Source organism: Methanoculleus oceani, from assembly GCF_023702065.1.
Classification (GTDB): domain Archaea; phylum Halobacteriota; class Methanomicrobia; order Methanomicrobiales; family Methanoculleaceae; genus Methanoculleus; species Methanoculleus oceani.
Genome location: NZ_QFDM01000003.1, coordinates 1 through 56,241, shown reverse-complemented (window position 1 = coordinate 56,241; position 56,241 = coordinate 1). Strand labels below are relative to the sequence as shown.

The window sequence follows — 56,241 nt, the reverse complement described above, 5'->3', positions numbered from 1 at the left end:
TGTGTTATTCATGGGAAAGGACAAGAAGTCTCAGGATAAGAAGCAGGACAAGAAGGCGGAGAAGGTTCAGGACAAGGCTAAGAAGAACTAAGCCTCCACCCTTTACACACCCCCTTTTTGGCCGGATACCCGGTCCGGCATACTATCCTCTCTCGTTACGCCGTATCATCAACGGAGTCCAGCGGATTACAGCCTCCGTGACGCCCCGGCCACCAGGGCGATGACGGGCACGATCTCCAGCCTCCCCGCCCACATGACGATGATGAAGAGCCACTTCGCTGCTGGACTCATGCCGGGGTTCACGAACCCGGTGCTGATCCCGACGTTGGATGCGGCGGAGACGACCTCGAAGATGACGTCGGCGGAGTCGAACCCGTCCTGCGGCGCAAGGTGGAGCAGGAGGAGGGTGGCGACCGCGACCATCAGGACGAAGAGCATGACGACGAGCATGCTCTTTGAGACCTCGTACTCCGGGAGGTGCTCGAGGATCGGCCGCCCGTCGTGCCGGAGCGGGGTGATCGCCCGCCAGCCGGTATGAAGCCTCCGGAACCACCACTTGAGGAGCTCAAGGCCGAGGATTACCCGGCCGAGTTTGATGCCGCCGGCGGTGCTCCCCGCCGCTCCGCCGACGAGCATCAGCGCGGCGAGGACCATCACCGTCGTGCCGTACCAGCTGCGGGGATCCCCGTTCTGGAACCCGGTGCAGGTGATGCCGCTCACCGTCATGAAGATGCCCTGCCGGAGCGCCTCCGCGGGCGTCAGGGATGAGATGGATACGAGATCGAAGGTGACGACGGCGCACCCGGCAAGGATGAGCGCAAAGAGGAGGATTGCCTGCCGGTCCGCGAGGAGACCGAACCTTCTCCGGTAGTAGAGGAGGAAATAGAGTTTGAACGGCAGGGCTCCGGCGATCATGATCGGGACGACGAGCATCTCAAGGAGCGGGCTCTCGTAGTAGAGGATGCCGGCCGTATGAACCGCAAACCCGCCGGTCGATACCGCCGTCATGACGATGTTCGCGGCGTCCCAGAAGGGTATCCCCGAGAGGAGGACGAGCCCGATGCCGAGGGCCGTGAGGACCAGGTAGATCCGCCACATCTCTATGGCCGTGGCCACGACGCTCGGCATGAACGTCTCGGACCGCCCTTCCGAGCGGTAGAGCCGGAACCGCGTCAGACCCGACCTGCCCGCGAGAGCGATGGTGAACGCGACGATCCCGAGCCCGCCCATCCACTGGGTCAGCGACCGCCAGAAGAGGATCGTCCTCGGCGTGGTATCGACCGACGGGAGAAGGGAGAGCCCCGTGCCCGTCCAGCCCGACATCGCCTCGAAGACGCTGTCGGTGTAGGAGATCCCGAGACCGAGCGTATACGGCAGCGCGCCTATCAGTGCGGCGGCGAGCCAGATCAGGGCGACCGCCGAGAGCGCGACGGTGAGGTGCGCCTCTCCCTCCGCCTTCGGGATACCGGCAAGCCAGATCCCGATGATGCCGAACCCCGCCGGAGCCGAGGCCATCGGGAGGAGGAGATCGGTCTCGCCGTACCAGAGACCGACGAGGAGCGGGGTGCACGATACCAGCGCGATGAAGAGGAATATGAGCCCGAGGTCGGGGGCAATGATCGCGAACTGGCTGTTTGCCGCCGGCGGTACTTTTTTGCCGGGGAACGCCGGGGAGGAATGGTTTTTGCCGTGAACCATTATCGCGCCAGATGCGGGTCGACAGGATCTCCAGCCGCACCACTGACATACCCGTATCGGTCATCTAAATTTCGATCGCCCGCCTGCGGCTGTGCCCGGACGGCGAAGACCGGCACACCTCTCCCGGTCAGGGCTTCGCAGGCCGCAGACGGCACTCCTTCTGAGCCGGTTCAGCCTTCCGGCAGAGGATTTCCGGTGCCAATTCATTTTATCTGATCAAAATTATACTTGTATCTGGTTTTGACCTGCCCGAACGGATGATGTTTCAATGTCTCATACCACGCCTGCAGAACTGTCCACGATGCACCGGCTGTCCGGCGAGCTCGCCGGGCAACCGATAGGAATACGGAGTGCCCCTGCCGCTACGCGCGGCAAGATCCGCGCTGTGCCGCACCCGATGCGGAAACCGGCTGCCGTGGAAGTTCTCGTTCTGTTGCAGGAGCGGGCAGACCCGTCCCGCCTCCCCTGCCGGGGGGTCCGGGGGAGAGTAAAGCTATGCGGGTGCCGGAACTGTCCTGAACCGGGGTGACCTGATGGAGGAACTGCACAATGAGTATCCCGCCGACATTCTGCAGATGCTACAGGATGCCGCCCCCACTCTCGACCGGCGGTCACGGGAGAGACTGAAAGCAGGCATCGAGGCTCTGATCGCTGAGAACCGGAATCTTGCCGCGCGGGCCGTCCAGGTAGAACTGGAGCGCGATGCGCTTCTCGCTGCCATCGGCAGGCAGGGGATCGTCTACGACGCAGACGGCGGGGTGGTCGTGGCGGGTCCGGGCAAAGAGAACAGGATAGTCCGGGCACTCCTGGGGAGGCGGGATACGTCCGGGGATGCAGCGATCAGGTACCCTGCCGGCGAACCTGTCCGGCCCGAGGACCTCCCCGGGCATCGGGCGCTCAGGGGAGAGACGCTGAAATCCTGCCGGTTTGCCATCCATGAGCCCGGGGGCGAGGATCTTCACGTCGTCGTATCCGCCTCGCCTATCGTCATGGACGGCGTGATCTCCGGCGCCGTCGTCGCCTGGCAGGATGTCACCGGGGAGGAACAGACCCGACGCCGCCTGGAGGAGGCGAACACCCTGCTCGAGGGGCTCTTTGAGAACCTCGGCGACATCGTCGGCGTCCAGCTCCCGGACCACACGATCCTGCGCTACAACCGTGCCGGCTACGAGATGCTCGGGATGACGCCGGAGGAGGTGAGGGGGCGGAAGTGCTACGACCTCCTCGGGCGGACCGGACCCTGCACAGTCTGCGCGACGGCCAGGGCGCTCGAGAGCAGAAAGCGGGAGGTCGTCGAGAAGTTCGTGCCCGAACTCGGGCGTTATCTGGAGTGCCGGGCAAGTCCGATCCTCGATCCGCAGGGAGAAGTGGCGTTCATCGTCGAGCAGCTCTACGACATCACCGACCGGAAACGCGCCGAAGACGAACGCCGGGAGAGCGAGGCGACGGCCCGTGCCCTCCTCGACGCCCCAGAAGAGATGATCGTTCTCGTCGATGCAGAAGGCAGACTTATCGACGTCAACGAGACAGCGACCCGGCGGTTTGGGCTCTCCCGGGAGGCCCTCATCGGCATGACTGCGTCTGAACTCTTCCCGCCGGATGTGGCGGAAGTATACGCGGCCCGCCTCCGCGAGGTCGCCGCCTCAGGCAGGCGCACACGATTCGAAGATACACGGGAGGGACGGCGGTACGATGCCGTCCTCTACCCGGTCAGGGATGCGCACGATACCGTCACCCGGATCGCGGTCATTACGAGGGATATCACCGAGATAAAGCAGGCGGAGGATGCCCTGCGGAAACGGACACATGACCTGAACGAGCGGGTAAAAGAACTCTCAACCCTTTACGAGTTATCCCGGATCATCGAGCAGCCGGGGACCTCGCTCGACGAGATCTTCGGCGAAGTCGTCCGGGCTCTTCCTTCCGGCTGGCAGTACCCGGAGGATGCCGTCGCCAGGATCACGGTGCGCGGGCGCGAGTACAGGACGGAACAGTTCCGGGAGACACCCTGGCGGCAGGCATCTCCGGTCATCGTCAACGCCGAGACGGTCGGCATGGTGGTGGTCTGCTATCTCCGCGAGAGACCGGAAGAGTCCGACGGCCCGTTCCTCCGGGAGGAGCGGGCGTTGATCGATACCGTTGCGAGACGTCTCGGAAGGACGATCGAGCGTTTTCAGGCGCGGGAATGCCTTCTGAAGAGCGAATCGCAGTTCCGGGAGATCATGCAGCAGAGTTTCGATATGATCTACACCTGCTACCACGAAAGCGGGATCGCCTACATATCCCCGGCGGTGATGAGGATCCTTGGTTACAGTCCCGACGAACTCATCGGCTGCAAATGCCGCGACTACGTCGTCCCGTCGTCGCTCCCTGCGTGGGAGGAGGGACGAAAGAAGATAACCCGGGGCGAGCCGGTCGAGGGGCTCGAGATCGAGTTCCGCCGCAAAGACGGGTCCGGGGCGTTCCTCGAGCTGAACGAATCCCCGATCGTCCGCGATCGAACGGTAGTCGGGGTGCACGTGGTCGGCAGGGACATCACCGAGCGGAAACATGAGGAGCAGCTCCGGCAGCAGGCGTTCGAGCAGATCGAGCGGAACATCGAGCAGTTCGCGATCCTCGGCGACCACATCCGCCAGCCGCTGCAGGTGATCCTCGGCATGACAGAGCTGCTCGAGGAAGAGACGGCGGTAGAGAGGATCCAGGAGCAGGTCGAGCGGATCAACAGCTACGTCCGGGAACTCGACCGGGGCTGGATCGAGTCGAGGCAGGTCCGGGAGTTTCTCCGGAAACACGAGCTGACGTGAGGGAGACGGTAGCCATTCGGTGGGGTTGTGCCGATTCGGGACCGCTCCGGGGTGGAGGGACTGGCGTCCCTCCCGGCAGGGGAGTGTCGGCCTGCGCGGGGAGGCGGCACGAAGTGTCACGGTTAACGCGTAAGAAAGACGGTTTTTCGGGTTAGGGACGCCTGAACGAGAATGCTCATGCGGGGGAAGGGATTCGAACCCTTGAACTCCTTCGAGACTGGACCCTAAATCCAGCGCCTTTGACCTGGCTCGGCAACCCCCGCGTGCATATATGTCAATGCCGGGAGCATTATACTTGTTCCCCGGCGCAACAGGGGGCGTCTTCCGCCGGGGGCTCGTCGTCCGGGAGCCTGCCTGACGGGCGGCATGCGCGGTCTCGCTCGCATACCGGCCTGATCCGAAAACCCTTTTCGGCTCCCGGATCCGGCAATAACGGCGCAATGAGTCCCCGAAAAGTGCGTGGAAAAATATATCGTATATAATATTCATTATATTACATACAATACTAACCCGGGGGTTATCGTGCCGGAGGTGCGCCGAAGCCGCATTCCGGTAAAATAACGCCCGAAATGTTAACAACAAAACCTTTATTGAATTGATTGACCGTATTTTCCAGTAGTTGAACTAAAAATGCTGGGCGAGTTCCTCCATATCCTGGCGGCAGCGATCATCAGCTGGCTACTCTTCGTAACCGTCGATATTTTCTTCAGGTTGCCGGAAGCGGGGGGTGTCAGCGGAGCGTCGGCCGTCGCGCGGGATATCGAGGCAGGCGGCGGCGCTCTTGCCGGCGGCACCATGATGGGGAACATCGTCTGCTCCCCCGACGCCTCGGCGGGAACACTCCTTGCCGCCTGCGGCGTTTACGTCGCCGGCATCCCGGGCGGGCTCGCTGCGGCCCTGTTGGTCTTTATCGGCAACCGCATCTGCCACGACCCCGGCTACGCGGGGACCACCGGTGCGGTCCTCGCCACGTTCGTCGTCTACGCCTTCACCCAGGTCGGGTTCGCCGCCACCGACTTCATCGCGGGCATGGTGATCGCCATCCTCACCATCCAGGGGCTCTCCCATACCCACGCAAGCCGGCTTCTTGCACGGCTCTGGAGGGTCCGGCAGTGATCGCGCTCTATATCGTGGCGGGAGTAGCCGTCTTTGCCGCTATACGAGCCGTCATTGAGAAGAACACCGGCCGGAAACTCCCCTACGCGAACGTCCTGAACTTCGCCGTCGCCGGGACAATCGTCCTGCTGCTCAACCATCCGCTCTCGCTCGTCGCGGCGGCAGCCTACTTCGTCGGCTCCACGCTCGAGGCGAACGCCGTGGCAAGCACCTACGCGGGAGGGATGAAACGATGATCGTCGCCCTCGAGGTTGCGTTCGGGCTCGTCGCGCTCCTCGGCGCGGTCTCCACGGCCCTCGTCCGTGACTCCTACGGGAAGGTGATCTCGCTCGGCATCCTCGTCGCCGGGATCGTGCCGTTCATCGTGGACCGCGGCTACCTGGACGTCGCGATCGCGGTCTCCCTCATCGCCCCGATCGCCACGATATTCATACTGATGGTCGTGAGGAGGGAGCAGGCGTGAACGCCGTCTTCGTCCTCGGCCTCGCCATCCTCGTGATCGGCGTCCTCTCCGTCGCCTTCGTGCGGCCGAAGACCTACGTCGCCCGGCTGATCAACCTGGAGATACCGGCATGGGGCCTCCTCCTCGTCATGCTCGCCTACGACGAGGCCCTGGCCCTCCTGACGTTCGTTGCCGTCACCGCGATCAGCACGTTCGTCATCGTGCGCCTGATGGAATGGAGGGATGCATCGTGCTGATCATCACGCGGATCTCAAGGTTCGTCTCCAACTTCCAGAACCTCGTGGCGCTCTTCGCCGGCGCGTGCATCATCATCTCCCTCGCCGGCATCCTCTCCCTGCCGCTCGGATTCGAGGAGCAGCAGCTCTACCCCAAGACTCTCGACCCCGCAAGTTCGCTCTACCCCTATGACCGGGGAGGCGTGCCGTTCGGCACAACGGAGGTCGTCGCCCAGTACCCGGAGAACTCGCCCTACGCGGGCTACGTCACCGCTTACTTAACGCCGCTCTCGCAGTACCTCGCGGACCACACGCACTACCTCGGCACGACGATCGTCGCCCATCCGGGCGGGATCATAGACGAGATCCTCTACAACACCCGGGGGCTCGATACGGTCGTCGAGACGAGCATCCTCTTTGCAGCGTTCGCGATCGCCTCCTACCTCTTCCGGAGGGAGAATGATTCCTGATTACTCGATCGGCCTTCTCGTGGCGTTCGCGGCAGCGGGAGTCGCGTTCTTTGCCCTGATGCGGGAGACCGACGGCCTCCACCGCCTGCTGCTCACGGATCTTGTCGAGGTCGTCACCCTCGCGTTCATCGCGCTCGTCGGCACCGACCTCGCGGAGGCTCTCATCCTCCCGGGCCTCGTGGTGGGGGTCTCGGAACTGATCGCGCTCTCCGAGATCTACCGGGTAAAGGAGGGCTACGTCCGGCCGCCGGCGGCCGGCCTGCAGATCGAGGTGATGGAGAGCGCTCCCGGCATCCTCGCCGCGATCCTCGTCGTCTACGGCATCGTCCTCTCCGGGTTCTCCGGCGGGGCCGTCGCCGGCCTCGGCGTGCTCTTCTACTTCCTCTGCCGCGACCACCACGAGCGGTTCGAGTTGATCGAGACGGCGAGCGGCTACTCGTGGGTGCTCTGGATCGTCGCGTTCTTCGTCTTCATGCTCCTCCCGCAGTACTGGTTCTTCGCGGTCATGCTCGCGGGATCGGCGATCCTCGTCAAGGTCATGGCCAAGATGTCGCTCATCGGCACCATGCGGGGTGGTCCGAATGCCTGATATCGGCGGAAGCAGCCTCTTCGTGCTGGAGTTCGGGGATATCCTCCACTACTACACCCCCTACACCCTCACGCTCTTTGTGCTCGCGCTGATCTTCACGGGCCTCGCTATCCTGAGCAGGCCCGAGGGTCAGGTCGACATAGCGTTCGGGGGGGACGCCTACTACGCGAAGGAGACCGCCGTCGCCGAGATGCGCTTCCGGCGGTTCATGACGATCGCGTGCGGCCTCGCGACGATGGGGGCGATGGGGAGCGGGGACATCTTCAACTTCACGCTCTTTGCCTCGCTCGTCGGCATCACGAACGTCGGCATCGTCGCGGCGGTGAAAAGTCGCCACGTCCTCGATGCCGCGTACGAGTACGGCATCGTCGCCATGGTCGCCACCCTGCCGCTCTTCGGGGGCGCCGCGCTGATCCTCGCGACGACGGGGACGCTCTCGATACCGGCCCTTGCGGCCGGTGCCTCTGCCGTCCCGCCGGTGGGCAAAGCCCTCCTCGCACTCGGCGTCATCGGAGAGGGGATGGCGCCGTTCTACGCGGCAAAGGCCGAGATGTTCCGGGCGCCGGGCGCCCCCTACGTCATCATGTGCTCCCTCTCATCGCTGTTGATCTTCCTGCGCGTCGTGGAGATTGCCATAACTATCTGATTACCATGAAAAGAAAGACGGTTTCCCTGGGGCTCGCGGCATCGGCCATCGTCATCGCCGCCGCATGGGCGGCACTGGCGGCAGGCCTCATACCGCTCTGGGCGGCGGAGACGGCCATCGTGATCGCCTTCCCGGCACTGGTGCTCTTCCTGGGGCTCTGGTGGCGGGCTCCGGGCGGAGAAGAGGATATCCCGTTCATAGGATACTGACATGATCGAGTACCTGGTATTTGCAGCAGCGTTCGGACTCCTCCTGCTGGGGCTCCACCGGAAAGTCATCGCACGGGTACAGATGAGGCCGGGCCCTCCCGTCTGGCAGGAGATCCTCCACGCCCTGAAGTTCTCGTTCAAGAGCACCTGGGTGCCGAAGACCGCAAGCGCCACGCTCTACGTGGGCGTCGTGCTCATCGGCATCGGCATCTGGAGCGCGGCGCTCTTCGTCGTTCTCGCCGGCGAGAGCATCCTGATCCTCTTTGCGATCTACATGCTCCATAAGGTCGTCGAGCACGGGTTCGGGCTCTCGTCGGGCTCGCCCTACGGGAAGTTCGGCGGTGTTCGGTCGGTCATCTCCGCGGCCTCCGAGATCCCGCTCTTCGTCACGATCGCCGCGATCTACCTCTTCACGGGGTCGCTTCTCCTCGCGGACATCACCGCCTACCAGGCAGTCCACGGCCCGTTCCTCCTCATAGCGCCGCCTGTTGCGATAGCAATGTACCTCGTTATCCTCTCGAAGATGCCCTACGGGCCCTTCTCGATCGTCGAGAGTAAAGAACTCGTGAGCGGCTACAAGACCGAGCACTTCGGGGTCTGGCGGGCCGGGATCTCCGTCATCGACGGGCTCAAGACGTTCGTGCTCCTCTACGCCTTCGTCGCGATCTTCGTCGGGGCCGTGCCGTTCTCTCTGGCACTCGTCATCATGACGATCGTTCTCGTATCGCTCTCGTTCATATGCGCGATAACGCCCATGCTCTCGCCGTTCGACAGCGTCACCATCCAGGGGCTCATCACCGGGGCGATGCTCGCCTACGTCGGATACCTGTGGTGGGTGATGCCATGATCCGCGAACTGGTGCTCTTCGGTGGGGCGGCGTACCTCGTCATAGCCCTGGTGCAGTGGCTGCAGAACGGGACGGTCCGGGGCGAGGCGGTGGCCCTCGCCGGGCTCCTGGTGGCCCTCTCCCTCATCCATTACGCCTCGAACGAGGAGCGGTTGAAACGGTTCGAGACGGCGGGGCTCTGGCTGGCGGTCGCTCTCTTTGCCGGCTACGCCCTCGCCAAGGCAGGAGGATTCGCATGACCGGGTACCTCTACGAGAAAGACCTCCGCCAGATGAAGTTCACCATCCTGACGAGCACGAGGCACGACGAGGCCGTCCGGGCGATTGCCGGGCGCCTCGGCATCTCCGACGCGAAACTCCGGATGGTGCTGATCAGGCGGTTCGATATGTCCCTGCTCGAGAACCTCGAATCCCGGTGGCAGATGGGGCAGGAGCACGCGGATAACGACAGCGACCCGGCGGCAAAAGATCTCGGGTGCGAACTTTTCACCCGGTTCGTGCCGCTCGTGGAAACAGAGACAATGCGGTCGATATGCGATGAGACAAAAGCGATGATAGGGGACGGATCGTCAAGAGACGAGGCGATCGCGAGAGGAAAAGCCCGGGTCCGGGAGGCGGTCCTCTCATGAGAAATATCCTGCAGGAGATCAAGAACTTCGTCCGCTCAAGGTCGATCCACGTCGCTTACGTCGACGTCGGGTCGTGCAACGGCTGCGACATCGAGGTGCTTGCCTGCCTCGCGCCGCGCTACGACATCGAGCAGTACGGCATCTACGTCCACAACAATCCCCGGGAGGCCGACGTCCTCCTGGTCATCGGCTCCGTAACGCCCCAGTGGGTGGACAAACTCCGCGAGATCTGGGAGAAGATCCCGGAGCCGAAGGTGGCCGTCGCCATCGGGAACTGCCCGATATCGGGGTGCGTCTATGCCCGGAGGGGTACCTTGACGACCCCGCCCGTCGAGAACTACATACCCATCGCCGCACAGGTGCCGGGCTGCCCGCCCCGCCCGACGGAGATCCTCTCCGCCATACTCTCGGTCGCGCCGTTGATATTCAAAGACTACGAGGAGAAACAGCCATGAAGAAGACCGTCGACGTATCCATTCCGCTCGGCCCGGTGCACCCCTGCTGGAAGGAGCCCGTCCGCCTCAAGTGCGAGACGGCGGGCGAGCGGGTGCTCAGGGCCGAGGTCGAACTCGGCTACATGAAGAAGGGGATCGAGCGGATCATGCGCGGCCGCCCCTGGCAGGAGGTGATGTTCCTTGCGGAACGCGTCTGCGGCATCTGCTCGGTCGTCCACAACATGGTCTTCATCGAGGCGATGGAAGATATCAGTGCTATCGCCGTCCCGCCGCGGGCGGCCTACCTCCGGGTCATCGTCAACGAACTCGACCGGATGGCAAGCCACATCCTCGCGAACTTCTCCTACTGCTACACGATCGAGCACGAGACGCTCGCGATGTATCTCCTGAATACCCGGGAGACGGTGCTCGACAACCTCGAGCGGATCACGGGCTCGAGGATCAACACCGCCTACATGATCCCGGGCGGGGTCCGGTTCGACCTGCTGCCGGAGGACGCCGCGGCGATGCTTGCCGATCTCGCGAAGGTGGAGGACGAGATGCGGCGGTATACCGGGATCTTCGAGACCGGCCCCCTGATTGCGCTCAGGAGCAAGGGGATCGGGGTCATGAGCCGGGAGGAGGCGATCCGCGCCCACACCGTCGGCCCCACGGCCCGGGCGAGCGGTGTTGTCTGCGACCTCCGCCTCCGCCACCCGACCTACCGGGAGCTCGGCTTTGAGCAGGTAACCCGGACCGAGGGCGACAACTTCGCCAGGGTCATGGTCCGGTTCCAGGAGGTCTTCCAGAGCATCGACCTGATCCGGAAGTGCGTCGATACCCTCCCCGAAGGACCCATCCGGGGCGGCGGCCTCTGCAAGGCGGGAGAAACCTCGTACAGCGGCGAAGCCCCCCGGGGCGAACTGACCTACTCCGTCAAGACCGACGAATACGGCAGGGTGCTCGATATCGCGATCCGGACGCCGTCGATCATGAACATCGAGGCCTGCGCCCACTCGATGATCGTCGACGCCGCATCGATTGCCGACGTGACGTCGACGTTCATCAGCAGCGATCCCTGCATTGCGTGCAACGAGAGGTGAGGATATGCGATCGATCGTCTACTACGTGCGGGAGTTCCTCCGGCCGGAATGGCTAAAAGATTTCTTCTTCGTAAAGACCGCGCCGCTCGAGACCCCCTCCTACTTCAAGGGCTACCCGACCCTGACCGATAAGGAGTGCACGCAGTGCCTCACCTGCATGATGATCTGCCCGGCGCCCGGCGCCATCGCCGTCCTCCGCAAGAAGGACCGGTGGGAGCCGGAGATCTACCCGGGCCACTGCATCCGGTGCGGCCTCTGCGTCGAGGCGTGCCCCGAGGGCGTCCTTTCGAGCGGGCGGATCCTCGACGTCACCCATCGTGATAAAACGGCGTTCTCTTCGTGGTACCGCTTGGAGGTCGACGACACCCTCTGCATGCGGTGCGGGAACTGCTGCGTCTCCTGTCCGGTCAACCGGGAGGTGGACCCCCAGCTCGCGGGGACCGGGACGTCCGCAAGCGACGAGGTGATCATGCGGATCGAGGGCGGCCGGGTGACGATACTCCACGAGGAGAAGTGCACGGGGTGCAAGACCTGCGAGACCAACTGCCCGAACCGCGCGATCCGGGTCGCCCGCATGGTTGAAGGGGTGCAGGGCGAGGAGGCGGAAGCATGACGTTTCTCATGATCACCGGGCGGACGGTGACACAGGGCGTGACCGTCGAGAACAAGACTTCTGCCGCCTACGCGGAGGAGACCTCGACCTGCTTCATGCACGAGTTCGACATGATGGAACTCGGGCTTGCCGACCGGGACCCCGTCAGGGTGACCGGGCCCTGCGGGGAGGTCGTCATGCGTGCGGCCGCATCGGTCGAGGTGGAGATGGGAACCGTCTTTGTTCCCTACGGACCCTACGCAAACCACATCGTCGCCGCCGTCACCCACTCCACGGGGATGCCGGACTTCAAGTCGCACGAGGTGGAGATCGAACCGACGGACGAAGAACCGAAGACTGTTCACGGACTGATGGAAGACCTGGGAGGCCTTGCGTATGATCGTTAAGGACGCGGTCTGCCCCTTCTGCGGATGCCTCTGCGACGACATCGAGGTGGAGGTTGAGGAGGGCAGGGTAGTCGCCGTCACCAATGCCTGCGAACTCGGCACGACGAAGTTCATGGGCGAGAATCGGCTGAAGGGCCCGATCCTGCGCGACGGAGACGAATGGATGGATATCTCCTGCGATGAGGCGATCCGGTATGCCGCCGATATGCTCCTTTCCGCCGAGCGCCCGCTCCTCTACGGGTGGAGCGGCACCCACGGGGAGGCCCAGTGCGTGGGGGTGCATATGGCCGAGCTCGTGCGGGGCGTCATCGACAACACCTCCTCGGTCTGCCACGGGCCGTCAATCCTCGCCATCCAGGAGGTCGGGCACCCGGGGTGCACGCTCGGGGTGGTGAAGAACCGGGCGGACCTCGTGATCTACTGGGGGTCGAACCCGATCGACGCCCATCCCCGCCACCTCTCGCGGTACACGCGGTATGCCGAAGGTTTCTTCCTCGAGAACGCCTTCCGCGACCGGAAGGTGATCGTCGTCGACGTCCGGAAGACCGAGACGGCAAACATCGCCGACGAGTTCGTGCAGATCAAACCCGGCGGGGACTATGCGGTCCTCTCCGCGCTCCGAGCAATCGTCCAGGGGAAGACGGAGACGATCCCGCGGACGGTCGCGGGCGTCACCCGGGAACAGCTCGTCCGGGTGGCAAACCTCTGCAAAACGGCGAAGTTCGGGGCGGTCTACTTCGGGCTCGGGCTCACGATGACCCGGGGGAAGTACAAGAACATCCGAAACGCCATCGAACTCGTCTCGGAACTGAGCCGGCACACGAAGTTCACCATCTCGGCGATGCGGGGCCACTACAACGTCTACGGCTCCAACGAAGTGAACACCTGGATGACCGGCTATCCCTTCGGGATCGACTTCTCGCGGGGGATCGCCTTCTACAATCCCGGGGAGACGACGGCGGTGGATATCCTGGCCCGGAAAGAGTGCGATGCGGCGCTGATCGTCGGGAGCGACCCTGCGGCCCACTTCCCGCGGAAATGCCTCGAACATCTCGCCGATATACCGGTGGTCCAGCTCGACCCCTACCCGAACGCCACCACCGCGTTCTGCAACGTCCAGATCCCGGTGGCGGTGACCGGGATCGATGCGGAGGGAACAGCCTACCGGATGGACGGGGTGCCCATCCGGACGAGGAGGGTTCTCTCCACCGGCTACCCGTCCGACAGGGATGTCCTCTCCCGGATGTATGCCCTGATGCAGGAGGCGAAAGGACGATGAGCGAGCTCCTGATCAGGAACGCCTGCGTGATCGACCCCCTCCGGGGGATCAACGCCGAGACGATGGATATCGCCATCCGCGATGGCAGGATCGTCGAGGAGGTGAGCGATGCGGCGGAGGTGATCGACGCCCGCGGTATGCTCACCCTGCCGGGCGGGGTCGATTCCCACACCCATATCTGCGGGACGAAGGTGAACTTCGGGCGGTACATGAGCCCCGAGGATATGCGGGCGGGGAGGACGCCCCGGCGCGGGCCGCTGCATGCTACGTCCGGCTACAGCGTCCCGACCACCTACGGCAACAGCTACCGCTACAGCGTGATGGGCTACACCACCCTGCTCGAGGGCGCGATGGCGCCGCTCGAGGCCCGCCACACCCACGAGGAGTTCCTCTACACGCCGCTGCAGGACACGATGGCAAACGTCCTCTTCGACGGGAACTGGGGGATCATGGAGGCGATCCGCGACGGCGACAAAAAGAGGGTCGCGGCCATCATCGCCTGGACGCTCAAGGCGGTGAAAGGGTTTGCCGTCAAACTCACGAATCCCGGCGGCACCGAGGCTTGGCAGTGGGGCAAGAACGTCTCGTGCATCAGGGACCCGGTGCCCCACTTCGAGGTGACGCCCGCGGAGATCATCCGGTCGATCGTCGAGGCGAACGAACTCCTCCACCTCCCGCACTCCGTCCACCTCCACTGCAACAACCTGGGAACACCGGGGAACTACACCTGCACGCTCGGGTCGCTCGGCCTCATCCCGGACCTGAACAAGAAGAGGCAGACCCTGTATGCCACCCACGTCCAGTTCCACGCCTACGGCGGGTCGGGATGGAAGGATTTCTGCTCGAAAAGCGAGCCGATTGCGCGGTTCGTCGACATGCGTCCGCAGATCGTCATGGACATGGGGCAGGTGATGTTCGGCCGGACGACGACGATGACCGCCGACGGGCCGATGGAGTTCAACCTCTACCGCCTTCATCACGAGAAGTGGAGCAACCACGACGTGGAGCTCGAGACCGGCTCGGGTATCATCCCGGTCATCTACCGGCGCAAGAACCTGGTCAACTCGATCATGTGGGCGATTGGCCTTGAGCTCGCGCTCCTCACGAAGAGCCCCTGGCAGTGCCTGCTCACGACGGATAACCCGAACGGCGCGCCGTTCGTCAAATACCCGGAGATCATCGGCCTCCTGATGAGCAAGAAGTACCGCGACGCCGAGTTCGCCACGATTCACCCCGATACCGCGTCACGGGTGCCCCTCCCGGCGATCGAGCGGGAACTGGACTGGTACGAGATCGCGGTGATGACCCGGGCCGGCCAGGCAAGGGCGCTCGGGCTCCAGGACCTCGGGAAGGGCCATCTCGGGCCGGGCGCCGATGCGGACGTCGCCATCTACCCGCTCCTGATCGACGAGGTCGACCCGTCGGTTGACTACCGGAAGGTCATCGATGCGTTCAGCCGGACCGAGTACACGATCAAGCGGGGCAGGGTCGTCGCCCGGAGGGGCGAGTGCCTGGTCGACGGGAGCAACGCCACGTTCTGGGTCCGGCCGAAGGTTTCCGAGGTCTACGATATGGGAAAGGATCCCGACTTCATCGAGAAGTTCGATCGCTACTACACGGTCCGGATGAGGAACTACCCGGTGCAGGCGGAGTACCTGAACCGGAACCGGTGCATCGAGACGGAGGCGGAGATATGAAGGTCACGCTCGCGATGAAGCCCGGTGCGAGGTCGTTCATCCCGATCGAGGCGGAGTCGATCGTCCCGAAGAACTTTCTTGCCGGCACCGATCTTTTGGTCTGGCGGGGGAACAGGGAGTTCCGGCTCGACGAGGTCTTCGCGGTCTCGGTGGAGGGCGATGCCGACCGCTCGGAGGACGTCGAGGTCGTCCTTTCGGGGGAGACGTTCCGGTTGAAAAGGGTCGGCGAGTACATGGACGGCGGCAGGATCACCATCCTCGGGGATATCGGGATGCACTGCGGCAACTTCATGAGCGGCGGGACGATCGAGGTTCACGGCAACGCCGACGGCTGGCTCGGGAGGGAGATGGCGGGGGGGACCATCCTCTGCCGGGGCGACGCCGCCGATTACTGCGCCTCGGGCTACCGCGGCGGCAGGAAGGGCATGACCGGCGGCACCGTGGAGGTCTTCGGCCGCGCCGGGGATTTCCTCGCGGAGAGCATCGCCGGCGGCACCGTGATCGTGCACGGCGATGCCGGGGACATGCCCGGGGCGGAGATGCACGGCGGCACGCTCATCGTCCACGGGGACTGCCGACGCCCGGGTGCGAACATGAAAGGGGGCTCCTGTTACGTCTACGGGACCGCGCAGGGGATGCTTCCTACCTTCAAAAAGATTGAGACGGTTCAGCACGAGGGGCGCACGCTTATCCGGTTCACCGGGGATATTGCGAACCGCGGGAAAGGAAATCTTTTTGTGAAGGACTACGAATATCTGGATTGATGGTCAGACACGAGTGTGGGTTCGAGGCCCCGATTCACTGTAAGCGATGCGGGAGACCGTTATCCAGCAACGAACGCACGGGCCTTTACTGCCCGCACTGCGGGAGGAGAGTGAGCATGCTCTGCCCGGGCTGCGGGCGTCTCTGGTGATCAGACCCGGCTCTTCACCCATTCGGCATACTGGGCCCTTAGCTGCCGGATGTCCTGCTCTGTGAGGTCCTTTTTTCCGGTCTGGTGCAGGTACGACTCCAGCTGCGCCACCACCCGTTCTGCATCCAGGAAGTCGTCGGCTTCCAGGTAGACCGGCGCACGTCCGACGTTGATCACCTCGCCGCACATGGGACAGAGCCTCCAGCGCTGGTAACGGTCCACGTAGTTGAAGGTCTTGCAGCCCGGACAGCGGATGACGAGGTACATGATTAATGGGAATGTGCGGGCGGGCGGATATATAATTATCCATCCGGAGTTTTTCCGGAGTGCTCTGGTGGGGCAGTTGATCCTCGGGCGGCAGACAGAACAACTTAGGCGAGGAACAATCCCGGTGCAGTGGACCGTGGTGGCTATCGCCATACGGGGGAACGACTGTCCGAAGGACAGGAGTTCGAGCACCGTAGGTGCGAGGAGGGGCTGACGGGGAGTGCGACGTTCCGATAGGAAAGGAGCACGAGAAGCCGTTAGGCTTTGAGGGGGGAGCATCCCCCCTCCCCTGTCTCTACCTTATAATAGGACACTTATAACCCCCACCCCTCCCGGCCTCCGGCCTCCTCATTCGCACCTTCGGCGCTCAAACTCCGCTCCTAGCGGAGCTTCGTTCCCCGCCCCTAGGGGCGGGGGCAGTGCGTGGCGATATGCGACTGGCCGAAGGGCAGGAGCTCGAGCACCGTAGGTGCGCAGTCCCCACGAAATCCGTGTCAATGCTGCAACTGAGTAGATTTCGAGCGCCGTGGATGTGGGATGTGACATCCTTTACGATATAGGCCTCTCATCTACCCCCCTCTCGGCTTGAGGTCCTTCACCGCCGGCCCGTGGATCACCTTCCCGTCGGCATCGTAGCGCGAGCCGTGGCAGGGGCAGTCCCAGGTCTCTTCGGCGCTGTTCCATGCGGCGACGCACCCGAGATGGGTGCAGGTCGGGTTGACCGCGTGGACCCGCCCCTCCCGGTCCCGGAAGACCCCGGCCTTCTGGCCTTCGATCATCAGGATCCTCCCCTCCCCGGGCAGGACGTCCGCGAGGTCCCCGGCCGGCCGGGATATCGCTCCCCCGATGTACTTCTCGGCCACCTCGATGTTGTGCACGAGGAACCGCCGGGCCGATGCCGCCGGCTTGAACCGGTCGGGGGCGTAGACCTCCGCCCAGGGGCTCGCACGGCCCAGGATCATGTCGGTGACGATCGTCGCGGCCGCGGTGCCGTTGGTCATCCCCCACTTCCGGAAACCCGTCGCGATGTAGACGTTCTCGTGGCCGGCGGCGAGCGGGCCGATGTAGGGGACGCCGTCGACGGTGATGTAGTCCTGCGCCGACCAGCGGTAATCGACGGATGTTATCGGGTAGACCGACCGGGCGTAGGCCTCGAGGTCGCGGTAGTGCCTCCTTGTATCCACGTCCTCGCCAGTCCGGTGCTCCATGCCGCCGACAAGCACCAGCTCGCCGGCACCGGAGGGCTGCGACCGCCAGGAGTGGACCGGGCCCGCGGCGTTGATGAACATTCCAGCCGGGAACGGCTCGTCAAGCCGGACGCCGAGGACGTAGGAGCGCGACGGCTCCATCCGGGCGAAGTAGAATCCCGGGCTGTCGTAGAAGGGGTAGTGGGTCGCGAGGACGACGGCCCGTGCCGTGACGGTCCCGTTCTCTGTCCGGACCGTGCAGCGGCCTCCATCGTCCTGCACCTCGAGCGCCCGGGTCTTCTCGTAGATCCGGCTCCCGTCGCCCGGCACCAGGGAGGCGAGGTGCAGGAGGTACTTCAGCGGGTGGAACTGCGCCTGGTTCCCGACGACGACCGCGCCGTAGTTCCGGGCCGGCAGCGGGACGTCTTCCGTGAACGTCGCCGGGAGCCCGAGGCTCCGTGCCGCGTCCGCCTCGGCCGCGACAAGGCCGCGGGCCTCCTCCGACTCCGCGTAGGTGTAGGCGGGTTTCCGGAGAAAGTCGCAGGGAATGTCGTACTTCCGGATAAACGACGCGATCGTCTCGATCGCCGCCTGGTTCGCTTCGGCGTACTGCTGCGCCTGCCTGCTCCCGAACCGGTCGATGAGCTCCGCGTAGATAAGCCGGTGGAGCGAGGTGACCTTCGCCGTCGTGTGGCCGGTCACCCCGTGGCAGACCCGGTTCGCCTCAAGGACCGTGACCGCGTAACCGGCCTGCTTGAGCAGGACGGCGGTAGTGATGCCGACGATGCCGCCGCCCACGACCGCCACGTCGGTCTCGAGATTCCCCGCCAGTGAGGGATGCGGCGTCTCCGCCGTTGTCTCCATCCAGAACGACTCGTGCCTGCCCGGCACGTCGTAAGCACCCGGTCCATGCTCCATATGTCAAGCCTCCTTCTGCCCGCCCGGCCCCGTTCCCAGGGGCGGCAGGCGGTCACCATTATGCCGGGACCATATATAGGTATGGAACTCGCTTTCCCTCCCCGCCTACCTCCGCACGACCTCCTTCCCTTTCAGATCTCTCACAGTCGGGCTCCCGATCACCTTCCCGGAGGCATCGTAGCGCGAACCGTGGCAGGGGCAGTCCCAGGACTTCTCCGCGTTGTTCCAGGCGACGGTGCAGCCCATGTGCATGCAGGTCGCATCAAGCGTGTGGACTCCGCCGTGTTCGTCCCGAACGATCGCAACCTTCTGTCCGTCGAACTCGACGATCTTCCCCTCCCCGGGCGGTATCGCCGCGATCTCCCGTTCGAACCGGCCGGTGTCGATCTCGATCGGTCCCCCGGCCGCCTCGAGTTTCCTGCGCACCCGGTCGGGGAACTCCGGCCGCTCCCGGAATCGCGAAGGGTCGAATACCTCCGCCCAGGGGTTCGTGCGGCCCCGGATCAGATCGGCAAGGATCATCCCCGCCGCCGTGCCGGCGGCCATCCCCCACTTCCCGAATCCCGTCGCGACAAAGATGCGGTCGTGCCCCTCGGCGAGCGGGCCGATGTAGGGGACGCGGTCGGCCGTGATGTAGTCCTGTGCCGACCAGTGGTAGTCGACGGACCCGACGGGATAGACCGATCGGGCGTAGGCTTCGAGGCTCCTGTAGTGCGCCCTGGTGTCGGTCACAGTCCCGGTGTCGTGCGCCGCGCCGGTGACGATAACGAGGTCGCCGTCGCCGGCGGGCTGCGACCGCCAGGAGTGGACCGGTCCCGCGGCGTTGATGAAGATCCCGTCCGGGAACGGCTCGTCGATCCGGATGCCGAGCGCGTAGGACCTCGACGGGTGCATCCGGGCGAAGTATGCGCCGGGACGGTCGTAGATGGGGTAGTGCGTGGCGAGGACCGCGTAATCGGAGGAGAGCGAGCCCCGGTCGGTCTTCACCGCGACGCCGCCGGGCTGCTCCTCGAGGTCTACCGCCCTCGTCATCTCAAAGACGTAACTCCCCTCCCCCGGGAGGTGCCCGGCGAGCAGCAGGAGGTAGTTCCTCGGGTGGAACTGCGCCTGGTTCTCGAGAACAACCGCTCCGTGTGCCTTCTCCGGCAGCGGGACGTCCTCCGTGAACGTCGCCGGGAGCCCGAGGCTCCGTGCCGCGTCCGCCTCGGCCGCCACTCTGTCGCGGGACTCCTCCGATTCCGCGTAGGTGTAGGCAGATTTCCGCTCGAAACCGCACGGGATGTTGTAGTCCCGCACGAGGGACGCGATCGTCTCGATCCCCGCCTGGTTCGCCTCGGCATACTGCCGGGCCTTTGCGCTCCCGAACCGGTCGATGACGTGCGTGTAGATGAGCCGGTGGAGCGAGGTGACCTTCGCCGTCGTATAGCCCGTAGCCCCCGTGACGATCCGGCGGGCATCGAGGAGCGCGACGGTCAGCCCCGCCTTCTTCAGCAGAAACGCCGTGGTGATGCCCGCTATCCCGCCGCCGATCACCGTGACGTCCACGCGCCCGTCCCCGTCGAGCGGGGGAAACCCCGTCTCCGGGGAGGTGGCTATCCAGTACGATTCAGCCGTTCCCGGCAGATCCTCATCGCGTTCCGGTGACTCTCCCATGCTTCTTCCCCTCTTCGCTGATGGGTGCCGGGGCTCTATATAACGGTTATGCAGGACCATCCGGCGGTGCGGGCAGGAGGTGAGACCTGCCGTTATGCATAAGAACGATCGAGAGAATTCAGGAGCGATCGGGATGAGCGCAATCCATACAATCGGGGACTATGAGCGATACGTCGGAAAAGAGACCGTACGCCGCATTAAGGCGAAGGCACGGCCGCTCCGTGACATGCACGTCATGCACATGAACTCCACCTACTACGGCGGCGGGGTCTCGCAGATCCTCTCGTCGCTGACGCTCCTGATGAACAGTCTCGGGATACAGACCGGATGGCGCGTCGTGCACGGCCCGCCGGACTTCTTCAGCGTGACGAAGAAGTTCCACAACGCTCTCCAGGGGGCGCCGATCAACCTGACCGGTCGCAAAAAGGAGATCTACGAAGATGTCATCCACGAAAACGCCGTACGGAACCATCTCGACCACGACATGGTCTTCGTTCACGACCCGCAGCCGCTCCCGCTGATCACCCATTACCGGAAGAAGAGCCCCTGGGTCTGGCGCTGCCACCTCGACCTTACCGCGCCGAACCGGAAGGTCTGGAACTACCTCGTCCCGTTCATCGAGAAATACGACGCCGTCGTCCTCTCCTGCGGAGAATACCGCCGGGATCTCAGAAAACCGCAGGTCTTCTTCACGCCCGGAATCGACCCCTTCTCGATCGTGAACAAGGACCTCTCTGAGGCCGCCATCGACGAGCGCCTTGTGCACTACGGCATTCCGACCGACCTCCCCCTGGTCGTGCAGGTCTCCCGGTTCGACCACTGGAAGGACCCCGTAGGGGTCATCCGGGCGTTTGAGAAAGCAAGAAAGCAGGAAGAATGCACCCTGGTCCTCGTCGGGAACGTGGCGACCGACGACCCGGAGGGCGCGGAGGTCTACCGGTCGCTCCTCGCCCACAAAAACGAGCGGATCATCGTGCTGAGCGTCCAGGACGGGGCGCTGGTGAACGCGCTCCAGCGGCGGGCGGCGGTCGTCCTGCAGAAGTCCATCCGGGAAGGATTCGGGCTGACTGTCTCGGAGGCGATGTGGAAGGGCGCAGCGGTGATCGGCGGGAACGTCGGCGGCATCCGCCACCAGATCCGGGACGGGGAGACCGGGTTCCTGGTATCCTCCGTCGACGAGGCGGCGGAGAGGATCGTACAATTGCTCCGCGATCCCGATCTTGCGCGACGGCTCGGGCGTGCGGCGCACGAGAGGGTTCGGGAGCGTTTCCTCTTCACCCGCACCGTCGAGCAGTACCTCGACCTGATCGGCTCGTTCGAGCCGGAGTTCCGGCTGAGGGAGGACGTGGGGTATTCCTGCGGGTGATCGAGGGGTGCGCCGGGGGGTGGGGATTTAGGTTGTTGGTGTCGCGGGGGTGGGTTTCCCTGCCTGCGCATCTGGTAGTGCTCAAACTCATGTCCTGTGGACAGGCGTTCTTATCGGACTTCTGTCCCTATGCACGGCTTTCGAAGGGATATCGCCACGCACTGCCCGCCCCCCAGGGGGGCGGGAGGAGCGCGAAGCGCGGGCGGTGGGGGACTTTTGAAGAGAGCCATCTGGTGTGAGGAGACAGGGGAGGGGGGAGCATCCCATCCTTCGCACCCCGCACCCCCTCCCTGTGCCCATAATCCCCGCAATCCCCCGCCGTCTCCTGCGAGCAAACCCGAGCATTTTTCTGCAATCGGAGACGATCACTGATCCGTGAGTTCCATGGATATCCAGGTAATCGGTGTTCGAGGCCTCCCCCTGATCCAGAAAGGAGACGACCTGCCCGCCCTGATCTGCGATCGTGTCGCGTTCGAAGATGGAGACATCCTCGCCGTCGCCTCGTCGGTCTACTCAAAGGCAAAAGGCTTCACCCGGGACCTCGCCGCCATCGTCCCCGGCGCCGACGCCGTGCGGATCGCGGCGAAGACGAAGGAAGATCCGCGCTTCGTGCAGGCGGTGCTGGACTCGTCCGCCGACGTCCTGCTCGAGCACCCGTTCATCCTCTCGGAACTGCCTTCCGGCCACATCGGCGTTCGGGCAGGCGTCGACCACAGCAACATCGAAGACGGCCGGCTGATCGTCCTCCCACCCGACCCCATGGGGGCCGCTGAAGACGTGCGAAGCGGGATCCACCGCATCACCGGAAAGGACGTCAGGGTGATCGTCACCGACACCTGCGGGCGGGCGTTCCGCCGCGGCCAGACCGGTATCGCCATCGGATGGGCCGGGATGACGGCGATCGACGATTACCGGGGCGACACAGACCTCTTCGGCCACGTCCTCGAGATCACCGAAGAAGCGGTGGTCGACGAGATCGCGGCCTTCGCGAACTTCGTCATGGGCGAGAGCCACCAGGGTGTTCCCGCGGTGGTCTTTCGGAACTGCAAGGCCTGGAAAGGGCACGATATGGTCTACTTCACGCCCGAGGAAGACATCATCAGGGCAGCCCTGAAGAAGAACAAAAAGGATTAGAAGAGAGCATTGAGAGTAAAGACTGCCACTCCGGTCACGATGGTCACGATGATCACGGTTATCGGGCTGATATGGATGGCCCGGTGATCGTCGCTGTCATAGTAGTTGACCAGGCCGGCAGAGGATACCAGTCTTCCGCCAGATTTCTTCGCCATACTGAAATATTCTCCTTTGCGATATATAAAACAGAGGTTGAGAGATGCAGGAAGTCACACCGTATGTCGTTACCGGCCGCACACTCCTCGGCGAGGACTTCAGGGAAGAAGACGTCAGCATCACCGTCTCCGGAGGTATCGTCACTTCGATAGAGCCCTCTTCCCGGACGCCGGACCGGTGGATCGTGCCCGCCTTCTTCAACGCCCACACGCATCTCGGCGACACCGTCGCGATGGACCTCCCTGCCCGGGGCAGCCTCGCGGACCTCGTCAAACCCCCGGACGGCTTGAAGCACAGGATCCTTGCTGCAACCCCGCGGGCCGAACTCGTCCGGGGAATGCGTGCGAGTATTATCGCGATGATCGCGACCGGGACGGCCGGGTTTGCCGACTTCAGGGAAGGGGGAGCCGACGGTGTGGCGGCGCTCCGCGAGGCTGCGGCCGGGCTTGACTGCCGGCCGATCATCCTCGGCCGCGAAGGCGGGGAAGAGGTGAGCGACGGGGCGGGCATCAGCAGCGTCCATGACGTGGCGAACGCCGAAGAGGTCGTCAGGGATGCACGAGCCGCAGGGAGACTCGTCGCTTTCCACGCCGGGGAGAAGAACCCGGACGATATCGACGAAACGCTTGAGTTCGAGCCCGACCTGCTCGTCCACTGCACCCACGCGACAGATGCACAGCTCCGGCGGATCGTCGATATGGATATCCCCGTCGCCGTCTGTCCGAGGTCGAACTGGCTGCTCGGGGTCGCAGCATCGGCGGCCCATCCGCCGATAACGCGCATTCTCGAACTTGGCGGCAGATTTTATTTGGGAACGGATAACGTCATGTTTGTTCAGCCCGACCTCTCCCGGGAGATGGCTTTCGCCGCCACCGTTTACCGCGCGCCCCCCGGCGAGATCCTGCGTGCTGCGATCACGGGCGCCCGGATGGCAGGGAGATCGGGATTCATTGAGGAGGGGCAGGAAGCGCATTTCCTTGTCGTAAATCCAGCGAAAAGTAATCTCTCCTTCAGCAAAGACATCCTGGCAACCATCGTAAAACGGCTGGATTCGTCATCTATTGGCCAAACAGTTTTAACCCTGCAATAGAAATCAGATAAGAAGTATCTGTTCTGCGTGGTGTGTATGTTCCGTAAGATACTCGTTGCTATAGACGGCTCAGAACCGGCCAATCGGGCTTTCGAAGAGGCTCTCGGTGAGGCCGGCGTCTGGAATGCCGAAGTTCATGTCGTTTATGTGGTCGAATCCGGGCTCTTTTCATCCCTTCCCATGGACAACACACTCGAGATAATCTACAGTGTTTTGCAGAAGGAAGGCGAGGACATTCTTGAAGGGGCTCGTAAGAAAGCGGATGCGGCGGGTGTTTCGCTTACCACCCATCTCAGGCAGGGACACGCGGGATCCCAGATCGTCTCCCTCGCCGAAGAACTGGGAGCCGATCTCATCATGCTCGGGTCCTACGGTAAGAGCGGCGTCGACCGTCTCCTGCTCGGGAGTGTGACCGATTACGTGGTGCAAAACAGTCCCATTACGACAACGGTGGTGAGATCATAGCCTCTCCCCAGCAGATGCTCGTCCGGAACTTCATGGTGGCCGACGTCGTCTGTGTTGAGATCCCCGGAAATAGGGACGATGTCCTGCGTATCCTGAAACGCACAGGTATCAGCGGCGTCCCGGTCCTCAAGGACGGCGAACTCGTCGGTATCATCACCCGCAAAGACCTCCTCCGCAAAGCGGAAGAGACCCAGCTCGGGCTCCTGATGACGCCCGACCCGGTCGTCATCAGGCCGGACGCCCCCATCTCGGAGGCGGCCCAGTTAATGGTGCGCCATAACATCAGAAGGCTCCCCGTCATGGAAGACGGGTCGATGATCGGGATCATCAGCGTGGCCGACCTCATCGGTGCCATCGCCCAGATGCGCCTTGCCCTGCCTATCAAGGACAACTACGTCAGCAAGACCTACGCTCTCTGGGAGGATACGCCTCTCTCGCTTGTCGGGAGGATCCTCGAGATCTCGGGTTACGACGCCATCCCCGTCCTGATGGAGGACGGCACGCTCACCGGCATCATATCGGAGCGCGACCTCATCAGGCATTCCCGCATCGAGGACGGCGTCGAGGTCAGCGACTTCTCGAACGGCACCGACGACGACGAGTGGACCTGGGAGAGCATCAGGGACATGCACACCATCAGTTACGGTATCTCCAAGATCCAGCTCCTCCCGATCCCCGTGAAGAACGCGATGGTCAAGAACGTCCTCGCCGTTCCCCTGAACGCCGAGGTCGGCGAATGCGCACTGAAGATGAGGCGGGCCCGGGTCGACCAGCTCCCGGTGGTCAACGGAAACAAGCGGCTCGTTGCCATGCTCTTCGACCGGGAGCTGATCAAAGTTCTGCTGCCTGACCAGCAGGGCCTGCGAAAGAATTAAGGGACAACATTCATATAACATACAGATGCTTATCGTTGTCGTGCCATAACCCGGTACGACGATAAATTTATGTTTTATGATATCGCTATACGCTTAACCGCTTTTGAGCGAGATAAAGCGTTTTAATGGTTTTAGGGGTGCTTCAATGCTTGATACTTCCCAAGAGATTATGAAAGGTACAACCACGGTAGGACTGATCTTTGACGGTGGCGTGGTCCTTGCAACAGAGATGCGAGCGACGATGGGGAACATGATCGCGAGCAAGCGTGCCAAGAAGATCTACCAGATCACGCCCCGGATCGGCCTGACCACCGCCGGCGGCGTCGGCGACGCGCAGCAACTCGTCCGGATCCTGCAGGTCGAGTGCAACCTCTTCGAGATGCGGCGCGGCAAGACCATGTCGGTCGGTGCGGCATCGACCCTCCTCTCGAACTACTTAAACCAGAACCGCTACTACCCGTACTACGTCCAGCTCCTGATGGGCGGGTTCGACGAGGAGGGGCCGAGTGTCTACTCCGTCGACGCCATGGGCGGGGCGACCAAGGAAGAGGATATCGTCGCTACCGGCTCGGGGTCGCCCTTCGCCTACGGTGTGCTCGAAGACCAGTACCGCCCTGACCTGAAGGAGGACGAGGCAAAGGACCTCGCCGTCCGTGCCGTCAAATCGGCGATGCGCCGTGACTCCGCATCCGGCGAGGATATCATGGTGGTCGTGATCACGAAGGACAAATACGAAGAACACATAGAGAGCGGGTTGCAGAGACCATCTGCGGCCCGCCCGACACCCTGACATTTTTTAGGACGATTTTAATGGTGATTGAAGAGAAACTCCAGGAACTTAAGGAGCAGATCAACAAGATTGTTCCCAGCGGGATTACGATCTCAGACGTCGAGTTTGAAGGCCCTGAGCTCGTCATCTACACCGACGATCCGAAACAGTTTGCCGATCAGGCAGACCTGATAAAAATACTGGCTCGCGATCTTCGGAAGCGCATCGTGGTGCGCCCGAATATCCTTGAAGACCCGGAACGGGCGGCCCAGGAGATCAGGTCCGTTGTGCCGGAGAACGCCGGGATTACCGATCTCTTCTTCGACCCGGAGACCGGAGAGGTCCTGATCGAAGCGGAGAAGCCCGGCGTCGTCATCGGCAAGAACGGCATAACGCTCCGGGAGATCACGAAACAGATCGGCTGGACGCCGAAGGTGGTCCGGACGCCGCCCATCGAGAGTTCGACGGTGAAGCAGATCCGCACCTACCTCCGGTCGGTGAAGGATGAACGCAAGGCGTTCCTGCGGGCGATCGGTCGCCGCATCCACCGCGAGGTCACGAACAAGGACCAGTGGCTGCGGGTCACCACGCTCGGGTGCTGCCGCGAGGTCGGCCGTGCCGCGTTCCTGATATCGACGCCGGAGAGCAAGATCCTGGTGGACTGCGGCGAGAAGCCGGGCAGCATCGCGAACGGGACGCCGTACCTCTACGTGCCCGAGATCTCCCCGCTCACCTCGCTCGACGCGGTGGTGCTCACCCACGCGCACCTCGACCACTGCGCTCTCGTCCCCCTCCTCTTCAAGTACGGCTACGAAGGGCCGGTCTACTCGACCCCGCCGACGAGGGACCTCTCGACGATGCTCCAGCTCGACTACCTGGACGTCGTCCGGAAGGAGACGGACAAGATCCCCTATACCTCAAACGAAGTGCGGACCTACATGAAGCACTCCATCACCCTCAATTACGGCAGCGTGACCGACATCGCCCCCGACGTCAAGCTCACCTTCCATAACGCGGGGCATATCCTCGGCTCGGCCATCGCGCACTTCCATATCGGTGAGGGTCTCTACAACATCGCATTCACGGGGGACTTCAACTACCAGAAGTCACGCCTCTTCTCCCCGGCGGTCTCGTCCTTCCCCCGCCTCGAGGCGCTCTTCATGGAGAGCACCTACGGGGGGTCGAACGACTTCCAGCCCCAGAGGAAGGATGCGGAGGATAAACTCTACGAGACGGTTTCGGCGACGATCCAGCGCGGCGGCAAGGTGATCATCCCCGCGTTCGCCGTAGGGCGGTCGCAGGAGGTCATGCTGGCCCTCGAGGAGGGTATCCGGAAGCAGAAGATGCCGCCGGTGAAGATCTACCTCGACGGCATGATCAAGGAAGCGACGGCGATTCACACGACCTATCCGGAGTACCTCAACAGCGATCTGAGAAACCAGATCTTCCGCGAGGGGTTGAATCCCTTCCTCTCCGACGCCTTTGTCCAGGTGGACTCCCCGAGTCTCCGCGAGAAGGTGATCTCGGGCGACCCCTGCGTCATCATCACCACGAGCGGTATGTTGAACGGCGGGCCGGTGATGGAGTACCTCAAGGCTCTCGGCCCCGACGAGCGCAACGCGCTCGTCTTCGTCGGCTACCAGGCGGATGGGACGCTCGGACGGCGTATCCAGAAAGGATGGCGCGAGATCCCGCTCGGGTGGCGCGAGACGATCGTGATCAACCTCGAGATAGCGACGAGCGACGGGTTCTCCGGCCACTCCGACCGCAAGCAGCTGATGAACTTCGTCGCCCACCTGCAGCCGCGCCCGGAGAAGATCTTCACCATCCACGGCGACGAGAACAAGACCCTCGACCTTGCAAGTTCCATCTACAAACGGCACCGTATCGAAACGCATTCCCCCATGAATCTCGAGACCTACCGCATGATCTAGGAATGCTGCAAAAACTCCCCATTATCTTCGGGATATTCGTGGTGATGGCGCTCTCGAACGCCGTCGTCCCGGTGCTTCCCGATTTTGCCGAGGGGGCGGCACTGCAGGGTGCGGTCTACTCCGCATACTTTTTGGGCGCGTTTGTCGCGGTGCTGCCGGCAGGTGTGGCGAGCGACCGGATAGGCAGCGTACCGCTCATCCGTGCCGGCCTTCTCCTGACCCTCGGAAGCGGGGTCCTCATCCTGCTCTTTCCTTCGGGCCTGCCGCTCCTCGCCTTCCGGGTGGTCGAGGGGATCGGTGCCGGGCTCTTTCTCTCGGCGGCGCTTGCGTGGGCGAACTCTCAACCGTCGGCCGGGCAGCTCAGCGGGTATTTCATGGCGGCTTTGAACCTCGGCCTGGTCGTGGGGCTTCTCGCGACAGGGTGGCTCGATGCGGCCCTCGACAGTCATCTTGCGGGGATTGCTTTCTTTACGGTGCTTGCCGTTCCCGTGGTCGGGATGGGTTTTGCGGTCCGGGAGAGCGAGCGCGTGGGTTTTGCGAAAGCGAACCTCCCCGGGATCGTCCGGAACTACTTCTGGCTCTTTTCCGCGGCGGTCGTTCTGGTGGGGATGACCGGGGCGGTTGCGGCCGTCTACCCGGAGTACACCGGGAACGACCCGTCGGTGCTCGCCCTGCAGCTCGCGACGATCAACATCGCGACCATTATCGCCGTGCTCGTCGCCCCCCGGATCAACTTCCGTCCCGTCCCGACCATTCGGGCCGCCTCGCTCCTGATGGCGGCGGCGGTCGTGGCGGGCTATTTTACTCCCTATGCCTTCCCCGCCATCGGGGCTCTTTCCGGGGTGATCATCGTCGCGGTTCTTGCGTTCCTTGCGGAGACGAGGATCCAGCAGGGCGTGATGACCGGGCTCTTCAACACCGCATCCTACGCCGGGTTCACGTTCCTCTCCGCCATTGCGGGGCTGGCCGCCGGGCTGTTCGGGTTCCTGGCCGCGTTTCTCCTGCTTGCCGTGATGGCGGCGGCGGTGGCCATTCCCATCGGCAGGTGCCGGTGCGAGTACCGCGGGTGACGGAGCGCATATTACCGTCCTCGTTCATAGGATCACCCATGAAGATGCTGATCAACGGCGAGTGGCGCGATTCGGTCTCCGGGAAGGTGTTTTTGGTGCACAATCCCGCGACGGGGGACGTGGTCGGGGAAGCGCCGCTCGGCGGCGAAGATGATGTCCGTTCGGCAATCGAGGCCGCCGGCGAGGCGTTCGCGGACTGGTCTGCAAGAAGCTCCCGGGACCGGGGGAAAGTCCTCTTCTTCGCAGCGGAGGAGGTGCGCCGCAGGAACACCGACCTTGCTGCGCTCCTGACCGCCGAGCAGGGCAAGCCCATCCGCGAGGCGGTCGACGAGATCAACGGGTTCGCAAACATCCTCGAGTACTACCATGCTCTCTCTGCGGGGGAGCGGGGGGAGTTCATGAACCTCGGGGGTTACGGCCGCGTTACTGTAGAGAGACGCCCGCTCGGCATCTGCGGCGCGATCATCCCCTGGAACATGCCGGCGATCATCATGGGCTGGAAGATCGGCCCGGCCCTGACGGCGGGGAACACCGTGGTCTTGAAGCCCGCCCGGACCGCCCCCCTGACCTGCATGAAACTCGCGGAGATCCTCGGGGACGCGGGCCTTCCTCCCGGTGTCTTAAACGTCGTCACCGGCCCGGGGGAGACGGTCGGCCGGGAGATCGCGAGGAACCCGGGCGTTCGGAAGGTCTCGTTCACCGGCGAGGTCGGGACCGGGAGGCAGGTCGCCCTGGACGCCGCACCGGCGTTGAAGCGGCTCACGCTGGAACTCGGGGGGAGCGATCCGATGATCGTCTGTGACGATGCCGATATCCCGGCGGCGGTCGAGGGGGTCGTCAGGGGGCGGTTCTACAACTGCGGCCAGGTCTGCACGGCGGTCAAGAGGCTCTACGTCTACGAGTCGATCGCGGATGAGTTCGTCCGGCGCCTGACGGCGAGGGTCGAGGCGATCGTGGTCGGGAACGGCATGGACCGCGGCGTCGGCATGGGGCCGCTGAACAACCGGGCGGGCCTTGAGCGGGTCGTCGGCCAGGTCGATGCCGCCCGGGACCGGGATGAGGGTGAGATCGTCACGGGAGGGCAGGCTCCTCGGGGGGAAGCATACGAGCGCGGTCACTTCTTCCTGCCGACGCTCATTGCCGGTGTTCCGCACGACTCCGTTCTCTTCGCCGAGGAGGTCTTTGGTCCGGTGCTGCCGATCGCTACCGTCCCGGGGCTCGACGAGGCGCTTGAACTCGCGAACAACTCCCGCTACGGTCTCGGGGCATCGGTATGGACCCACAGTGCGGACGTGATCGCCCGGGCGACGGAAGAACTTGAGGCGGGGATTGTCTGGGTCAACCAGCACCTGCGCATCCCCCCGGAGGTGCCGTTCGGGGGGACGAAGGCGAGCGGCATCGGCAGGGAGAACGGCAGCCGAGCGCTCGAGGAGTATATGGAGGAGAAGGCCGTGCTGATACGGCTGTAGGAGCCCTGATTCCCGGGAGGCCCGTTGATCGTCCGGTTTTCAGAAGCGTGAGGAGTTCGTGGACTGTGTGTCGCCCGGACAGCCGGGTTCGAGGCCCCCTGTGTGCCCTGGAATCCTCTGGAGTGGCCTGTTCCGCCATCGGGATTCCCATCGCAGTTATGGCAACATTTATATAATCCCATACGTATTCTTTCCCCCTCCCAAGGGGGGATGGTAGTATGAGACGATGGATAACCTTATGCGCATGCATTCTCGCCCTTCTGGCAATGCCGTTTGCTGTGACTGCGGCAGTGGTGGGAGACGAGAATGTAACCGTGACGCCCGGGGAAGAGATCGGGCAGATGGATAATCAGACAGCAGATATGACTATTGCCGCCTACATTGGGCAGGACGAGAACCTGACGAGGCTGGCCGAAGCAATCACCATGGCGGGTCTTTATGACACGTTGAACTCGGGTGGGCCGTACACGGTCTTTGCTCCAAGCGACGATGCGTTCAACGCTCTCGGGAACGATACCGTGAACCAGCTCATGATCGATACCGCCAACCTGACCATGGTCCTTCAGTACCACGTTGTTGAGGGCGAGTACACATCGGAGAACCTCACCAGCATGGCCGGGAACCAGACCGGGAACCAGACCGGGAACCAGACGGGGAACCAGACTGAAGGCGGGATTCTCGAGATCTTCAGCGGGCTCCTCGGTATGGGGAATGAGACCGGGAACATGACGACACTCACTACGCTCGCCGGTGAGGAACTGAACGTCTCCGCCACCGACGGCGAGGTCATGGTCGAGAACGCCACCGTCACCATGGCGGACATCAACACGACAAACGGCGTGATCCACATCATCGACCAGGTGCTGGTGCCTGCAAGCGTGAACCTGACGGCGGCTGAGAACCAGACCACGATGCAGGTCGAGACGCCGGCCGAGACGCCGACCGGCCCAATGGGTGAGACGCCGACCACGACGATGGCCGAGAACCAGAGCGGGTTGGTTGGTGTCGTGCAGTGAGGTGAAGCGGCAGGACGGAGGGCAATAGAGCGCCGTTCCTGACCTGATGCACCTCTCTTTTTTTGAAGCGCCGAACGTTCTGCAGGCATTTTCCGGCTGTCCAATCCTGCTGCGCGGGGCCTTCTGCCGGAAGAGGGCCGGCCATGTTGCCGAAGGGTACGGCGTAGGGGGTCTTCAAAAAAATTTACCCGGTCCTGCCCTCTGTATCAAGAGATCGTATACCCATAACAAACGAGATTGGGGTCAATGCCTGATTATTGACCGGATTTTGGCCAGATAGGTATTCAAGAATTATTATCACAATATTTTTATATTACCTCGATTATTCCCTTGCCCGCAAGGGGGGATATTGTATGAGACGATCTGTACTGTTCGGTTTGTGCATCGTCCTTCTCCTGTCGATCTCCGCCGCAAGTATAGCGGTCTCGATTGGAGAGGGCCCTGTCGAACTGAACCCTGATGAGACTTTGAACATTACACCGGTAAACAGCACCGAAACGTACGAGGTGCCGCGGACGACAGTGCTTGGAGCACTTGACGCCGCCTCGCTCCTCGGTGCATTCGAGTACCAGGTTGCTGAAGACCTGCCTCCGGAAGAGGGAAATCTCAGCATTCTATCGATTACAGGTATTGAGAACGAGATAGTGAACGGGACCCCGAACAACTGGACGTACTGGGTGGATGGCGAGCAGGGCACGACCGGGCCCGCGGTGACGAACGTGACCGACGGGGATAATCTGACCTACTCCTATGGGCCTCCGGGTCATTCAGTGGAGAACGCCTCGTTTACACTGATGGTGAACGTCAGCGTGGCCGGAGCGGCTGTGAATGTCACCCCGACTCCGACGGTGAACGTGACTCCGACTCCGACGGTCAACGTTACGCCGACGCCGACGGTGAACGTGACCGGGCCTGACGGTCAGTATGGACCGGGTCCGACGGTGAACGTGACTCCGACGCCGACGGTGAATGTAACACCCACGCCGACGGTCAACGTAACACCCACGCCGACGGTGAACGTGACTCCGACCCCGACGGTCAACGTGACACCCACGCCGACCGTCAACGTGACACCCACGCCGGGGGCGAACGTGACACCCGCCGTAAGCGTGTCCGATCAGCCGATTGTGAACGCAACGGTGATCGTTGATAACGCCACGATCAACCGGACGGGCTGGGCGGACATCCACGCCGACCTGAACGGAACACCCGGGGCCATTATCGGCTACAGCCCGATCAGCGAGGGCGTGAACGAGAACGTGACCGTGGCGATCGAGGTTGAGAACGCCACGCCGGTGCTCTATGCCATGCTCCACGTCGATGAGGGGGAGCCGGGCGTCCACGAGTTCCCGGGACCTGACGTGCCGGTGCTCCTGAATGGAAGCCCCGTCCAGCAGGCCTTCAACGTGACCGGAGGGCTGCCGGGAGTGAATGTTACTCCGACCCCGACCGTGAACGTGACCCCGACACCGACCGTGACCGGGCCTGACGGTCAGTATGGACCGGGTCCGACGGTGAATGTAACACCCACGCCGACGGTCAATGTGACTCCGACCCCGACGGTGAACGTGACCCCGACCCCGACAGTGAACGTGACTCCGACCCCGACGGTGAACGTGACCCCGACGCCGACGGTGAACGTGACCCCGACTCCGACGGTGAACGTGACCCCGACTCCGACGGTGAACGTGACCCCGACTCCGACGGTGAACGTAACACCCACGCCGACGGTCAACGTGACTCCGACCCCGACGGTGAACGTGACCCCGACGCCGACGGTGAACGTGACCCCGACGGTCAACGTCACGCCGACTCCGACGGTGAACGTAACCCCGACTCCGACGGTGAACGTAACACCCACGCCGACGGTCAATGTCACCCCGACCCCGACCGCCGAAGCGAACGTCACCATCGTTGAGCCCATGGAAGGTGCCAGCGTCACTGCCGGGAACGTCACGGTGAGCGTGAACGTCACGAACTTCACGCTGGTGGAGCCGACCGGGCAGCCGAACGTGCCGGGCGAAGGCCACCTGCACTACTACCTCGACGCCGTGGTGCCGACGAATGAGAGCGAACCAGCCGTCCCGGAGTTCGGCGGCTATGTCATCTCCACGAACCTCTCCCACACCTGGGAGAACGTGACGGCAGGCGAGCACAACCTCTCGGTCCAGCTGGTCAACAACGACCACACGCCGCTCATCCCGCTCACGTTTGAGACGGTGAACGTCACTGCCGAAGGGGAAGCCAACGTGACTCCGACTCCAACGGTGAACGTGACCCCGACTCCGACGGTGAACGTAACACCCACGCCGACGGTGAACGTAACACCCACGCCGACGGTGAACGTAACACCCACGCCGACGGTGAACGTAACACCCACGCCGACGGTGAACGTAACATCCACGCCGACGGTGAACGTAACACCCACGCCGACGGTCAATGTCACCCCGACGCCGACGGTGAACGTCACGCCGACGCCGACACCCGGAGTGAACATCACCGATGAGATCGTCACAGGGCTTTCAGGGCAGGAGAACCTGACGACGTTCATCGGATTGGTAAACAACTCCACTATCGGCGAGAGGCTTGAGGCGAACAGGAGTTACGTGATATGTGCTCCGACCAACGATGCGTTTGCCGGGCTGGGCAATGAGACACTCTCGGTTATCCAGAACGACACGACACTCCTGAACGACATCCTTGATTACCACGTCATCCTGGGAGACTACACGATCGAAGAGCTCGTGATGCTGTGCGAGAATTCGACCGACGGGCAGATCTCCCTGCCGACCGTTGCGGGCACGGATGTCAACGTCTCGCTTACCGACGGCCAGTTGCTCATCAACAACATCGTTGTTGCGACCCAGATCCAGATCACGAACAACATCGTGGTCTACGTGATCGACGGTGTCCTGATCCCACCGGACACCCCGATCCCAACCCCGACTCCGACAGTGACCCCGACGGTGACCCCGACGGTGAACGTGACCCCGACGCCGACCGTGAACGTCACCCCGACCCCGACAGTGAACGTGACCCCGACTCCGACGGTGAACGTGACCCCGACTCCGACGGTGAACGTGACCCCGACGCCGACGGTGAACGTGACCCCGACTCCGACCGTGAACGTGACCCCGACGCCGACGGTGAACGTGACCCCGACGCCGACGGTGAACGTGACCCCGACGCCGACGGTCAACGTCACGCCGACTCCGACCGTGAACGTGACCCCGACGCCGACGGTGAACGTGACCCCGACGCCGACGGTGAACGTGACCCCGACGCCGACGGTCAACGTCACGCCGACTCCGACCGTGAACGTGACCCCGACGCCGACGGTGAACGTGACCCCGACGCCGACGGTGAACGTGACCCCGACGCCGACGGTGAACGTGACTCCGACCCCGACGGTGAACGTCACGCCGACGCCGACCCTGGTCCCACCGGGGGAGACCGTGGATCTCCAGCTCTATGAAGGCTGGAACTTCGTCTCAATCCCGAGGCCGCTCTCTGTGGGCAACGACACAGCAGCAGTGGTCTTTGCGGATGTCGACACCGGCGGACGGCCGTTCTACATCCACACCCCGGCGGGCGGCTTCGAGCCCCTGGGCGAGAACGAGACCCTGATGGTCCTTGAGGGATACTGGGTCTACTCGACCGAGGAGACGACCGTGGAGCTGATGCTCAGCACCGACCCGGTGCGGTCTCCTGCAGTAAAGACGCTCAGTCCGGGCTGGAACGCCATCGGCTACTCCGACCTGACGGAGCGCAGTGCAGATGAAGCGCTCACATCGGTGGAAGACATCTGGGTGTCTGTCGTCGGCTACGATGCAGAGGACCAGGCCTACCGGCCGGCGCTCATCAACAACCAGACCGGGGCGCAGGGCGAGAACCAGAGACTCTCCCCGACCGAGGGCTACTGGCTGTTCGTGCGCGAGGATGGCAGACTGGCTGCTATCAGCGCCTAACCTTTTTTTGCCGGCTGGATGTTCGGGTATTCCCGCCGGTACCGCCTCACGGTGAGGACGGGTGGAGCGGACCGCAACCGATACTAGCTAAAAGCCGGTTCTTGAAGTAACATGGTAAAAATGCTCCCGCTAATGGGGCATGAGGCCGGAAACCGCTCCGGTGCCGGCCGCTCACTCCGCGGTTCCCCTGTACTCCTGCATCAGGGCTTCGGCGTAAGCCTCTTTCTTCTTGGTCGGGATGTAGTTGAATACTGCGGCCCTTTTGAGGAGTTCGGCGCGAATCGCGGTTTCATCCTTCAGGTGCAGGTCCCGCACGCCGGCGACGATCAGTTCGAGCTGGTTGATGCCGGTCTCCTTCCCGTCCACGAGAACTGTCTTGATCTTGATCGCGTCCGGCCGGATCCCGCCGCAGACGGTGCAGTAATCGCCTTCCTTCTCGTTCGTCACGTCTCTTCACTCCCTGATCATCGTAAGCGACATCTTGAACCGGGTTATGGCCGAGAGGGCGTGGGGGGCGTTTGCCGGGAAGATGATCGTCTCGCCCTCGTGCATATGGTGTGTCTCGCCCGCGATCCAGACCTCGCACTCCCCCTCGAGGATCGTCACCACCGCATCGTAGGGCGCGGTATGCTCCGAGAGCCCCTCGTCCTCGTCGAACGAGAAGAGGGTGATGCTCCCCACCGGTTTGTTGACGATCATCCTGCTTGCCACGGTTCCGTCCTGGTAGGCGACGAGATCCGCCAGCCGGAGAACCTTCCCCCGCAACTCTGCACGCTTCTCTTCAGACATTGTTGCACCAGCCTTCATGTTACTCTGCTGCTCTTGCCTATCTACTCTTTCCTTCCTGCCCGCGTGTAGACGAGCGCCCCGTCCGCCGGGCAGGCCTCCGTGCACCGGCCGCAGAGGTAGCACTCGCCGAGTCCGGCGGCCGGGTCCGCCGCCCCTGTCGGGCACGCCCGCTCGCATTTCCGGCAGCCGATGCATGCCTCCGTTCGCCGGAGCCGGTAGAGGCTCTTTGACGCCGCCGGGGCGAGCAGGGCGCCGTAGGGACAGACATAGCGGCAGAACGGCCGGTAGACGACGGCGGAGAGGAGGACGATCGAAAGGAAGACGAAGAACGAGGCGCTCGCGACCGTGAGGTTGAAGAAGGCCGGGAGGCCCATGAGCGCAAGGAGGTTCACGGAGAGCCCGAGGCCGGCGGCGAGGAAGACGACGAAGACGCCCGCCCTGACCGCCACCGGGACCCGGCTTTCGGCGCGGCCGTGCTTTGGGGCCGGCACGAGATACATGAGTTCCTGGACGGCGCCAGCCGGGCAGACCTGCCCGCAGACGATCCGGCCGAATACGAGGGCGAGGACGATGAAGGCGAGCAGTCCTGCGAGTGCCATGGGAAGCGGCGAGCCGAGCGCCGCGGCATCCCGGAGGACGAGGGCCTGGAACTGGTAGGGGAAGACCGGCGCAAAGACCAGGAACCCGAAGAGCGTCGAGGCTGCGAGGAACGGCACCGCACGCCGCCGGGTGAACCGGCCGGAGCGCCAGAGCCAGACGAGGGCGGCAAACGCGATAATGCCGTAGACGAACCCTGCGGCCTTCGGGATCGACTCAACGACCATCTGTGTCCTCAGAGCAGTTTCGTCCCGGTCGTCGGCCGGGGGACCTTCACCACGAGCACCCGGAAGGTGCGGTCGCTCTCGTTCATCCAGCGGTGCGGGATCTTTGCCGGGCTCTCGACCAGGTGGTCCTTCCCGACCTCGGCACGCTCGTCGCCGATCTCGACGACCCCCGTGCCTTCGAGGACGTAGAAGAAGACGTCCACCGGGGTTATGTGCTTCTTGAGTGATTCGCCGGGGTTAAGCGTGATCACCACCGCCGTCGCATGCTCGGTGTCGTAGACCTTCCGGGCGTCGACGTGGTGCGGGTTCTCGCCGATCGGTTCCTGTGCTACATCAACAATCTTCATCTCGTTCATCTCCAGGTGTTCTCATGGCACTCATCCCTTATAATTCGTCCAGTAGTTCGCGAGGCTCTCACGCCGCCTCCGCTCCCGCCGGCGGGCCCGCATCTCCGGGTAGGTCGGTTCGGTGCTCTGGACCGCCGGGCAGTAGGGGCAGAGGGCATAGGGAACGTCGTCGGCCAGGTCCCTGACCGGGCAGAGGTAGGTCCCCTCCCATTCGTCGACGATCTGTCCGCCGGGAAACGGGGTGCCGACGGGATGAGCGGGCTCTTCCTGGACAAACATCGTGAACGCGGAGAGGAGGTACTTCAGGTAGAGGTACTTCGGGTCTTTCTCCCGCGCTTTTAAGGCGCAGGCCTCCGCCACCATGGCGGCGTAGCCGCCGAGCGCCGGGTCGGGGGGGTCGTCCAGCTCGCGGCCACCGCCGTTCCGGGAAAGGAGGACGAGCCGGTGGTGCGCCCCGAAGATCTCTTCACTGACACTTTCAAGAAGGCGGTCGCGGTAGCCCTCCGGGAGGTGGCTGACTTTGCGCTCGAACCGGGCGTTCATCGTCTCGAGGTCGTGGAGGTCGAATGCCGCCGCTTCGCCGGCGATCACCCGGAGGAGGTCGCCCTTCGTCTTCGCCCCCTGCATCCGGCGGCACGCCGTCCGGATGGCCGCCGCCGATACCGTTCCTCCGCGTCCCGCCTCCTCGCCGCCGTCCCCGGCGAAGGTGTCGATGAGGAGGGAGCTGACCTCGTCGGGGCCGGTGCCGGAACGGCTGCTGCTTTCCCTGCCGACGAACCGCCTGATACGCTCAAGAATTGCTCTCAGTCGCATGGTGGAGATCTTAGAGAGTATGGTATTCCCGAAGGTTTAACTCTCGTGTAACTCTCATAGTAACAATAATGGACGACCTGATCCGGAGCCTCACGGCGCTCGGGCTGACGGAGTACGAAGCCCGGGTCTACGCCGTCCTTGTCGGGATCGGGGAGGGGAGCGCCCGCCAGGTTCACGAGGCCAGCGGCGTCCCGCGCCCCAGGGTCTACGACATCGCCGAAGGGCTTGCCGGCCGGGGTTTCATCACCGTCCGGCGAGGGAACCCCCACGTCTACATCCCGGCCGAGCCCGCCGTCGTCATCCACCACTTAAAAAGTGCCGTCGACGCCGCGGCGACGGCGGCGGTGCAGGGTCTTGACGCCCTCTCGCTCGACGCCCGGTCGAAGAACTCGCCGATCTGGTACGTGCAGGGGGAGTGGAGTATCCGGCGCCACGCCGAATCGCTCGCTAGCGGCGTCACCCGCGACCTCGCCGTCGTCTGCCTGGATTACCGGGAGATCGGCGAGTTCGCCCGGCTGATCGCCGATGCGTCGAGGGAGCACCCCGTAAGCGTCCTCCTTCCGAACGGGAAGCGCGGGATCAGAAAGCCGCTCGGAGATGCCTCCCTCTACGTCCCGAAGCCGTTCTGCACCTTCTTCCAGGAGAACATCTTTGAGAAGATCTACTGCGGGCCGATCCCTGTGGACGGGTCGGCGTTCCTGCTCGACTACATCTTCATCGCCGACGACCGGGTCTGCATGATCGTCTACCGCGAAGACGGGGTCAGGAACGCCGTCGTTATCACCCTGCCGTTCATCTCCTGCGTCCAGCGGCAGTTCGTCAACCGGATGATCGCGAACGCCGACTGCATCGACGGCCCGCCGGGAGACGGGGCCGGTCTGCGGCCCTCGTCCCCGTAACCGGATCAGACAGAATCCAGCGGTATGTAGGGGGCGAAGGTCAGGACGTCCTTTTTGACGGCGTCAAAGCCGACCCGCTCGACGAACCGTGCGGTCCGCTCTCCCGGTCTGGCGTTCTCGCGGTAGTACTCGAGCAGCCGGCGGACCAGGTCGAGCGCCTCCTCTCTGGTGAGATCCTTTGCGGCAAGATCGCCGATCCGGGGGCGGCCGCCGGAGTTGCCCCCGAAGACGACCGTCCAGCCTTTCGCGTTTCCGACGATGCCGATATCCCGGAGGTAACTCTCGCCGCAGCACCGGGGGCACCCGGAGATCCCCATCTTGAGTTTTGCCGGCAGGTCCATCTCCTGGTAGAGTTCCTCGACCTCGAGCCCGAGGCCCAGGGAGTCCTGCTTGCCGTACTTGCAGGTCACCGTCCCCGGGCATGCCTGGACGTAATGGACGCAGGGCGCGGTCGCCTGGCCCACGGTCATCCCGAGTTCGTTCCAGATGCTCTCGATGTCCTCTTCTTTGATGCCCACGAGCACCATTCGCTGCCCCGACGTCATCTTGATGACGGGAATGTCGTAGCGCCTGACGACCTTGATGATGCTCTTCAGGTGCTCCGGGCTGACGATTCCTGCGGGCGTTCTCGGCACGATCGCGTATGACGCGCCGTCTCTCTGGAGGATTGCTCCCCTGGGTCCGTTTTCCATGATATCTCTCGCTTCTCCGGCAGGCTCCGATGCGCCGGATACAATGCAGCCATCGCCGCCGGGAGGGAAAAGTGTGGTGTCACCCTGCGAGGTACACCCGCTCAGGGACTCCCGTACGGCCCCTCACTCCGCGAGCGCAGGCGCCAGAGTAGCACGGCCGCCGCGAGAAGCGCGACGTTCACGACGAGCAGGGGGAGGTTTTCGGGGCTTCCGGCGTAGGCAAGAACCCCGACCGGCAGGAGTGTTAAGGAGATGACGGCGGTCAGCACGGAGGCGACAAGGAAGACCGGGAAGGTCTGTTCGTAGCCCGGCGCCCTGAACCCTTCAAAGAGAGGCTGCTGCAGGAGGTACGACGCATAGGCGACGGTGAGTATCAGAGCGATGTAGGCCGCCACTCCCCAGAGGAACCGCCTGCCGAGGGATTCGCTCCTGACGAGGAGATACAGGAAGGCGAGGGGGGAGGCGCCGACGAACGCGGCCATCCACATGGTGGCGTTCACCGTCAGGCCGAACGGCGGATCGAATCCGGCCAGGACGAGTGCGCCGGGCTGGGTGAGAACGAGGAGGAGAAGATTGATCAGGAGAAAATCCGCTCCTGTCCGGCTTCCGGAGCCCATTCAGGTTACTGTCGGCCGTCATGCCTTAAACGCTTTCTGTTGCGCGCCGCTCTTCTCATGCACGGCCGGTCCGGCAGCCGCTCGCACCGCCCGGCGTGGGTTCAGGTGATTGCGTGCAGCAAAAAAGAGGGCATACGTTGCCTATATCCCCAGCTTCGTCCGCTTCGCCTCGATGTGCGCAAGTATCCCCTCCGCCGCCGCGGTGGCGTCCGTCTCGACGTGGAGCACCCCGCCGGTGATGCCGGGAAGGTCCTCGGTGAGGAGTTTGACGAGGTCCGGCCCGCCGGTCACGGTCGGGACCGGGTTGACGTAGGTGTAGAGCCCGAGCGCGAGCGCGAAGAGTGCGTCGACCGTCGCCTTCTGCTCCATGTACTCCGGGGCGGCGACGGCGACCGGAAGGTCCGGGAGGGGGACGCCGCCGAGAGCGTCGGAGACCGAGAGGAGGAGGTCGGCGCACCTGCCGGTATCGGTGCAGGTCCCGAATCCGAGCACCGGCGGCACCCCGAGCGCCGTGCAGAGCCCCTTCAGCCCCGGCCCGGCCTTCTCCTTCGCCTCCGGGGAGCAGAGCCCGGCGACCTGGAGGCCCGCAACCCCGCACCCCATCCCGAGGACCAGGATGTCACGGGCGATCAGGTTCTCCGCGACCGCGACGGTGTGGACGTCCTGCCCGTAGTCCCGGAGGGTGGTGCAGGAGACGAGCCCGACGATACCCCGGATGGTCCCGTCCTTGACGGCGGAAAGCAGCGGGTCGAGACTCCCCCCGAGCGCTGCGACGATGCTCTCGGGGGCGAACCCGACGACCGCTTCCCGCACGGGAAGGCCGCGGATCGCGTCGATCGTGGTATGCCGCTCCTTGAAGTTCTCGATCCCCATCTCGAGGAGGGCCGCCGCCTGCTCCTTTGCCTCCTCCGGGACGTAGTCGAGCCTCTCCGTCCCGCCCTCGAAGACCACGACCTCGCTGACCGGGATCAGTTTGAAGCGGTACTTCTCGGCGTAGAGCGGGTCGAGCGGGAGCGAGCAGTTCATATCGGCGGCAAAGACGTCCACCGCCCCGGTGGCGAGGACCGCCTCCTGCATGATCCAGTTGCCCGTGTAGCCGTAGAAGACGTCGTCCATCTCTCTCCTCTGGATCAGTTCCTGTCCGGTCTCGATGTTGGCGATGATCCTGAGGCCCTTTGCCCCCGCCTCCTTTGCCTTCTCCTGCCACTCGTCGGTGCGGGCGAGGTCGATGAGGGCGAACCCGAGGAAGGGTTCGTGGCCGTTCGGGAGGACGTTGACGTAGTCGGGGTCGAGCACCCCGAGGTCGACCCGCATGGGGTGCGGCCGGGGAATGCCGTAGAGGATGTCCTGGATGTACTCAAGCACGATCTGGCTCTGGTAGGCCATCGCGACGCCGAGGCGCATCGCCCGCATGGCGTGGCTCGCGAACCACCCGTCGACGTTCGTGAGGGTGGAGGCGGTATCGACGATCGTCTCCCCGTAGATCCCGCCCGGGAAGAGTTTGAGCCGTTTCCAGACCTCTTTTCGCTCCGGGGGGGCGAGCCGCTCCACGATCCGGCTCGGCTCATGGGTGAACCGGTGGAAGTCCTCTTCCACGAAGTCGCAGAGCCGGAGGGCGACCTCCGCGTCGCTCCCGCCGGTATCGATCCCGAGCCGTCCTGCAAACGTCCGGAGTTTCTCCGGCTCCGCGATGGAGAAGGGGGTTTTGCCTTCCGCGGTTGCCCGGAGGGTCCGGACAGCCTGCTGGGCGTGGAAGTGGTAGTTCGACGCTCCCATGACGTTTCGCAGAAGCATCATCCGCATCGCCATGCCGTCGGCGTTGATCCCGCAGACTCCCCGGTGGTTCCGGCTGGCGTCGGCCCGGCAGGGGCCGTTCGAGCAGAAGTCGCACCGTGCGCCTGCCTGGCAGAAGGCGCACCGCCGGTCGGGGTCGGTCCCGAGCCCCTGGGCCTCGTAGCGGTCCCAGACATTGGACATGCCGTCCGCTTTGAGCCGCTCGTAGACGGTCCTTACCGAATCGTGGTAGGATATCCTGTCGTTCTCCATGGACATGGGGAGTGACCTCTCCCACAACCATAAGTAGGTGTCGGCACCGGGGCCTACCTCTCTTCGATATACCGCTTCAGCGCCACGGCGTTGTTCTGTTCCTCGTCCTTCGCGGCGTAGAGGAGCGTGACGGTCGCATCGTTCGCCTCCTGCCGGAGCCGGTCGAGCGCCTCCTCCTTACCCTCGAGTTCGGCCCGGTAGCGCCGGAGAAACTCCTCCCACTTCGCCGGGTCGTGCCCGAACCACCGGCGCAGTTCATTGCCCGGCGCAAGGTCCTTCTCCCACCGGTCGAGTCTCGCCTCTTCCTTCGAGACACCTCGCGGCCAGAGCCGGTCGACGAGGACCCGGGCCCCGTCGTCCTCCGAGGGCTCCGCGTAGATCCGTTTCGTGCGAATCATGGGCGGGGATACGGCGCCCCCTCACTTAACCCTGTCCCCCGACTGAGCCGGGCCCGTGTCGGAAGTTGTTTCAGAAACCGGGTTTTTTTGGGGAGGAATGGGCTCCTTTGCGAAAGGTATATAACGTGGCTTTCTCATTCCTGCCCCGTATGCAGAGATTGTCAAGGCTCCTGATCATCACCCTTCTAGGGTGCCTAATGCTCTTTTCCGGGGCGGTCGCCCAGGAAGAGAACGCGAGCGACATGAGCAACGAAACAACTGACCTTCAGGCGGCGGAGGGAGTCCCGCCGGAGATCATGCAGTATACGGCCGACTGGCCGCTTCCGAACAGAGACTACGAGAATACACGCGCAACGACCGACGTATCGATTAATAAGGACAATGTAAACGATCTGGCGATCGCCTGGACGTTCGAGATCAACGCCACCGGCATCTTCGGCGGCGCGAGCAGCAACCCCATCATCATGGGGGACACCGTTTACTTCCAGGACCTCTACGCCGACACCTACGCCCTGAACCTCGCCGACGGTTCGGTGAAGTGGGAGAAGATCTACAACAACACCACCGTGACCGGGCCGAACGGGCCGGCGGTCGGGTGGGGCAAGGTCTTCGTGACGAGCGACCCGTTCTCCGTCGCGGCGCTGGACGCATCGAGCGGTGAAGAACTCTGGTCGATGCAGCTCATCAACACCACGCCCCTGGAGGGAGTGATCATCGGCGAGGGCATCGACATCCAGCCCACGGTCTACGACAACCTCGTCTACACCTCGACGGTGCCCGGCCGCGGCGACGTCTTCTACCGGGGCGGCGCCGTCGGGTACATCTATGCCCTCGACCAGGAGACCGGCGAGATCGCGTGGAACTTCAGCACGGTCGACGACCCGGTGAACATCTGGGGCAACCCCGACGTCAACAGCGGCGGCGGTGTCTGGTACACCCCGGCGGTGGATACGGAAACGGGCATCACCTACTGGCCCATAGCGAACCCGGCACCCTTCGCGGGGACTCCTGAGTTCCCGAACGCCGCAAGCCGGCCCGGCCCGAACCTCTACACGAACACCATGATGGCGCTCGACCATGCGACCGGGGATATGGTCTGGTTCACCCAGGTGCTTCCGCACGACCTCTTCGACCACGATCTCCAGATCTCGCCGATCCTCACCAGCGCCAACGTCAGCGGAGAGGACCAGAACGTCGTGATCAGCGCCGGGAAGATGGGGAGGGTGTATGCCTTCAACCGCGACACCGGAGCCATCCTCTGGATCGCCGTCGTGGGCAGGCACGAGAACGACCAGCTTGCGGCGCTGCCGCCCGGCAACACCACGGTCTATCCGGGAGCGCTCGGCGGGGTCGAGACCCCGATGGCCTACGCGAACGGCACGGTCTACGTGCCCTACGTCGACCTCTACACCATCTGGTCGCCGACAAGTTCGCTCTCCCTGGGCGTCGAGGGCCTGCCCCAGGCTGAGATCCAGCCGGTCCCCGAGGGGACGGGCGGGCTTGTGGCCGTTGAGGCCTATTCCGGCAAGATCCTCTGGGATCAGAAACTTGACTCCATCAACGTGGGCGGTGCGACGGTCGTCAACGACCTGGTCTTCACGGCGACCTTCAACGGGACGATCTACGCATTCGACACGACGACCGGTGAAGAGGTCTGGAGTTTCACCGCTCCTGCGGGCATCAACGCCTGGCCTGCGGTTGCGAACGACACCATCGTCTGGCCCTGCGGCGTCGGGGAGATGGCCCAGGTCATTGCGCTCCGTCCCGGCGGGATGGGGAACGTGACCCCAACCCCGACAGTGAACGTGACCCCGACTATCCTGCCCCCGGCCGGGAACGTGACCCCGACGATGAACGTCACGCCGACGCCAACCGTGAACATGACACCGACCCCGACGGTCAACGTGACCCCGACAGCAACCGTGAACGTGACTCCGGCCCCGACGGTACCCGGGAACGAGACGACGGTGAACATCTCCGCCGATAACCTCGCGTTCGACACGAGCACGATCACGGTGCCGGCGGGGGCGAACGTGACGATGGTCTTCGACAACCAGGACGGCGGCATCCCCCACAACGTCGCGGTCTACGACAGTCCCCTCCGGGCGGAGCAGATCTTCGTGGGCGAGATCATCACCGGGCCCGCCGAGATCACCTACACCTTCCCCGCTCCTGAAGAGCCCGGGACCTACTACTTCCAGTGCGACGTCCATCCCTCCATGAACGGCGATTTCATCGTGGAGTGATCCGGAACGCACCGGCGTGCGGGGAGCGGGATTGTCCCGCTCCTCCCACCCCTTTCTCCTGTGCGGACCTCTCCGCGCGGATAATTATAAATAGCATGTACGGGATCGCCTCTCTCATGAGGCCCAATGCAGTCCTTCTTATGGCGCTCCTCATCGTGAGCGCCGGCATGCTGGTCGCGGGATGCACCGCGCCGGGTGGAGACGGCACCCAGCCGACCCCCACGGAGACGATAACAACCCCGACCGAGACCCAGACCCCGCTCGAGACCGAGACCCCGATGATGACCGAGACGCCACTCGAGACCGGAACACCGACCGGGACCGAAACCCCGGCAGCCACAGAGACAACGGGCGTGACAACGGCAGCAACGACCGCAGCGGGCGGAGAGGTCGCGACAGTCGATATCGTCGCCGATAACATGGCGTTTGACACGAGCACGATCACGGTGCCGGCGGGGGCGGAGGTGACGATGGTCTTCGACAACCAGGACGATGGCATCCTCCACAATGTTGCGGTCTACACGGACTCTTCCGCGACCGAGGAGATCTTCGTGGGCGAGACCATCACCGGCCCGGAGACGACCACCTACACTTTCACGGCGCCGGAAGAGCCCGGCACCTACTTCTTCCGGTGCGACGTCCACCCCCAGCAGATGACCGGCGACTTCATCGTGGAGTGACCGGCACCCGCCATCAACGAGAGATCCCCCGGATCTCTCTTCCTCTCCTCTTCTGAAGGGATCGTGTTGATGAGGGTCCCGCCTGAACCGTGGACCCGGGGTACGGCCGGTCGATCCGGCGCAACACTTATCAAGCCGGATACCCTGTCCTGCCTCGCATGACAAAAGTTACCCCTGTCATAGCATCCCTCCTGATCCTCGCACTCATCGCGGGTGCGGGTGCAGCGCAGGTGGGATCGAGCAACGTCAGTAACATCAATGAGAGTTCAAACCAGACGACCGGTATAGAAGGCGCATCTGCGCAGAACATGAGCGGCAACGCAACGGACCTCACGAACGCCGGGTCCCTGCTTGCCGCGGAACTCCAGGGCAACACGTCCCGGACGAACCTGACGGCCGCCCCGAACGTCACGACCGAGATCGGCCTTGAACTCGTCGCGGAGAACTTCACCTCGCCGCTTGCGATCACGGCGCCCGACGACGGGACCGGACGGCTCTTCGTCGTGGACCAGATTGGCGTGGTGCAGGTCGTCGACGCGAACGGGACCACGCTCCCCGAGCCGTTCCTGGACCTCCGGGATAAGATGGTCGACCTCAACCCGACCTACGACGAGCGGGGCCTGCTCTCGATCGCGTTCCACCCGAACTTCTCGGAGAACGGCAAGGTCTACGCCTTCTACAGCGCACCCTTAAGGCCGGAGGCTCCCGAGGACTGGAACTGCACGAACCACATCTCCGAGTTCCAGGTCGACCCCGAAGACCAAAACCGGGTGAACGCAACCTCCGAGAGGGTGCTGATGTACATCGACAAGCCCTACCATAACCACAACGGCGGCCAGCTCGCCTTCAGCCCCGCCGACGGCTTCCTCTACATCTCGCTCGGGGATGCCGGGAGGGCGAACGACGTCGGGAACGGCCACACCCCCGGTATCGGGAACGCCCAGGACCTCACGAAGATCTACGGCAAGATGCTCCGGATCGACGTGGAGAACGTCACCGACGGGAACGTAACGATCCCGCAGAATGTGACGATGATGAACCAGACGGAGAACATGAGCGTCAACCGGACCGCAAACCCGCCTGATCCGACGTGGACGACGTTTGCAGGCAGCCTCTACGGCATACCCGCCGACAACCCGTTTGCTGAGAACCAGACCGAGATCCTCGACACCTACGCCTACGAATCCGTCCCACCCGAGATCTACGCCTACGGGTTCCGGAACCCGGCCTACATGTCCTTTGACTCCGGCGGCAACAACGCGCTCTTCGTCGCCGACGCGGGCCAGAACCTCTTTGAGGAGGTGGACGTCGTCTACAACGGCGGCAACTACGGCTGGAACATCCGCGAGGGCACGCACTGCTTCGACCCGAACGCCACCACGGCCCCGCCGGAGTCCTGCAACACCACCGGCTACCTGGACGAGCCGCTGATCGGCCCCATCTTCGAGGGCGGCCGTGACCTCGGCATTGTCGTCGTCGGCGGGAACGTCTACCGCGGGACCGCCGTTCCGGATCTCGAGGGCAGGTACGTCTTCGGCTACTGGAGCGACAGCCGGACGGTGGGCAACGGCACTCTCCTCGCCGCCACACCCCCGGCGGGATGGGCCGCACCGCAGTCCGCCGCGAACCTGACCCCTGAGGCGAACGCCATGTGGGAGGTCCAGACGCTGAACATCACCTCCGGCGAGAACGAGACCCTGGGCATGTTCCTGCGCGGGTTCGGCGAGGATGCCGAACGTGACCTCTATGTGCTGACGAACGATGTGGGAGGACCCGATAACTCCACCAGCACCGGCAGGGTCTGGAGGGTCGTGCCGCCCACCAATGTCAGCACCACGCCGACGATGACCGGGAACGAGACCCCGACAGCGACCGGGAACGAGACCCCGACAGCGACCGGGAACGAGACCCCTGTGGTTGTTCCCCCGGTCGGAAACCAGACCATGAACATGACCCCGACCCCGACGGCGGCCGGTGCCGCGACGACGGTGAACATCGCCGCCGATAACCTCGCGTTCGACACGAGCACGATCACGGTGCCGGCGGGGGCGGAGGTGACGATGGTCTTTGACAACCAGGACGACGGCGTCCCCCACAATGTTGCGGTCTACGACAGCCCCCTCCGGGCGGAGCAGATCTTCGTGGGCGAGGTCATCGACGGGCCTGCCGAGATCACCTACACCTTCACGGCACCGTCCGAACCCGGGACCTACTACTTCCAGTGCGATGTCCACCCCGACATGAACGGCGAGTTCATCGTGGAGTGATGTCGAGGGGGACCATTCCCCTTTTTCTCTTGCGCAGCGCCCGAAAGCAGCCGAAGAATGTTCCTGCCCCGGTGCCCTCCGCGCTCCGGGCGGCCGGGATGCAGGGCGGTCCTGTGCCCTGGACGGTGGTCCTGGCGGCGGCGACCCGCACGGGTGAACAAACTATAAGTAACATGTGTGTGATGGGCCCCTTCCATGAGGCCCATCATAGTCCTTCTGGCGGTGCTCCTCATCCTGGGCGCCGGCATCCTGGTCGCGGGATGCACCATGCCGAGTGGAGACGGCGTCCTGCCGACCCCCACGGAGACGGTGACAACCCCGATGGAGACCGAGACCCCAATGGAGACCGAGACCCCGATGATGACCGAGACCCCACCAGGTGATCCGGTGGACGTCGAGACTCCGGTGGGGGGCGAGACCCCACCGGGCGGTCCGGCGGGGTACTGACGCGGAAAGACCGTCGAACATGTTATGAAGGGCTCAGCCCCTTCCTCTTTTTACAGAACTCCGCGGAAAGGCACCTGCATATTCGCACCGAACGCGGCCGGCACCACGCGGGAGAGAACCCTGTATGCGTGTCATCCCGGGTTTTGGCACCCCGGGAGGATGTCTGCAAAAAGGCGTCAAAAAAAGGTGGGGTTAGTTCTTCCTTCTTCCCCAGAGAAGGAATGCCAGCGGGGCGAGGAGGGGCGCGTAGACGAGCGGTGCCGCGGGTGTCGTCGGCACGGCGGTCGTCTGCTCCGTCGTCGGCTCTTCGGTCATGGTTGCCGTGGCGTTCGTCTCCTCTCCCGTGGCGGTCGTGGTTACGGTCATGTTCTCCGGCATCGCAGCGATTGCGAAGGTGGAGAATCCGGGGGTGGTTGCCCGGAAGCGGTACTTCCCGTTCTCTTCACCGACGACCTCGGTCTCCAGGATCTGCCAGCCGCCGTCGACGTAACGCATGAGCCTGACGTCCTGTGGGAGCATGTCGTGCTCCTCGAGCCACTTTGCCGGGACGGTGAAGGTCATCGTCGCGTTGTCGATCTGGTTCGGGCTCACCCACGAGAGAGCGATCTCGACGTACTCGTAGGTGCGGTCGCAGGGAGGCTCCGCCAGGTTGGGGCACTTCGCCTCCTTCACGGTCATCAGCAGCTTCGGGATGTTGTCGGCCGCCGTGATGGCAACGCTGCCGACCGACGAGACGCTGATACCCGAGAACGTGTGCGTCTCGCCGCCCTTCAGGTTCTCGCAGATCCCTGCGAAGAAGCTGGGGGGGGCGTAGCCGCCGCCGTCGCTCGAGGCGCGTTTTTTCGATCCGGGGTTGGGTGTGGGTTTGGGCGTGGGGTCGGCCGTGGGCGACGCCGTGATGGTGACAGACGCCGTTCCTTCCACGCCGCCGGCACAGGCCGTCACGTCCGCAGACCCTTCCGTGAACGCCGCGAAGAGTCCGGCCCGGTCGATCGTGCCGACATCATCGCCGGAGCACGACCACCTGACCCTGACCCAGTCCATCACGTTCTCGCACTGGTCGAATACCGTGGCCGTGAACTCCCGGGTTTCTCCGGTCTGAATCGTGGCCGTGGCCGGTTTGACCTCGATGCAGGCCGGGACCGGGAGCGAGGGCTCGACGGTCACGCAGGCGGAGCCGGAGACTCCGTCCGCCGATGCGATGAGGGTCACTGCTCCGGCCTCGAGAGCGGTGAAGACGCCGCTGCAGAGATCGATGGTGCCGACGCACGGGTCGCTGCTCTCCCAGTCGATTATGACGTCGGGCATTTCGTAACCGTACTGGTCGAATGCGGTCGCGGTGAGCGTCAGGCTGTGGCCTGCGGGGATGCAGAAGTCGGACGGGCTGACCTCGATCCGTGTAAGCTCCGGCGCCGTCGACCGGACGGTCACCGTCGCGGTTCCGGTCGCGGTCTCGTTCTCTCCGTCAACCGTTGCGGTGACGGTCGTGGTCCCTCCGCAGACTGCGGTGAAGAGGCCGTTATCGGTGATCTCGCCGACACCCGGATCGCTGCACGACCAGGCCACTATGGAACCTGCGTTGTCCTGCAGGTCATACACGGTCGCGGTGAACTGCCGGGTGTCCCCGGGGTCCAGGATGATCGCCGACGGGGATACCACGACCCCCGAGCAGTCATCGGTGACCTCTACGTCCGCCGTCGCGGCGACGCCTCCGGCAGATGCCGTGACGGTCGCCGTGCCCGCGGCGAGGGCCGCGAAGAACCCGGTATCGTCGACCTCGCCGACGGTCTCATCGCTGCATTCCCACTCGATCTCGATGTCGGGCATCTCGCAGCCGTCCTGGTCGAGAGCGGTCGCGGTGAACGCCGCGGTGTCGTTTCTGGCGAGCGTGATCGCTGCCGGCGTGATGACGATGCACGTTACGACCGGGTCGCCGCAGTTCACGGTGACGGTTGCGGTTCCTTCGGCACCTTCTGCGCATGCGGTGATGGTCGCCGTGCCGCCGTCGAGGGCGGTGAAGACGCCGCACTCATCGATGGTCCCGACGCACGAGTCGCTGCACTCCCAGGAGATCCCGGCGTCCTCGACGATGTCGCCGAACCGGTCGAACGCGACGGCGCTGAACTCCAGGGTGTCGCCCTCCTCGAGCGTGACCTCGAACGGCACGACCGCGATCTTCGCGAGCGCAGGCTCTTCTTCGCAGACGGTGATGGTTGCTTCAGCAGAGCAGCTGCCTGCCGTTGCGGTTACGGTCGCGGTGCCCGCGGCAAGGGCGGTGAAGCATCCGTCCCCGTCGACGGTCCCGACGGGCCCGCCATTGCAGGCCCAGGTGATCTCACCGGCGGGCATGACGTTGTCGTTCTGGTCATAGCCTATCACCATGAATCTCTGGATGTCGTCGACGTCCAGGGTGGCTCCGGGCGGCGTGAGCGTGATCCTTGTCAGGACCGGCTCTTCCGGTTCTACCGGTTCGTCTGCGTTGACGGTGACGGTTGCGGTTCCGGAGGCGTCGCCCGCGGATGCGGTGACGGTCGCTGTGCCCGCGGCCTTCGCGGTGAAGAGGCCGGTATCGTCGACCTCGCCGACGGTCTCGTCGCTGCACGACCAGTCGAACTCGACGCCGGTCATCTGCTTGCCGGAATCATCGAAAGCGGTCGCAGAGAACTGCTGTATGCCGTCGATTGCGAGGGTGACCGCGGTCGGTGCGACCTCAATGCGATCGAGGACCGGTTCTACCGGAGTTTCGGCGTTGACCGTGACGGTCGCGGTTTCGGAGAGATCGCCTGCCGACGCGGTGACAGTCGCCGTGCCCGCTGCATGGGCAGTGAAGAGGCCGCTGGACTCATCGATGGTCCCGACGGTCGCGTTGTCGCTCGTCCAGGTGACCGCAACGCCGGGGATCGGGTTGTCGAACTGGTCGCGGACGGTCGCTTCGAACGTCACCGTGTCGCCGATTGCGAGGGTGGCCTCGGGCGGGTCGATCTCGATGCTTCTTGCGACCAGTTCTTCATCCGTGACGGTGACAGTAGCTTCTCCGGATTTGCCGTCTGCCGACGCAGTGACGGTCGCGGTGCCCGCGGCCTTCGCGGTGAAGAGACCCGTGCCGTCGATCTCGCCGACGGTCTCGTTGCTGCATGTCCAGTCGAACTCGACGCCGGTCATCTGCTTGCCGGACTCATCGAAGGCGGTCGCCTCGAACTGCTGTGTGCCGTCGATTGCGAGCGTGATCCCGTCCGGTACGACCTCGATCGCATCGAGGACCGGTTCTCCGGCGTTGACGGTGACGGTTGCGGTCGCGGAGATGCCGGCCGTCGCTGCGGTGACGGTCGCGGTGCCCGCTGCGGAAGCATTGAAGTAGCCTCCCGGGTCGATGAACCCGACCGTGGCGTTATTGCAGGACCAGGCGACCTTCAGGCCGGGTATGATGTTGCCGTCCTGGTCGTAGCAGGTGGCGTTGAACTTGAGTTCCTCGCCGATCTCCATCGTGGCCGTGGACGGTTCGATGTCTATCTCTGTGACTGTCTGGACCGGGCCGCCGGGCACGTAGGTGTAGACGCAGAGTTTTGCGTTCTCGTTCCGGTTCTTCTGCCAGACGATCGTGTTGCCGCTGACGGCGGGGTAGAGCTGCTCGCCGCCGGTGGTGGGCACGGACATCTCCTCCTCCCCGTCGACGAGGTCGTACATGTAGATGCTCCAGAGTCCGTCCCGCTTGTCCTCCCAGGCGATGATGCTCTCGCTGAGCGTCGGCGAGACCTGCTCGTAACTCAACTCCGTCAGCTGGCTCTCGTAGCCGGTCTCAATGTTCTTGAGGTAGATCGCGGACTGCCACGCCGCTCCCCACCGGTAATCCTCCCAGGCGATGAGGTCGCCGCATAGCGAGGGCCAGGACTGGTCCATGGTGCTCGGCGATACCGCCTGTCTGTTCCCCGTGGCGATCTCGTAGAGCTGGATCCCGGCGTCCACCTCTTCCCAGGCGACGTACTCGTCCGAGACCGCGGGCTTGAACTTGGTCGTGTCGGTGCCGAGCTCCGGATTGCAGTCGATGGTGGCCTTCACGTCTCCGGCGCCGATGTCATAGAGGACGATGTCTGTGTCGCCCCCGCTGTCGTCGTACCAGACGACGTAGTTCCCGTGGATGACGGGCAGCCACTGCTTGCCCGTGTCGTTCGTGAGCTGCGTGGTCTCTTCCGTCGAGAACGAGTAGAGGTAGATGTCCCAGTTGCCGTTCCGGTCGTCCTGCCAGACGACGTAGTCTCCCGATATGGACGGCCTCTCCTGTGAGGCGTCGTCGTTCGTGATCGGACGCCTGTCGCTGCCGGAAGTGGTCATGCAGTAGATATCCCTGGGGCCGTTGAGGAGGCTATACTCCCAGACGATCATGTTGCCGTCGATGGCCGGATGTTCGTTCCCGCCGGGGAAGAGGAATTCCTGCGGTGACCCCGGTGCCATCTCTACCGCCATAACCGGCGGCATCAGCAGTCCGATGGCGACGACTGCGCACAATAGTATCAAATATGCGTGCTTTCTCATTTTTTCCCCCCTTGTTGGTCGCTCTCCGCCTGCGAGACCGCCGTTGCATACCTCACGGTAGCACAAACGGGCTGGCTAAAGCAGGTGCTCGCCGGGGCGTCCGGCAGGCGGATTGCGAAATCCGATTTAAGACCCGGTCATAGGGTAGCCGGTGAATGGGTGGATAGCGGTATAAATATATATCTTTTACGGTGATTTATTCTCAAATTTTTATAATAAAAATGGGGATCTCTTATGAGCCGATAAGGCCGGAGGGAGATCCGGACGGGCCTTTTTCCGACCGCCCCCTGCCGGGAGACGGGGAGGCCGGCGGTGGCGCATATCCTCCCCCGGAGCGATATTGTCGGAGGTTTTTCACCTTAACCGCCGGGGAAGGACCGGGTGCCCGGCAGGTCAGCGCATCGCGGCGAGGTCCCGCCGGATCCTCCGCCTGGCGACCCACTCCACGATCCTTCCCACGGCATCGTAGAGCGGGTTGACCGGAACGCTCGTGTAGTAGCGGGCTCCTGGATCGAGCCAGCCCTGCTCCTTCCAGTAGGCGTGGTCGGCCGGGAAGGCGTCGCCGAGTTCGTCGAACGTCGCCCGCTGGCCGTGGAAGATGATGACGCTCCGGAGCCCCGGCCGCCGCTCCTTCCTCTCCGCCAGGGCCCGGAAGAACTCCCGTGCAGCCGTTTCGAGTTTCCGGTCGTTCTCCTGAGCCTTCTTCGGCGTGGTGCCGGGGGGCGTGACGATGCCGGCACGGGAGGCGACATCGAATCCCCAGATCCCGGCGACGTCCTCGAGGTAGTCGAGGACGTCTTTCTCGCCCACCGCGCCGGCGGTGGTGAGGAGGAGGGCCTTCTTGTCGAAGAACCGGGGGCGGTGAAAGATGTAGGAGAACCGGTCGATGAAGGTCTTCATGAGGCCGGTGACATTCAGGCCGTAGACCGGGGACGCGAAGATCACCCCGTCGGCGTCGTGCATCTTCTCCTCGACGGCGGGAGCGTCGTCACGGACGGGGCAGCGCTCCTCGCCCCATTCGAAGCACGCATGGCATCCCCGGCAGGGTTCAAGTTTGACGCCCGAAAGCATGAGGTACTCGAACTCGACGTCGCCGAGGGACCGCATCACGTCCTCGATCCTCTGCGCCGCCCGGTAGGTGTTGCCTTTCCGGGGGCTTCCCATGATAACCAGGATCTTCATGCACAAGGCCTCCGTGCGTTCTCCGGTGCGGGGCACCGGCTGAGATTCTGTTGCGCGATACGATAAGGGTTGCCGGGGCGGTCGCTCAGCACCGGTTTGTCAGTAAGTTCCGCCGGAAGGGGAGGCTCACGTGGCATCTCACAGGTTGTTGTAGGCGTTCTTTCGATGACCGACGTCGACCGCCATGATGACGAGTTGGCGGTGCTCAAATGCCAGGATGACCCGGTACGTCCCTACTCGCAGGGAGAACAGGGGTGAGTTCGTCAGACGCTTCACCTGCAGGTGGGGGTATTCTTCTTCTGCCAGCAGTTCAAGCGTCTGGATAATCCGGCCGGTAACCTCCTTTGGAAGGTGCTTTAATTTGTACTGGACTCTTTTTGAGTAGATGAGCGAATATTTCACTCGATCCCCAGATCCCGCTTTAACGCTTCATGTGTTACGAACTCGCCCCGCTGGATCTCATCCAGCGATGCCTGGATGTCGGCAATCGTCTCGGGACTCAACGGTTCACGATCCTCGCTCTGCTCCAGCAACCGGCGTATTATGGATCGGTACGGCTCTTTGGGATAGCGGCGCAGACGGTTCAGCCGGTCCCGGTCGGATCTGGTGATCTCAATCGTAGTCGTCTCCTCTGCCATAATATGTTATAGTGGTCTATGAGATATAAAAGGGTGGCCATGCCGAAAGAGCATCCGCAGAGTGGTCGTGGAGCCTGCACCTGCATATTCTCCGTAGGAGCGAGGTAAGAATTCCTCAGGCCTGGAGGCCGGTAAAAAAAGTGAGGGTCGCGGTTAGTAAACCGCTCCGGTCGCCCCGGAGACGAGCGCGGCCACGATTGCGGCCAGGAAGAAGAACGCGGCGATGCCGAAGACCCAGAGGAAGACGAAGAGGATCATGTGAAGGACGCTCGTCGCCCGGTAGGGGATCTCCCCTGCATTCATCCGCTTTGCCGTCGCATACGCATCGTAGATGCCGTAGATTGCCACGATCAGGCCCGGGATGACGAAGATCAGCGAGCCGATGAAGGTCCCGATAAGGATGACGCAGCCCCGGCCGAAATATCCGTTGTACACCTGCCCGAGGCCAAGATGATGGAGCAGAGTACCGCGATCAAGGGGCTCTTCCCGGGGTTCGTCTTCAGCCTGACCCCGCACCGGGGACAGATCTCCGCGTTCCTGCTGATCAGTTCGTTTCCGCATTCCGGACAGAAGTTCGGCAATTCCACCACCTGATGATACATGCCTGTTCTGTCACGGCAACGATATCTTTTCCGATTTTACCGTGCGGCACGGCACCGAATCCGCGCCGGAATCCGGGACGGAGAACTACGGGCCGTTCGGTCTGCCGGGAGCCCCCGATGCCCTCCCGGACGGCACATTCCGCCCCCCGGCCCCGTTCCCGGCAACAACATTTCCCCCTCTTCTCCCCGGACGGGAACGATCCGTGCTTTCCTGTGCGATATAGGCAGTCTTTTATGAGAACGCCGGAGATAGTCCCTTCTATGGCGGATACGGACTCCGGGGTCTCGGAGGTGGAGAGCGTGCTCCTGATGGTGGCGGTCGTGGTCATCCTCGCGGCGATCACGGCGTCGATGGTCTTTGGGATGCAGATGCCCGAAGAGCCGAAGCCCGTCGTGGTGACGGCGACGCGGTCGGGGGAGACGATCACGTTCACGAACCACGGCGGGATGAACATGGACCGGGCGGTGGAGATCCGGTGCTGGATCGGCGGGACGGGTCCGGGGGACGAGAACTTCACGCTCGATACCCGGGCGGGGGCGTTTGAGACACGCATCGTTCCGGACGCGGCGCGGGTCGTGGTCGTGGGGAGGTTTGAGGATAACGAGTCGTGGATTTTGGTTGATAGGACGGTTTGAGGGGTTTTGATCTTTTTTCGGCGATTTTTGAGAGCGGGAAGGTTTCTGATCGCGCTTGACGGGATAGTAGAGCAAGGGACATAGCCCGGTGCAGTGGACCGTGGGAGAATCGCCATGGGGGGTGGGGACAGGGGAGGGGGG

The 56,241-nt window shown here is 63.6% G+C and carries 56 protein-coding genes and 1 tRNA gene; 37 read left to right on the top strand and 20 right to left on the bottom strand.

Going from position 1 to position 56,241, the window contains the following annotated elements; translation table 11 throughout:
• Positions 1–186: 186 nt before the first annotated feature.
• A complete protein-coding gene (locus DIC75_RS09955) occupies positions 187–1,698 on the bottom strand; it encodes a TrkH family potassium uptake protein (RefSeq protein ID WP_250987890.1) in 1,512 nt (503 codons plus the stop codon).
• Between the two features lie 533 nt (positions 1,699–2,231).
• Between DIC75_RS09955 and DIC75_RS09950 the strand changes: the two genes are divergently transcribed.
• Positions 2,232–4,502: a PAS domain S-box protein gene (locus tag DIC75_RS09950; protein ID WP_250987889.1), complete on the top strand. Its 2,271-nt coding sequence runs from the start codon at positions 2,232–2,234 to the stop codon at positions 4,500–4,502.
• 178 nt (positions 4,503–4,680) lie between these two features.
• Here the strand turns inward: DIC75_RS09950 and DIC75_RS09945 are convergent.
• Positions 4,681–4,765 (bottom strand) — tRNA-Leu (locus DIC75_RS09945).
• 367 nt (positions 4,766–5,132) lie between these two features.
• Here DIC75_RS09945 and ehaB point away from each other — a divergent pair.
• The 18 genes from ehaB to DIC75_RS09855 are packed head-to-tail and all read left to right on the top strand — an operon-like array spanning position 5,133 to position 15,961.
• A complete protein-coding gene (gene ehaB, locus DIC75_RS09940; protein ID WP_250987888.1) occupies positions 5,133–5,618 on the top strand; it encodes a [NiFe]-hydrogenase-3-type subunit EhaB in 486 nt (161 codons plus the stop codon).
• Positions 5,615–5,854 (top strand): EhaC family protein, encoded by a 240-nt coding sequence (locus DIC75_RS09935; RefSeq protein ID WP_250987887.1) that lies wholly within the window; start codon positions 5,615–5,617, stop codon positions 5,852–5,854. Before ehaB ends, DIC75_RS09935 begins: the two co-directional genes overlap by 4 nt.
• Positions 5,851–6,081 carry an EhaD family protein gene (locus DIC75_RS09930; protein ID WP_250987886.1) on the top strand — a complete coding sequence of 77 codons (231 nt, stop codon included), beginning with the start codon at positions 5,851–5,853 and terminating at the stop codon, positions 6,079–6,081. The genes DIC75_RS09935 and DIC75_RS09930 overlap by 4 nt, the downstream gene beginning before the upstream one ends.
• Positions 6,078–6,317, top strand: a complete 240-nt coding sequence (locus DIC75_RS09925) for an EhaE family protein (protein ID WP_250987885.1) — start codon at positions 6,078–6,080, stop codon at positions 6,315–6,317. Before DIC75_RS09930 ends, DIC75_RS09925 begins: the two co-directional genes overlap by 4 nt.
• Complete coding sequence (locus DIC75_RS09920) at positions 6,311–6,766, top strand: EhaF family protein (RefSeq protein WP_250987884.1); 456 nt, start codon at positions 6,311–6,313, stop codon at positions 6,764–6,766. The genes DIC75_RS09925 and DIC75_RS09920 overlap by 7 nt, the downstream gene beginning before the upstream one ends.
• Entirely contained in the window at positions 6,756–7,355 is a 600-nt protein-coding gene (locus DIC75_RS09915; protein WP_250987883.1) for an EhaG family protein, read from the top strand. Before DIC75_RS09920 ends, DIC75_RS09915 begins: the two co-directional genes overlap by 11 nt.
• A complete protein-coding gene (locus tag DIC75_RS09910; RefSeq protein WP_250987882.1) occupies positions 7,348–8,001 on the top strand; it encodes a hypothetical protein in 654 nt (217 codons plus the stop codon). The genes DIC75_RS09915 and DIC75_RS09910 overlap by 8 nt, the downstream gene beginning before the upstream one ends.
• A gap of 5 nt (positions 8,002–8,006) precedes the next feature.
• Positions 8,007–8,210 carry a hypothetical protein gene (locus tag DIC75_RS09905; protein ID WP_250987881.1) on the top strand — a complete coding sequence of 68 codons (204 nt, stop codon included), beginning with the start codon at positions 8,007–8,009 and terminating at the stop codon, positions 8,208–8,210.
• 1 nt (position 8,211) lies between these two features.
• Positions 8,212–9,057, top strand: coding sequence for a respiratory chain complex I subunit 1 family protein (locus DIC75_RS09900; RefSeq protein WP_250987880.1), 846 nt, complete (start codon positions 8,212–8,214; stop codon positions 9,055–9,057).
• Entirely contained in the window at positions 9,054–9,296 is a 243-nt protein-coding gene (locus tag DIC75_RS09895; protein ID WP_250987879.1) for a hypothetical protein, read from the top strand. Before DIC75_RS09900 ends, DIC75_RS09895 begins: the two co-directional genes overlap by 4 nt.
• The gene (locus DIC75_RS09890) at positions 9,293–9,685 is read left to right on the top strand and encodes an EhaM family protein (protein ID WP_250987878.1); all 393 of its coding nucleotides are present in this window, start codon (positions 9,293–9,295) and stop codon (positions 9,683–9,685) included. The genes DIC75_RS09895 and DIC75_RS09890 overlap by 4 nt, the downstream gene beginning before the upstream one ends.
• Positions 9,682–10,140, top strand: a complete 459-nt coding sequence (locus DIC75_RS09885; protein WP_250987877.1) for an NADH-quinone oxidoreductase subunit B family protein — start codon at positions 9,682–9,684, stop codon at positions 10,138–10,140. Before DIC75_RS09890 ends, DIC75_RS09885 begins: the two co-directional genes overlap by 4 nt.
• Positions 10,137–11,222, top strand: coding sequence for a hydrogenase large subunit (locus DIC75_RS09880; RefSeq protein ID WP_250987876.1), 1,086 nt, complete (start codon positions 10,137–10,139; stop codon positions 11,220–11,222). Before DIC75_RS09885 ends, DIC75_RS09880 begins: the two co-directional genes overlap by 4 nt.
• Positions 11,223–11,226: 4 nt before the next feature.
• Entirely contained in the window at positions 11,227–11,835 is a 609-nt protein-coding gene (locus DIC75_RS09875) for a 4Fe-4S binding protein (RefSeq protein WP_250987875.1), read from the top strand.
• Positions 11,832–12,221 carry a molybdopterin dinucleotide binding domain-containing protein gene (locus DIC75_RS09870; RefSeq protein WP_250987874.1) on the top strand — a complete coding sequence of 130 codons (390 nt, stop codon included), beginning with the start codon at positions 11,832–11,834 and terminating at the stop codon, positions 12,219–12,221. The genes DIC75_RS09875 and DIC75_RS09870 overlap by 4 nt, the downstream gene beginning before the upstream one ends.
• A complete protein-coding gene (locus tag DIC75_RS09865; RefSeq protein ID WP_250987873.1) occupies positions 12,211–13,500 on the top strand; it encodes a formylmethanofuran dehydrogenase subunit B in 1,290 nt (429 codons plus the stop codon). Before DIC75_RS09870 ends, DIC75_RS09865 begins: the two co-directional genes overlap by 11 nt.
• Complete coding sequence (locus tag DIC75_RS09860; protein ID WP_250987872.1) at positions 13,497–15,197, top strand: formylmethanofuran dehydrogenase subunit A; 1,701 nt, start codon at positions 13,497–13,499, stop codon at positions 15,195–15,197. Before DIC75_RS09865 ends, DIC75_RS09860 begins: the two co-directional genes overlap by 4 nt.
• Positions 15,194–15,961 carry a formylmethanofuran dehydrogenase subunit C gene (locus DIC75_RS09855; protein ID WP_250987871.1) on the top strand — a complete coding sequence of 256 codons (768 nt, stop codon included), beginning with the start codon at positions 15,194–15,196 and terminating at the stop codon, positions 15,959–15,961. Before DIC75_RS09860 ends, DIC75_RS09855 begins: the two co-directional genes overlap by 4 nt.
• A gap of 149 nt (positions 15,962–16,110) precedes the next feature.
• On the opposite strand, the gene DIC75_RS09850 is transcribed toward DIC75_RS09855, so the two are convergent.
• The 3 genes from DIC75_RS09850 to DIC75_RS09840 form a co-directional block, all read right to left on the bottom strand.
• Positions 16,111–16,377 (bottom strand): DUF1922 domain-containing protein, encoded by a 267-nt coding sequence (locus DIC75_RS09850; protein ID WP_250987870.1) that lies wholly within the window; start codon positions 16,375–16,377, stop codon positions 16,111–16,113.
• A 569-nt stretch (positions 16,378–16,946) separates the two neighbouring features.
• A complete protein-coding gene (locus DIC75_RS09845) occupies positions 16,947–18,482 on the bottom strand; it encodes an FAD-dependent oxidoreductase (RefSeq protein WP_250987869.1) in 1,536 nt (511 codons plus the stop codon).
• Positions 18,483–18,587: 105 nt separating this feature from the next.
• Positions 18,588–20,135 (bottom strand): FAD-dependent oxidoreductase, encoded by a 1,548-nt coding sequence (locus tag DIC75_RS09840; protein WP_250987868.1) that lies wholly within the window; start codon positions 20,133–20,135, stop codon positions 18,588–18,590.
• A gap of 133 nt (positions 20,136–20,268) precedes the next feature.
• On the opposite strand from DIC75_RS09840, the gene DIC75_RS09835 reads away from it, so the two are divergent.
• Together DIC75_RS09835 and DIC75_RS09830 are read left to right on the top strand one after the other, a co-directional pair.
• Complete coding sequence (locus DIC75_RS09835; protein WP_250987867.1) at positions 20,269–21,501, top strand: glycosyltransferase; 1,233 nt, start codon at positions 20,269–20,271, stop codon at positions 21,499–21,501.
• A 384-nt stretch (positions 21,502–21,885) separates the two neighbouring features.
• On the top strand, positions 21,886–22,635 hold the full coding sequence (locus DIC75_RS09830; RefSeq protein WP_250987866.1) for a coenzyme F420-0:L-glutamate ligase: 750 nt from the start codon (positions 21,886–21,888) through the stop codon (positions 22,633–22,635).
• Here the strand turns inward: DIC75_RS09830 and DIC75_RS09825 are convergent.
• Positions 22,632–22,790: a preprotein translocase subunit Sec61beta gene (locus tag DIC75_RS09825; RefSeq protein ID WP_250987865.1), complete on the bottom strand. Its 159-nt coding sequence runs from the start codon at positions 22,788–22,790 to the stop codon at positions 22,632–22,634. The two genes, DIC75_RS09830 and DIC75_RS09825, sit on opposite strands and share 4 nt — an antisense overlap.
• A 44-nt stretch (positions 22,791–22,834) precedes the next feature.
• Here DIC75_RS09825 and DIC75_RS09820 point away from each other — a divergent pair, with 44 nt between their 5' ends.
• The 9 genes from DIC75_RS09820 to DIC75_RS09780 all read left to right on the top strand — a co-directional run bounded on the left by DIC75_RS09820 (position 22,835) and on the right by DIC75_RS09780 (position 35,447).
• The gene (locus tag DIC75_RS09820; RefSeq protein WP_250987864.1) at positions 22,835–23,881 is read left to right on the top strand and encodes an amidohydrolase family protein; all 1,047 of its coding nucleotides are present in this window, start codon (positions 22,835–22,837) and stop codon (positions 23,879–23,881) included.
• 36 nt (positions 23,882–23,917) lie between these two features.
• Positions 23,918–24,346, top strand: coding sequence for a universal stress protein (locus DIC75_RS09815; protein WP_250987863.1), 429 nt, complete (start codon positions 23,918–23,920; stop codon positions 24,344–24,346).
• Positions 24,347–24,360: 14 nt separating this feature from the next.
• Positions 24,361–25,221 carry a CBS domain-containing protein gene (locus DIC75_RS09810; protein ID WP_250987862.1) on the top strand — a complete coding sequence of 287 codons (861 nt, stop codon included), beginning with the start codon at positions 24,361–24,363 and terminating at the stop codon, positions 25,219–25,221.
• 145 nt (positions 25,222–25,366) lie between these two features.
• Entirely contained in the window at positions 25,367–26,011 is a 645-nt protein-coding gene (psmB, locus tag DIC75_RS09805) for an archaeal proteasome endopeptidase complex subunit beta (protein ID WP_250987861.1), read from the top strand.
• A 20-nt stretch (positions 26,012–26,031) separates the two neighbouring features.
• Positions 26,032–27,924: a beta-CASP ribonuclease aCPSF1 gene (locus DIC75_RS09800; RefSeq protein ID WP_250987860.1), complete on the top strand. Its 1,893-nt coding sequence runs from the start codon at positions 26,032–26,034 to the stop codon at positions 27,922–27,924.
• A 2-nt stretch (positions 27,925–27,926) separates the two neighbouring features.
• Positions 27,927–28,994 carry an MFS transporter gene (locus tag DIC75_RS09795; RefSeq protein WP_250987859.1) on the top strand — a complete coding sequence of 356 codons (1,068 nt, stop codon included), beginning with the start codon at positions 27,927–27,929 and terminating at the stop codon, positions 28,992–28,994.
• Between the two features lie 38 nt (positions 28,995–29,032).
• Positions 29,033–30,463: an aldehyde dehydrogenase family protein gene (locus DIC75_RS09790; RefSeq protein ID WP_250987858.1), complete on the top strand. Its 1,431-nt coding sequence runs from the start codon at positions 29,033–29,035 to the stop codon at positions 30,461–30,463.
• A gap of 266 nt (positions 30,464–30,729) precedes the next feature.
• Positions 30,730–31,479, top strand: a complete 750-nt coding sequence (locus DIC75_RS09785) for a fasciclin domain-containing protein (protein ID WP_250987857.1) — start codon at positions 30,730–30,732, stop codon at positions 31,477–31,479.
• A 353-nt stretch (positions 31,480–31,832) separates the two neighbouring features.
• On the top strand, positions 31,833–35,447 hold the full coding sequence (locus DIC75_RS09780) for a fasciclin domain-containing protein (protein WP_250987856.1): 3,615 nt from the start codon (positions 31,833–31,835) through the stop codon (positions 35,445–35,447).
• Positions 35,448–35,618: 171 nt separating this feature from the next.
• Here the strand turns inward: DIC75_RS09780 and DIC75_RS09775 are convergent, their stop codons facing one another.
• From DIC75_RS09775 to DIC75_RS09755, 5 genes are read right to left on the bottom strand one after another with little or no spacing between them, the layout of a single operon-like run.
• Positions 35,619–35,894, bottom strand: coding sequence for an NAC family transcription factor (locus tag DIC75_RS09775; RefSeq protein ID WP_250987855.1), 276 nt, complete (start codon positions 35,892–35,894; stop codon positions 35,619–35,621).
• 6 nt (positions 35,895–35,900) lie between these two features.
• Complete coding sequence (locus DIC75_RS09770) at positions 35,901–36,236, bottom strand: cupin domain-containing protein (protein WP_250987854.1); 336 nt, start codon at positions 36,234–36,236, stop codon at positions 35,901–35,903.
• 41 nt (positions 36,237–36,277) lie between these two features.
• On the bottom strand, positions 36,278–37,060 hold the full coding sequence (locus DIC75_RS09765; protein WP_250987853.1) for a 4Fe-4S binding protein: 783 nt from the start codon (positions 37,058–37,060) through the stop codon (positions 36,278–36,280).
• 8 nt (positions 37,061–37,068) lie between these two features.
• Complete coding sequence (locus DIC75_RS09760; RefSeq protein ID WP_250987852.1) at positions 37,069–37,407, bottom strand: cupin domain-containing protein; 339 nt, start codon at positions 37,405–37,407, stop codon at positions 37,069–37,071.
• A gap of 30 nt (positions 37,408–37,437) precedes the next feature.
• The gene (locus DIC75_RS09755; protein ID WP_250987851.1) at positions 37,438–38,220 is read right to left on the bottom strand and encodes a DUF2115 domain-containing protein; all 783 of its coding nucleotides are present in this window, start codon (positions 38,218–38,220) and stop codon (positions 37,438–37,440) included.
• 68 nt (positions 38,221–38,288) lie between these two features.
• Here DIC75_RS09755 and DIC75_RS09750 point away from each other — a divergent pair, with 68 nt between their 5' ends.
• Positions 38,289–39,119, top strand: coding sequence for a TrmB family transcriptional regulator (locus DIC75_RS09750; RefSeq protein ID WP_250987850.1), 831 nt, complete (start codon positions 38,289–38,291; stop codon positions 39,117–39,119).
• Between the two features lie 5 nt (positions 39,120–39,124).
• On the opposite strand, the gene DIC75_RS09745 is transcribed toward DIC75_RS09750, so the two are convergent.
• From DIC75_RS09745 to DIC75_RS09730, 4 genes are all read right to left on the bottom strand, one after another.
• Positions 39,125–39,811, bottom strand: coding sequence for a ferredoxin-like domain-containing protein (locus DIC75_RS09745; RefSeq protein WP_250987849.1), 687 nt, complete (start codon positions 39,809–39,811; stop codon positions 39,125–39,127).
• 101 nt (positions 39,812–39,912) lie between these two features.
• Positions 39,913–40,428, bottom strand: coding sequence for a hypothetical protein (locus DIC75_RS09740; RefSeq protein WP_250987848.1), 516 nt, complete (start codon positions 40,426–40,428; stop codon positions 39,913–39,915).
• 141 nt (positions 40,429–40,569) lie between these two features.
• A complete protein-coding gene (cooS, locus tag DIC75_RS09735) occupies positions 40,570–42,480 on the bottom strand; it encodes an anaerobic carbon-monoxide dehydrogenase catalytic subunit (RefSeq protein WP_250987847.1) in 1,911 nt (636 codons plus the stop codon).
• A gap of 47 nt (positions 42,481–42,527) precedes the next feature.
• Positions 42,528–42,872, bottom strand: a complete 345-nt coding sequence (locus DIC75_RS09730) for a DUF488 domain-containing protein (RefSeq protein WP_250987846.1) — start codon at positions 42,870–42,872, stop codon at positions 42,528–42,530.
• A 149-nt stretch (positions 42,873–43,021) separates the two neighbouring features.
• On the opposite strand from DIC75_RS09730, the gene DIC75_RS09725 reads away from it, so the two are divergent.
• From DIC75_RS09725 to DIC75_RS09710, 4 genes are all read left to right on the top strand, one after another.
• Complete coding sequence (locus DIC75_RS09725) at positions 43,022–45,118, top strand: outer membrane protein assembly factor BamB family protein (RefSeq protein ID WP_250987845.1); 2,097 nt, start codon at positions 43,022–43,024, stop codon at positions 45,116–45,118.
• A 116-nt stretch (positions 45,119–45,234) separates the two neighbouring features.
• A complete protein-coding gene (locus tag DIC75_RS09720) occupies positions 45,235–45,798 on the top strand; it encodes a cupredoxin domain-containing protein (protein ID WP_250987844.1) in 564 nt (187 codons plus the stop codon).
• Between the two features lie 158 nt (positions 45,799–45,956).
• Positions 45,957–48,065, top strand: a complete 2,109-nt coding sequence (locus tag DIC75_RS09715; protein WP_250987843.1) for a PQQ-dependent sugar dehydrogenase — start codon at positions 45,957–45,959, stop codon at positions 48,063–48,065.
• A 195-nt stretch (positions 48,066–48,260) separates the two neighbouring features.
• Positions 48,261–48,512: a hypothetical protein gene (locus DIC75_RS09710; RefSeq protein WP_250987842.1), complete on the top strand. Its 252-nt coding sequence runs from the start codon at positions 48,261–48,263 to the stop codon at positions 48,510–48,512.
• Between the two features lie 192 nt (positions 48,513–48,704).
• On the opposite strand, the gene DIC75_RS09705 is transcribed toward DIC75_RS09710, so the two are convergent.
• The 5 genes from DIC75_RS09705 to DIC75_RS09685 all read right to left on the bottom strand — a co-directional run bounded on the left by DIC75_RS09705 (position 48,705) and on the right by DIC75_RS09685 (position 55,297).
• A complete protein-coding gene (locus DIC75_RS09705; RefSeq protein WP_250987841.1) occupies positions 48,705–53,042 on the bottom strand; it encodes an Ig-like domain-containing protein in 4,338 nt (1,445 codons plus the stop codon).
• Between the two features lie 393 nt (positions 53,043–53,435).
• The gene (locus DIC75_RS09700; RefSeq protein WP_250987840.1) at positions 53,436–54,224 is read right to left on the bottom strand and encodes a flavodoxin family protein; all 789 of its coding nucleotides are present in this window, start codon (positions 54,222–54,224) and stop codon (positions 53,436–53,438) included.
• Positions 54,225–54,362: 138 nt separating this feature from the next.
• A complete protein-coding gene (locus DIC75_RS09695; protein WP_250987839.1) occupies positions 54,363–54,626 on the bottom strand; it encodes a type II toxin-antitoxin system RelE family toxin in 264 nt (87 codons plus the stop codon).
• Positions 54,623–54,862: a hypothetical protein gene (locus tag DIC75_RS09690; protein ID WP_250987838.1), complete on the bottom strand. Its 240-nt coding sequence runs from the start codon at positions 54,860–54,862 to the stop codon at positions 54,623–54,625. The genes DIC75_RS09695 and DIC75_RS09690 overlap by 4 nt, the downstream gene beginning before the upstream one ends.
• Before the next feature lie 153 nt (positions 54,863–55,015).
• Positions 55,016–55,297: a hypothetical protein gene (locus tag DIC75_RS09685; RefSeq protein ID WP_250987837.1), complete on the bottom strand. Its 282-nt coding sequence runs from the start codon at positions 55,295–55,297 to the stop codon at positions 55,016–55,018.
• Positions 55,298–55,312: 15 nt separating this feature from the next.
• On the opposite strand from DIC75_RS09685, the gene DIC75_RS12370 reads away from it, so the two are divergent.
• The gene (locus tag DIC75_RS12370; protein WP_250987836.1) at positions 55,313–55,456 is read left to right on the top strand and encodes a hypothetical protein; all 144 of its coding nucleotides are present in this window, start codon (positions 55,313–55,315) and stop codon (positions 55,454–55,456) included.
• Positions 55,457–55,725: 269 nt separating this feature from the next.
• Positions 55,726–56,100: a type IV pilin N-terminal domain-containing protein gene (locus DIC75_RS09675; RefSeq protein WP_250987835.1), complete on the top strand. Its 375-nt coding sequence runs from the start codon at positions 55,726–55,728 to the stop codon at positions 56,098–56,100.
• Positions 56,101–56,241: the final 141 nt, after the last annotated feature.

Excerpts from the sequence above, each read along its gene's own strand:
- DIC75_RS09770 (WP_250987854.1), bottom strand. The coding sequence starts at position 36,236 with ATGTCTGAAGAGAAGCGTGCAGAGTTGCGGGGGAAGGTTCTCCGGCTG.
- ehaB (WP_250987888.1), top strand. The coding sequence starts at position 5,133 with ATGCTGGGCGAGTTCCTCCATATCCTGGCGGCAGCGATCATCAGCTGG.
- DIC75_RS09780 (WP_250987856.1), top strand. The coding sequence starts at position 31,833 with ATGAGACGATCTGTACTGTTCGGTTTGTGCATCGTCCTTCTCCTGTCG.
- DIC75_RS09795 (WP_250987859.1), top strand. The coding sequence starts at position 27,927 with ATGCTGCAAAAACTCCCCATTATCTTCGGGATATTCGTGGTGATGGCG.
- DIC75_RS09815 (WP_250987863.1), top strand. The coding sequence starts at position 23,918 with ATGTTCCGTAAGATACTCGTTGCTATAGACGGCTCAGAACCGGCCAAT.
- DIC75_RS09850 (WP_250987870.1), bottom strand. The coding sequence starts at position 16,377 with ATGTACCTCGTCATCCGCTGTCCGGGCTGCAAGACCTTCAACTACGTG.
- DIC75_RS09760 (WP_250987852.1), bottom strand. The coding sequence starts at position 37,407 with ATGAAGATTGTTGATGTAGCACAGGAACCGATCGGCGAGAACCCGCAC.
- DIC75_RS09690 (WP_250987838.1), bottom strand. The coding sequence starts at position 54,862 with ATGGCAGAGGAGACGACTACGATTGAGATCACCAGATCCGACCGGGAC.
- DIC75_RS09790 (WP_250987858.1), top strand. The coding sequence starts at position 29,033 with ATGAAGATGCTGATCAACGGCGAGTGGCGCGATTCGGTCTCCGGGAAG.
- DIC75_RS09835 (WP_250987867.1), top strand. The coding sequence starts at position 20,269 with ATGAGCGCAATCCATACAATCGGGGACTATGAGCGATACGTCGGAAAA.
- DIC75_RS09710 (WP_250987842.1), top strand. The coding sequence starts at position 48,261 with ATGAGGCCCATCATAGTCCTTCTGGCGGTGCTCCTCATCCTGGGCGCC.
- DIC75_RS09840 (WP_250987868.1), bottom strand. The coding sequence starts at position 20,135 with ATGGGAGAGTCACCGGAACGCGATGAGGATCTGCCGGGAACGGCTGAA.
- DIC75_RS09720 (WP_250987844.1), top strand. The coding sequence starts at position 45,235 with ATGAGGCCCAATGCAGTCCTTCTTATGGCGCTCCTCATCGTGAGCGCC.
- DIC75_RS09905 (WP_250987881.1), top strand. The coding sequence starts at position 8,007 with ATGAAAAGAAAGACGGTTTCCCTGGGGCTCGCGGCATCGGCCATCGTC.
- DIC75_RS09860 (WP_250987872.1), top strand. The coding sequence starts at position 13,497 with ATGAGCGAGCTCCTGATCAGGAACGCCTGCGTGATCGACCCCCTCCGG.
- DIC75_RS09675 (WP_250987835.1), top strand. The coding sequence starts at position 55,726 with ATGGCGGATACGGACTCCGGGGTCTCGGAGGTGGAGAGCGTGCTCCTG.
- DIC75_RS09950 (WP_250987889.1), top strand. The coding sequence starts at position 2,232 with ATGGAGGAACTGCACAATGAGTATCCCGCCGACATTCTGCAGATGCTA.
- DIC75_RS09880 (WP_250987876.1), top strand. The coding sequence starts at position 10,137 with ATGAAGAAGACCGTCGACGTATCCATTCCGCTCGGCCCGGTGCACCCC.
- DIC75_RS09875 (WP_250987875.1), top strand. The coding sequence starts at position 11,227 with ATGCGATCGATCGTCTACTACGTGCGGGAGTTCCTCCGGCCGGAATGG.
- psmB (WP_250987861.1), top strand. The coding sequence starts at position 25,367 with ATGCTTGATACTTCCCAAGAGATTATGAAAGGTACAACCACGGTAGGA.
- DIC75_RS09745 (WP_250987849.1), bottom strand. The coding sequence starts at position 39,811 with ATGGAAAACGGACCCAGGGGAGCAATCCTCCAGAGAGACGGCGCGTCA.
- DIC75_RS09930 (WP_250987886.1), top strand. The coding sequence starts at position 5,851 with ATGATCGTCGCCCTCGAGGTTGCGTTCGGGCTCGTCGCGCTCCTCGGC.
- DIC75_RS09785 (WP_250987857.1), top strand. The coding sequence starts at position 30,730 with ATGCCGTTTGCTGTGACTGCGGCAGTGGTGGGAGACGAGAATGTAACC.
- DIC75_RS09830 (WP_250987866.1), top strand. The coding sequence starts at position 21,886 with ATGGATATCCAGGTAATCGGTGTTCGAGGCCTCCCCCTGATCCAGAAA.
- DIC75_RS09715 (WP_250987843.1), top strand. The coding sequence starts at position 45,957 with ATGACAAAAGTTACCCCTGTCATAGCATCCCTCCTGATCCTCGCACTC.
- DIC75_RS09870 (WP_250987874.1), top strand. The coding sequence starts at position 11,832 with ATGACGTTTCTCATGATCACCGGGCGGACGGTGACACAGGGCGTGACC.
- DIC75_RS09895 (WP_250987879.1), top strand. The coding sequence starts at position 9,054 with ATGATCCGCGAACTGGTGCTCTTCGGTGGGGCGGCGTACCTCGTCATA.
- DIC75_RS09900 (WP_250987880.1), top strand. The coding sequence starts at position 8,212 with ATGATCGAGTACCTGGTATTTGCAGCAGCGTTCGGACTCCTCCTGCTG.
- DIC75_RS09890 (WP_250987878.1), top strand. The coding sequence starts at position 9,293 with ATGACCGGGTACCTCTACGAGAAAGACCTCCGCCAGATGAAGTTCACC.
- DIC75_RS09955 (WP_250987890.1), bottom strand. The coding sequence starts at position 1,698 with ATGGTTCACGGCAAAAACCATTCCTCCCCGGCGTTCCCCGGCAAAAAA.
- DIC75_RS09865 (WP_250987873.1), top strand. The coding sequence starts at position 12,211 with ATGATCGTTAAGGACGCGGTCTGCCCCTTCTGCGGATGCCTCTGCGAC.
- DIC75_RS09885 (WP_250987877.1), top strand. The coding sequence starts at position 9,682 with ATGAGAAATATCCTGCAGGAGATCAAGAACTTCGTCCGCTCAAGGTCG.
- DIC75_RS09730 (WP_250987846.1), bottom strand. The coding sequence starts at position 42,872 with ATGATTCGCACGAAACGGATCTACGCGGAGCCCTCGGAGGACGACGGG.
- DIC75_RS09825 (WP_250987865.1), bottom strand. The coding sequence starts at position 22,790 with ATGGCGAAGAAATCTGGCGGAAGACTGGTATCCTCTGCCGGCCTGGTC.
- cooS (WP_250987847.1), bottom strand. The coding sequence starts at position 42,480 with ATGTCCATGGAGAACGACAGGATATCCTACCACGATTCGGTAAGGACC.
- DIC75_RS09705 (WP_250987841.1), bottom strand. The coding sequence starts at position 53,042 with ATGAGAAAGCACGCATATTTGATACTATTGTGCGCAGTCGTCGCCATC.
- DIC75_RS09810 (WP_250987862.1), top strand. The coding sequence starts at position 24,361 with ATGCTCGTCCGGAACTTCATGGTGGCCGACGTCGTCTGTGTTGAGATC.
- DIC75_RS09800 (WP_250987860.1), top strand. The coding sequence starts at position 26,032 with ATGGTGATTGAAGAGAAACTCCAGGAACTTAAGGAGCAGATCAACAAG.
- DIC75_RS09740 (WP_250987848.1), bottom strand. The coding sequence starts at position 40,428 with ATGGGCTCCGGAAGCCGGACAGGAGCGGATTTTCTCCTGATCAATCTT.
- DIC75_RS09755 (WP_250987851.1), bottom strand. The coding sequence starts at position 38,220 with ATGCGACTGAGAGCAATTCTTGAGCGTATCAGGCGGTTCGTCGGCAGG.
- DIC75_RS09700 (WP_250987840.1), bottom strand. The coding sequence starts at position 54,224 with ATGAAGATCCTGGTTATCATGGGAAGCCCCCGGAAAGGCAACACCTAC.
- DIC75_RS09750 (WP_250987850.1), top strand. The coding sequence starts at position 38,289 with ATGGACGACCTGATCCGGAGCCTCACGGCGCTCGGGCTGACGGAGTAC.
- DIC75_RS09915 (WP_250987883.1), top strand. The coding sequence starts at position 6,756 with ATGATTCCTGATTACTCGATCGGCCTTCTCGTGGCGTTCGCGGCAGCG.
- DIC75_RS09725 (WP_250987845.1), top strand. The coding sequence starts at position 43,022 with ATGCAGAGATTGTCAAGGCTCCTGATCATCACCCTTCTAGGGTGCCTA.
- DIC75_RS09855 (WP_250987871.1), top strand. The coding sequence starts at position 15,194 with ATGAAGGTCACGCTCGCGATGAAGCCCGGTGCGAGGTCGTTCATCCCG.
- DIC75_RS09765 (WP_250987853.1), bottom strand. The coding sequence starts at position 37,060 with ATGGTCGTTGAGTCGATCCCGAAGGCCGCAGGGTTCGTCTACGGCATT.
- DIC75_RS09910 (WP_250987882.1), top strand. The coding sequence starts at position 7,348 with ATGCCTGATATCGGCGGAAGCAGCCTCTTCGTGCTGGAGTTCGGGGAT.
- DIC75_RS09845 (WP_250987869.1), bottom strand. The coding sequence starts at position 18,482 with ATGGAGCATGGACCGGGTGCTTACGACGTGCCGGGCAGGCACGAGTCG.
- DIC75_RS12370 (WP_250987836.1), top strand. The coding sequence starts at position 55,313 with ATGATGGAGCAGAGTACCGCGATCAAGGGGCTCTTCCCGGGGTTCGTC.
- DIC75_RS09820 (WP_250987864.1), top strand. The coding sequence starts at position 22,835 with ATGCAGGAAGTCACACCGTATGTCGTTACCGGCCGCACACTCCTCGGC.